Source organism: Herbiconiux sp. A18JL235 (genome assembly GCF_040939305.1).
Lineage (GTDB): Bacteria > Actinomycetota > Actinomycetes > Actinomycetales > Microbacteriaceae > Herbiconiux.
The window spans coordinates 2596687-2651235 of record NZ_CP162511.1 but is presented as its reverse complement, the minus strand read 5'-3'; the positions used below and the strand labels follow the sequence as shown (position 1 = coordinate 2651235).

The 54549-nt window shown below is 72.1% G+C and carries 54 protein-coding genes (2 of these 54 cut by a window edge); 32 read left to right on the top strand and 22 right to left on the bottom strand.

The window, feature by feature from the left end; genetic code table 11:
- From ABFY20_RS12405 to ligD, 4 genes are all read left to right on the top strand, one after another.
- A protein-coding gene (locus ABFY20_RS12405) for a phosphoenolpyruvate carboxylase (RefSeq protein WP_368499778.1) crosses the window boundary here: on the top strand, positions 1 to 1420 show its 3' portion. The gene continues 1232 nt to the left of window position 1, outside the view; 1420 of the gene's 2652 nt are visible here — the last part of the coding sequence; its start codon lies beyond the left edge, outside the window; it ends in the stop codon at positions 1418 to 1420.
- A gap of 41 nt (positions 1421 to 1461) precedes the next feature.
- A complete protein-coding gene (locus ABFY20_RS12400) occupies positions 1462 to 2175 on the top strand; it encodes a hypothetical protein (RefSeq protein WP_368496558.1) in 714 nt (237 codons plus the stop codon).
- 87 nt (positions 2176 to 2262) lie between these two features.
- Complete coding sequence (locus tag ABFY20_RS12395; protein WP_368496557.1) at positions 2263 to 3828, top strand: SPFH domain-containing protein; 1566 nt, start codon at positions 2263 to 2265, stop codon at positions 3826 to 3828.
- A gap of 108 nt (positions 3829 to 3936) precedes the next feature.
- Positions 3937 to 4965, top strand: a complete 1029-nt coding sequence (gene ligD / locus ABFY20_RS12390; protein ID WP_368496556.1) for a non-homologous end-joining DNA ligase — start codon at positions 3937 to 3939, stop codon at positions 4963 to 4965.
- 42 nt (positions 4966 to 5007) lie between these two features.
- Here the strand turns inward: ligD and ABFY20_RS12385 are convergent, their stop codons facing one another.
- A complete protein-coding gene (locus ABFY20_RS12385) occupies positions 5008 to 6081 on the bottom strand; it encodes an ATP-dependent DNA ligase (RefSeq protein ID WP_368496555.1) in 1074 nt (357 codons plus the stop codon).
- Between the two features lie 96 nt (positions 6082 to 6177).
- On the opposite strand from ABFY20_RS12385, the gene ABFY20_RS12380 reads away from it, so the two are divergent.
- From ABFY20_RS12380 to ABFY20_RS12370, 3 genes are read left to right on the top strand one after another with little or no spacing between them, the layout of a single operon-like run.
- Positions 6178 to 7356: an AI-2E family transporter gene (locus ABFY20_RS12380; protein WP_368496554.1), complete on the top strand. Its 1179-nt coding sequence runs from the start codon at positions 6178 to 6180 to the stop codon at positions 7354 to 7356.
- A 53-nt stretch (positions 7357 to 7409) separates the two neighbouring features.
- Positions 7410 to 7904, top strand: coding sequence for a cation:proton antiporter regulatory subunit (locus ABFY20_RS12375; RefSeq protein WP_368496553.1), 495 nt, complete (start codon positions 7410 to 7412; stop codon positions 7902 to 7904).
- 7 nt (positions 7905 to 7911) lie between these two features.
- A complete protein-coding gene (locus ABFY20_RS12370; protein ID WP_368496552.1) occupies positions 7912 to 9093 on the top strand; it encodes a cation:proton antiporter in 1182 nt (393 codons plus the stop codon).
- 3 nt (positions 9094 to 9096) lie between these two features.
- Here the strand turns inward: ABFY20_RS12370 and ABFY20_RS12365 are convergent, their stop codons facing one another.
- Positions 9097 to 10014 carry an NAD(P)H-hydrate epimerase gene (locus tag ABFY20_RS12365; RefSeq protein ID WP_368496551.1) on the bottom strand — a complete coding sequence of 306 codons (918 nt, stop codon included), beginning with the start codon at positions 10012 to 10014 and terminating at the stop codon, positions 9097 to 9099.
- 71 nt (positions 10015 to 10085) lie between these two features.
- On the opposite strand from ABFY20_RS12365, the gene ABFY20_RS12360 reads away from it, so the two are divergent.
- From ABFY20_RS12360 to ABFY20_RS12350, 3 genes are all read left to right on the top strand, one after another.
- Positions 10086 to 10526 (top strand): MSMEG_6728 family protein, encoded by a 441-nt coding sequence (locus ABFY20_RS12360; RefSeq protein ID WP_368496550.1) that lies wholly within the window; start codon positions 10086 to 10088, stop codon positions 10524 to 10526.
- 272 nt (positions 10527 to 10798) lie between these two features.
- Positions 10799 to 11797, top strand: a complete 999-nt coding sequence (locus ABFY20_RS12355; protein WP_368496549.1) for a phospholipase — start codon at positions 10799 to 10801, stop codon at positions 11795 to 11797.
- Between the two features lie 54 nt (positions 11798 to 11851).
- Entirely contained in the window at positions 11852 to 13030 is a 1179-nt protein-coding gene (locus ABFY20_RS12350) for a PP2C family protein-serine/threonine phosphatase (protein ID WP_368496548.1), read from the top strand.
- Positions 13031 to 13090: 60 nt separating this feature from the next.
- On the opposite strand, the gene ABFY20_RS12345 is transcribed toward ABFY20_RS12350, so the two are convergent.
- Both ABFY20_RS12345 and ABFY20_RS12340 read right to left on the bottom strand, forming a co-directional pair.
- Positions 13091 to 13504, bottom strand: coding sequence for an ATP-binding protein (locus tag ABFY20_RS12345; protein ID WP_368496547.1), 414 nt, complete (start codon positions 13502 to 13504; stop codon positions 13091 to 13093).
- The gene (locus tag ABFY20_RS12340) at positions 13497 to 13829 is read right to left on the bottom strand and encodes an STAS domain-containing protein (RefSeq protein ID WP_368496546.1); all 333 of its coding nucleotides are present in this window, start codon (positions 13827 to 13829) and stop codon (positions 13497 to 13499) included. Before ABFY20_RS12340 ends, ABFY20_RS12345 begins: the two co-directional genes overlap by 8 nt.
- A gap of 53 nt (positions 13830 to 13882) precedes the next feature.
- Here ABFY20_RS12340 and ABFY20_RS12335 point away from each other — a divergent pair, with 53 nt between their 5' ends.
- Positions 13883 to 14098 carry a hypothetical protein gene (locus ABFY20_RS12335; protein ID WP_368496545.1) on the top strand — a complete coding sequence of 72 codons (216 nt, stop codon included), beginning with the start codon at positions 13883 to 13885 and terminating at the stop codon, positions 14096 to 14098.
- 11 nt (positions 14099 to 14109) lie between these two features.
- Complete coding sequence (locus ABFY20_RS12330; RefSeq protein ID WP_368496544.1) at positions 14110 to 14655, top strand: CDP-alcohol phosphatidyltransferase family protein; 546 nt, start codon at positions 14110 to 14112, stop codon at positions 14653 to 14655.
- A gap of 19 nt (positions 14656 to 14674) precedes the next feature.
- On the opposite strand, the gene ABFY20_RS12325 is transcribed toward ABFY20_RS12330, so the two are convergent.
- From ABFY20_RS12325 to ABFY20_RS12310, 4 genes are read right to left on the bottom strand one after another with little or no spacing between them, the layout of a single operon-like run.
- Positions 14675 to 15757, bottom strand: coding sequence for a sulfate/molybdate ABC transporter ATP-binding protein (locus tag ABFY20_RS12325; protein WP_368496543.1), 1083 nt, complete (start codon positions 15755 to 15757; stop codon positions 14675 to 14677).
- On the bottom strand, positions 15754 to 16578 hold the full coding sequence (locus tag ABFY20_RS12320) for an ABC transporter permease (RefSeq protein ID WP_368496542.1): 825 nt from the start codon (positions 16576 to 16578) through the stop codon (positions 15754 to 15756). The genes ABFY20_RS12325 and ABFY20_RS12320 overlap by 4 nt, the downstream gene beginning before the upstream one ends.
- Positions 16575 to 17393 (bottom strand): molybdate ABC transporter substrate-binding protein, encoded by an 819-nt coding sequence (gene modA / locus ABFY20_RS12315; RefSeq protein WP_368496541.1) that lies wholly within the window; start codon positions 17391 to 17393, stop codon positions 16575 to 16577. The genes ABFY20_RS12320 and modA overlap by 4 nt, the downstream gene beginning before the upstream one ends.
- Positions 17390 to 17794 (bottom strand): molybdopterin-binding protein, encoded by a 405-nt coding sequence (locus ABFY20_RS12310; protein ID WP_368496540.1) that lies wholly within the window; start codon positions 17792 to 17794, stop codon positions 17390 to 17392. The genes modA and ABFY20_RS12310 overlap by 4 nt, the downstream gene beginning before the upstream one ends.
- Positions 17795 to 17970: 176 nt before the next feature.
- On the opposite strand from ABFY20_RS12310, the gene ABFY20_RS12305 reads away from it, so the two are divergent.
- On the top strand, positions 17971 to 18789 hold the full coding sequence (locus ABFY20_RS12305; protein ID WP_368496539.1) for a mycofactocin-coupled SDR family oxidoreductase: 819 nt from the start codon (positions 17971 to 17973) through the stop codon (positions 18787 to 18789).
- A gap of 33 nt (positions 18790 to 18822) precedes the next feature.
- Here ABFY20_RS12305 and ABFY20_RS12300 read toward each other — a convergent pair whose 3' ends face one another.
- The gene (locus ABFY20_RS12300; protein WP_368496538.1) at positions 18823 to 20145 is read right to left on the bottom strand and encodes a GNAT family N-acetyltransferase; all 1323 of its coding nucleotides are present in this window, start codon (positions 20143 to 20145) and stop codon (positions 18823 to 18825) included.
- A 25-nt stretch (positions 20146 to 20170) separates the two neighbouring features.
- On the opposite strand from ABFY20_RS12300, the gene ABFY20_RS12295 reads away from it, so the two are divergent.
- Together ABFY20_RS12295 and ABFY20_RS12290 are read left to right on the top strand one after the other, a co-directional pair.
- Entirely contained in the window at positions 20171 to 20656 is a 486-nt protein-coding gene (locus tag ABFY20_RS12295) for a hypothetical protein (protein ID WP_368496537.1), read from the top strand.
- Positions 20657 to 20745: 89 nt separating this feature from the next.
- Entirely contained in the window at positions 20746 to 21177 is a 432-nt protein-coding gene (locus ABFY20_RS12290; protein ID WP_368496536.1) for a PLD nuclease N-terminal domain-containing protein, read from the top strand.
- Between the two features lie 70 nt (positions 21178 to 21247).
- Here the strand turns inward: ABFY20_RS12290 and ABFY20_RS12285 are convergent, their stop codons facing one another.
- From ABFY20_RS12285 to ABFY20_RS12275, 3 genes are all read right to left on the bottom strand, one after another.
- Entirely contained in the window at positions 21248 to 21601 is a 354-nt protein-coding gene (locus tag ABFY20_RS12285) for a hypothetical protein (protein ID WP_368496535.1), read from the bottom strand.
- A 262-nt stretch (positions 21602 to 21863) separates the two neighbouring features.
- Entirely contained in the window at positions 21864 to 22805 is a 942-nt protein-coding gene (locus ABFY20_RS12280; RefSeq protein ID WP_368496534.1) for an NADP-dependent oxidoreductase, read from the bottom strand.
- A gap of 10 nt (positions 22806 to 22815) precedes the next feature.
- A complete protein-coding gene (locus ABFY20_RS12275) occupies positions 22816 to 23004 on the bottom strand; it encodes an LPXTG cell wall anchor domain-containing protein (RefSeq protein ID WP_368496533.1) in 189 nt (62 codons plus the stop codon).
- A 98-nt stretch (positions 23005 to 23102) separates the two neighbouring features.
- Here ABFY20_RS12275 and ABFY20_RS12270 point away from each other — a divergent pair, with 98 nt between their 5' ends.
- Positions 23103 to 23639: a DUF2510 domain-containing protein gene (locus ABFY20_RS12270; protein WP_368496532.1), complete on the top strand. Its 537-nt coding sequence runs from the start codon at positions 23103 to 23105 to the stop codon at positions 23637 to 23639.
- 48 nt (positions 23640 to 23687) lie between these two features.
- Complete coding sequence (locus ABFY20_RS12265; RefSeq protein WP_368496531.1) at positions 23688 to 24080, top strand: DUF805 domain-containing protein; 393 nt, start codon at positions 23688 to 23690, stop codon at positions 24078 to 24080.
- A gap of 33 nt (positions 24081 to 24113) precedes the next feature.
- Here the strand turns inward: ABFY20_RS12265 and ABFY20_RS12260 are convergent, their stop codons facing one another.
- The 4 genes from ABFY20_RS12260 to ABFY20_RS12245 form a co-directional block, all read right to left on the bottom strand.
- Positions 24114 to 24284: a hypothetical protein gene (locus ABFY20_RS12260; protein ID WP_368496530.1), complete on the bottom strand. Its 171-nt coding sequence runs from the start codon at positions 24282 to 24284 to the stop codon at positions 24114 to 24116.
- Between the two features lie 174 nt (positions 24285 to 24458).
- Positions 24459 to 27092, bottom strand: a complete 2634-nt coding sequence (locus ABFY20_RS12255; protein WP_368496529.1) for an ATP-dependent Clp protease ATP-binding subunit — start codon at positions 27090 to 27092, stop codon at positions 24459 to 24461.
- Positions 27093 to 27222: 130 nt separating this feature from the next.
- Entirely contained in the window at positions 27223 to 27525 is a 303-nt protein-coding gene (locus tag ABFY20_RS12250) for a hypothetical protein (RefSeq protein WP_368496528.1), read from the bottom strand.
- On the bottom strand, positions 27522 to 28682 hold the full coding sequence (locus ABFY20_RS12245) for an anion permease (protein ID WP_368496527.1): 1161 nt from the start codon (positions 28680 to 28682) through the stop codon (positions 27522 to 27524). Before ABFY20_RS12245 ends, ABFY20_RS12250 begins: the two co-directional genes overlap by 4 nt.
- 122 nt (positions 28683 to 28804) lie before the next feature.
- Between ABFY20_RS12245 and ABFY20_RS12240 the strand changes: the two genes are divergently transcribed.
- The 3 genes from ABFY20_RS12240 to ABFY20_RS12230 all read left to right on the top strand — a co-directional run bounded on the left by ABFY20_RS12240 (position 28805) and on the right by ABFY20_RS12230 (position 31963).
- On the top strand, positions 28805 to 29593 hold the full coding sequence (locus ABFY20_RS12240; protein ID WP_368496526.1) for a hypothetical protein: 789 nt from the start codon (positions 28805 to 28807) through the stop codon (positions 29591 to 29593).
- The gene (locus ABFY20_RS12235) at positions 29590 to 31248 is read left to right on the top strand and encodes an ABC-F family ATP-binding cassette domain-containing protein (RefSeq protein WP_368496525.1); all 1659 of its coding nucleotides are present in this window, start codon (positions 29590 to 29592) and stop codon (positions 31246 to 31248) included. Before ABFY20_RS12240 ends, ABFY20_RS12235 begins: the two co-directional genes overlap by 4 nt.
- Before the next feature lie 64 nt (positions 31249 to 31312).
- On the top strand, positions 31313 to 31963 hold the full coding sequence (locus ABFY20_RS12230) for a hypothetical protein (RefSeq protein ID WP_368496524.1): 651 nt from the start codon (positions 31313 to 31315) through the stop codon (positions 31961 to 31963).
- A gap of 150 nt (positions 31964 to 32113) precedes the next feature.
- Here the strand turns inward: ABFY20_RS12230 and ABFY20_RS12225 are convergent, their stop codons facing one another.
- Complete coding sequence (locus ABFY20_RS12225; RefSeq protein ID WP_368496523.1) at positions 32114 to 32905, bottom strand: alpha/beta fold hydrolase; 792 nt, start codon at positions 32903 to 32905, stop codon at positions 32114 to 32116.
- A 116-nt stretch (positions 32906 to 33021) separates the two neighbouring features.
- On the opposite strand from ABFY20_RS12225, the gene ABFY20_RS12220 reads away from it, so the two are divergent.
- Positions 33022 to 34542 (top strand): SulP family inorganic anion transporter, encoded by a 1521-nt coding sequence (locus ABFY20_RS12220; RefSeq protein ID WP_368496522.1) that lies wholly within the window; start codon positions 33022 to 33024, stop codon positions 34540 to 34542.
- Positions 34543 to 34590: 48 nt separating this feature from the next.
- Here the strand turns inward: ABFY20_RS12220 and ABFY20_RS12215 are convergent, their stop codons facing one another.
- Positions 34591 to 35154, bottom strand: coding sequence for a gluconokinase (locus ABFY20_RS12215; protein WP_368496521.1), 564 nt, complete (start codon positions 35152 to 35154; stop codon positions 34591 to 34593).
- Between the two features lie 61 nt (positions 35155 to 35215).
- On the opposite strand from ABFY20_RS12215, the gene ABFY20_RS12210 reads away from it, so the two are divergent.
- Positions 35216 to 35344, top strand: a complete 129-nt coding sequence (locus ABFY20_RS12210) for a hypothetical protein (protein WP_368496520.1) — start codon at positions 35216 to 35218, stop codon at positions 35342 to 35344.
- Here ABFY20_RS12210 and ABFY20_RS12205 read toward each other — a convergent pair.
- A complete protein-coding gene (locus ABFY20_RS12205) occupies positions 35341 to 36267 on the bottom strand; it encodes a PrsW family glutamic-type intramembrane protease (protein WP_368496519.1) in 927 nt (308 codons plus the stop codon). The genes ABFY20_RS12210 and ABFY20_RS12205 overlap by 4 nt on opposite strands.
- Before the next feature lie 156 nt (positions 36268 to 36423).
- On the opposite strand from ABFY20_RS12205, the gene ABFY20_RS12200 reads away from it, so the two are divergent.
- Genes ABFY20_RS12200 through ABFY20_RS12190 form a run of 3 tightly spaced genes read left to right on the top strand, consistent with a single transcriptional unit; the run spans position 36424 to position 43751 of the window.
- On the top strand, positions 36424 to 38034 hold the full coding sequence (locus ABFY20_RS12200) for a S1C family serine protease (RefSeq protein WP_368496518.1): 1611 nt from the start codon (positions 36424 to 36426) through the stop codon (positions 38032 to 38034).
- A gap of 23 nt (positions 38035 to 38057) precedes the next feature.
- On the top strand, positions 38058 to 40940 hold the full coding sequence (locus ABFY20_RS12195) for a BTAD domain-containing putative transcriptional regulator (protein ID WP_368496517.1): 2883 nt from the start codon (positions 38058 to 38060) through the stop codon (positions 40938 to 40940).
- 27 nt (positions 40941 to 40967) lie between these two features.
- Complete coding sequence (locus tag ABFY20_RS12190) at positions 40968 to 43751, top strand: BTAD domain-containing putative transcriptional regulator (protein ID WP_368496516.1); 2784 nt, start codon at positions 40968 to 40970, stop codon at positions 43749 to 43751.
- Between the two features lie 20 nt (positions 43752 to 43771).
- On the opposite strand, the gene ABFY20_RS12185 is transcribed toward ABFY20_RS12190, so the two are convergent.
- Complete coding sequence (locus ABFY20_RS12185) at positions 43772 to 45379, bottom strand: polysaccharide deacetylase family protein (RefSeq protein WP_368496515.1); 1608 nt, start codon at positions 45377 to 45379, stop codon at positions 43772 to 43774.
- Positions 45376 to 46113, bottom strand: a complete 738-nt coding sequence (locus tag ABFY20_RS12180) for a hypothetical protein (RefSeq protein ID WP_368496514.1) — start codon at positions 46111 to 46113, stop codon at positions 45376 to 45378. Before ABFY20_RS12180 ends, ABFY20_RS12185 begins: the two co-directional genes overlap by 4 nt.
- Positions 46114 to 46282: 169 nt before the next feature.
- Here ABFY20_RS12180 and ABFY20_RS12175 point away from each other — a divergent pair, with 169 nt between their 5' ends.
- The 7 genes from ABFY20_RS12175 (at position 46283) to ABFY20_RS12145 (ending at position 53790) form a co-directional block, all read left to right on the top strand.
- Positions 46283 to 46846, top strand: a complete 564-nt coding sequence (locus tag ABFY20_RS12175) for a cupin domain-containing protein (protein WP_368496513.1) — start codon at positions 46283 to 46285, stop codon at positions 46844 to 46846.
- A 111-nt stretch (positions 46847 to 46957) separates the two neighbouring features.
- Positions 46958 to 48157, top strand: a complete 1200-nt coding sequence (locus ABFY20_RS12170; protein WP_368496512.1) for a hypothetical protein — start codon at positions 46958 to 46960, stop codon at positions 48155 to 48157.
- On the top strand, positions 48154 to 48627 hold the full coding sequence (locus ABFY20_RS12165; protein ID WP_368496511.1) for a hypothetical protein: 474 nt from the start codon (positions 48154 to 48156) through the stop codon (positions 48625 to 48627). The genes ABFY20_RS12170 and ABFY20_RS12165 overlap by 4 nt, the downstream gene beginning before the upstream one ends.
- 35 nt (positions 48628 to 48662) lie before the next feature.
- Positions 48663 to 49193, top strand: coding sequence for a hypothetical protein (locus ABFY20_RS12160; RefSeq protein WP_368496510.1), 531 nt, complete (start codon positions 48663 to 48665; stop codon positions 49191 to 49193).
- A gap of 165 nt (positions 49194 to 49358) precedes the next feature.
- Positions 49359 to 51872, top strand: a complete 2514-nt coding sequence (locus ABFY20_RS12155; protein ID WP_368496509.1) for a GH92 family glycosyl hydrolase — start codon at positions 49359 to 49361, stop codon at positions 51870 to 51872.
- Positions 51869 to 53167: a glycosyltransferase gene (locus tag ABFY20_RS12150; RefSeq protein WP_368496508.1), complete on the top strand. Its 1299-nt coding sequence runs from the start codon at positions 51869 to 51871 to the stop codon at positions 53165 to 53167. Before ABFY20_RS12155 ends, ABFY20_RS12150 begins: the two co-directional genes overlap by 4 nt.
- 41 nt (positions 53168 to 53208) lie before the next feature.
- A complete protein-coding gene (locus tag ABFY20_RS12145) occupies positions 53209 to 53790 on the top strand; it encodes a TIGR03086 family metal-binding protein (protein WP_368496507.1) in 582 nt (193 codons plus the stop codon).
- A 6-nt stretch (positions 53791 to 53796) separates the two neighbouring features.
- Here ABFY20_RS12145 and ABFY20_RS12140 read toward each other — a convergent pair whose 3' ends face one another.
- Positions 53797 to 54549, bottom strand: partial view of an MDR family MFS transporter gene (locus tag ABFY20_RS12140; protein WP_368496506.1) — the 3' portion only. Its footprint extends 888 nt past the window's final position; the window shows 753 of its 1641 coding nt (coding positions 889-1641); its start codon lies off the right edge, out of view; its stop codon occupies positions 53797 to 53799.

The window sequence follows — 54549 nt, the reverse complement described above, 5'->3', positions numbered from 1 at the left end:
CCTCGCCGAGCTCGAGGTGCGGCAGCACTCGAAGGTGCATCGGCAGGCCCTCGAGGAGGTGCGCGCCGGCACTCCGGTCGACGAGCGCGCCGAGATGACCGGGGAGGTGCTCGAGGTCTTCCGCACCATCTCGTACCTGCAGGGCCGCTACGGTGTCGACGCCGCACGTCGCTACATTGTCTCCTTCACCCAATCGTCGGCCGACCTCGCGAACGTGTACGAGCTGGCGACCGCGGCACTCGGGTCGCCCGAGGCCGCACCCACGCTCGACGTCATCCCGCTGTTCGAGACCTTCGACGACCTGCAGGCCTCGACGCGCATCCTGAGCGAGATGATCGAGCTCGAGCCGGTCAAGGCACGCCTCGCCGCCACCGGGCGGAAGCTCGAGGTGATGCTCGGGTACTCCGACTCGTCGAAGGACGTCGGGCCCGTCTCGGCCACGCTCGCGCTGTACTCGGCGCAGTCGCGCATCGCCGATTGGGCTGCCGAGAACGACATCGTGCTGACGCTGTTCCACGGGCGCGGGGGAGCGCTCGGGCGTGGCGGCGGGCCCGCCAACGAGGCTGTGCTGGCGCAGCCGCCCGGGTCGGTCGACGGCAGGTTCAAGCTCACCGAGCAGGGCGAGGTGATCTTCGCGCAGTACGGCGACAAGGCCATCGCCGCCCGGCACATCGAGCAGATGGCCGCGGCGACCCTGCTCGCCTCCAGCCCCTCGAACGAGGAGCGCAACCGGGAGGCGGCCGAGCGCTTCGCCCAGGTGGCGGCGACCATGGACGAGGCGTCGCGCATCCGCTTCTTCGAGCTCGTGAAGGCCGACGGGTTCGCTCCCTGGTTCGCCCAGGTCACCCCCATGGAGGAGATCGGGCTGCTCGCTCTCGGGTCGCGCCCGGCCCGCCGCGGCCTCTCGGTTGAGTCGCTCGAAGACCTGCGCGCCATTCCATGGGTGTTCTCGTGGACCCAGGCGCGCATCAACCTCACCGGCTGGTTCGGGCTCGGCTCGGCGCTCGCCGCCGTGGACGACGTCGAGCTGCTGCGCGACGCCTACGCGCACTGGCCGCTGTTCGCCTCCATGATCGACAACGTCGAGATGTCGCTGGCGAAGACGGATGCGCGCATCGCCGAACGGTACCTGGCGCTCGGCGACCGAGACGACCTCGCCGCTCTCGTGCAGGAGGAGATGGAGCTGACCGCGCTCTGGGTGCGGCGCACCAGCGGTCACGAGGAGATCCTCGAAGACCGCCCGGTGCTGCGGCGCGCGGTGCGGTTGCGGAGTCCCTACGTCGACGCCCTGTCGCTGCTGCAGCTGCGGGCCCTGCGGTCGGTGCGCGCCTCGGGCAGCGCCGACCGCGACGACGCCGCCCACCGCCTGCTCCTGCTCGCCGTGAACGGCGTCGCCGCCGGCCTCCAGAACACCGGCTGACCTGCGCCCGCCCCCGCGCGGGAGGGGTAGCGTGGGGCGCGATGTCGAACTTCTTCCTGCGATCGGGCTCGGGGGCGGGGCGTAGCCGCTCGGGTCGGGTGTGGGCGCGGATGCTCGTGGTGGCCGCCGCCGCATCCGTCGTGGGGCTGGCGTCGGTGACCATGCTCGCGCCCCCGCCGTCGACGGCGGTCGGCCCCGGGGTCGATTCGGGCTCGGCCTCGATCGATGCGGCCTCCGGCTCGTCGCTCGCCGACGAGCTGCAGTCGCTCACCGTGCCCGGCACCGCGACCGGGGTCTCGGTGACCCGAGACGGCTACGGGGCGACGTCGGGCCTCGAGAACCTCTCGAAGGGCAGCACCAACCGCGACTGGGCCGTGCTCGTGCTCTACATGGCGGGGTTCCCGACGAGCGAGTCGAACATCACGGTGATGCTGCGCTGGATGCGGCAGGAGAACGGCCCCGACGACTGGTGGCTGCGCAACAACCCGCTGAACAACGGCTGGGGCTCGGGTGGCGGCAGCGGCCTCGGCAGCTACGCGAACCTCGTCATCGCCGCCGAGAACGTGGGCAACGCGCTGCACGGCAACCCGGGCTACTCGGCCATCGTCGCCGGCTTCGAGTCGTCGGCGCCCACGGCGCAGATCGAGGCGGCGATCTGGGCGTCGCCGTGGGCGAGCTCGCACTACGGCAACGGCTCGCACTGGGCCTACACGCCCGTGCCCGAGTACGCGTCGCCCGCCGGCACCTGGGGCTGAGCCGGCAAACCCGCCATACTGGGAGCACTGGATCTCGACCCGAACGGTTCCACCTGTCCGACCGCTCCTTCAGGAAAGGCCGCCCCTTTGTTCTCGTTCGACTCCCTCCTCGCCGTCGCCGGCGTGGGCCTGCTCGTCGTCATAGCCCTCATCGTGCTGATCGTGCTGCTACGCGGCATCAAGGTCGCCAAACCCGACGAGGCGATCATCGTCACCTCCCGGCAGAAGTCGGTGAAGCCGGGCACCACGCCGCTGGAAGAAGACGAGAACGCCGGCCAGCGCGTCGTCTTCGGCTCGCGCGTATTCGTCAAGCCCATCGTCGAGGCGTACTTCAAGCTGTCGCTGCGCAGCCGCCAGCTCAACGTGCAGGCCACCGCCCAGACGAAGGATGCGATCACCATCAAGGTGAACGCCGTCGCCGTGGTGAAGGTGGGCGGCTCGGAGTCGATGGTGCGCGCCGCCGCCCAGCGCTTCCTCAACCAGCAGGACCAGATCGAGACCTCCACCGAGGAGGTGCTCTCGGGTTCGGTGCGATCGATCGTGGGTCAGCTCACGGTGACCGAGATCATCACCAACCGCCAGGCGCTGCAGGGTCAGGTGCTCGACGCCGTGCGCGAGTCGCTCGACGTGCAGGGCCTTCAGATCGACACGCTCCAGATCAAGGAGATCGACGACGACAACGGCTACATCCGCGACCTCGGTCGTGCTGAGGCCGCCCGCGTGAAGCAGGTCGCCGAGGTCGCCGAGTCGGTGGCCCGCCGCACCTCCGAGGAGGCGCGCATCGAGGCCGACCAGGCCGTCGCCGAGCAGCAGCGCAAGCTCGACCTGCGGAACGCCGAGATCCAGAAGGAGACCGACAAGGCGCGCGCCGAGGCCGCCGCCTCGCGGCCGCTGGCCGAGGCGATCTCGCAGCAGGAGGTCATCGCGCAGCAGGAGATCACCGCCGGTAAGCGCGTCGGCCTCCGCAAGCAGGAGCTCGACGCCGAGATCCGCGCCGTCGCCGACGCCGAGGCCTACTCGCTCGAGAAGAAGGCGCAGGCCGATGCCGCAGCCGCCGTCGCTGCCGCGAACGCCGAGCGCGACCGACGCAAGGCCGTGGCCGAGGCCATCGAGGCCGAGGGTGTCGCCGACCGCAACCGTCGTCGTTCGGCGGCGGAGGCCACCGAGGCCGAGGGTGTCGCCGAGAAGAACCGCCGCATCGCCGCCGCCGAGGCACTCCGGGCCGAGGGTGAGGCAGAGGCCAACTCGATCCGCGTGAAGGGTGCAGCCGAGGCGGAGGCGACGCTCGCCAAGGCCGAGGCGCTCGAGGAGCGCGCCGACGACCTGCTGCGTCAGCAGATCATCGCCGAGCTGCCTGCCATCGTGCGTGCCGCATCCGAACCGCTCGCCGCCATCGCCAACATGACGGTGATCTCGAACGACGGCTCGGGTTCGACGCAGGTCGGCGAGAACGTCGCCGGTCAGCTCGCCACCTCGATGCAGATCGTGCGCGACCTCGTGGGCATCGACATCGCCGAGATCGTGACGGGCCGCGCCTCGGGCGAGGCCGCCGGCGCCGCCGCGGGCAAGGCGTTCGCCGCGAGCACCGGCGCCGCGTCGCGTGGCACCGCGGTGCGGGCTTCCAGCCCCGCACCGCAGACCTCGGCGGAGTAGCCGTTCGAACGGTATGAGAATTGCGGCGCCGAGGCCCCCACAGGCTCGAACCCGGGATTCTCATACCGTTCGCGCCGTCTGGGGGTGGTCCTGGGTATCGTGGGGCGCATGGCGAGCGAGGCGACGACGGTTCAGGTCGAGGGTCCCGAGGGTGTGGTGCGGGAGATGCGGGTGTCGAGCCCCTCGCGGGTGCTCTGGCCGGAGCTCGGCATCACGAAGCTCGACCTGGTGAACTACCTCGTCGCCGTCGGCCCCGCGTTCGTCGAGGCGAACGGCGATCGGCCCATCTCGCTGCAGCGCTTCCCCGACGGTGTCGACGGGGAGTGGTTCTTCTCGAAGAACCCGCCCCGCGGAGCCCCCGACTTCGTGCGGGCGGTGACGGTGACCTACCCGAGCGCTCGCGCGCATCCGCAGCTCGTCATCGACGAGCCGGCCGCCGCGGTGTGGGCGGCGCAGATGAACACCGTCGTGTTCCACCCCTGGGCGTCGCGGGCCGAGACCAGTGACTTCCCCGACCAGCTGCGCATCGACCTCGACCCGCAGCCTGGAACCGACTTCGCCGACGCCGTTCCTGCAGCCTTCGAGCTGCGCAAGGTGCTCGCCGAGGCCGGGCTCGAGGCCTTCGTGAAGACCTCGGGCAACCGCGGGCTGCACGTCTTCGCCCCGATCGAGCCCACGGCCGAGTTCCTCGACGTACGGCACGCCGTCATCGCCGCCGCCCGTGAGCTCGAACGGCGCATGCCCGAGCAGATCACCACGAACTGGTGGAAGGAGGAGCGCGGCGAGCGCATCTTCGTCGACTTCAACCAGGCCAATCGCGACCGCACCATGGCGGGCGCGTACAGCCCCCGCGCGCTTCCCACCGCGACGGTCTCGACCCCGGTCACCTGGGACGAGCTCGAGACCGTCGACCCCGCCGCCTTCACCGTGCTCACCGTTCCCGACCGGCTCGCCACGACGGGCGACCCGTGGGCGGGAATGGGCGCGAAGCCCGGCACCGTCGACACCCTGCTCGCATGGTGGGCCCGCGACCTCGAGTCGGGGCTCGGCGAGCTGCCGTTCCCGCCCGACTACCCCAAGATGCCGGATGAGCCGCCCCGCGTGCAGCCGAGCCGCGCCCGCAAGACCGAGGAGTAGCCGGGGCGTACCGAGCCGACGGATGCGCGTGGTCGGGACGGCTCAGACCAGCACGTCGCCGAGGTCGTAGGCCGTCGGCAGGTCGAGCTGCTCGAAGGTGCACGAGCGCGGGCCGCGATCGGGCCGCCACCGCTCGAACTGCACGGTGTGCCTGAACCGCGCCCCCTCCATCTGGTCGTACCGCACCTCGACCACGCGCTCGGGGCGCACCCTCACGAACGAGGTGTCCTTCGACGACGAGAAGCGGTTGCGCTCGCCCTCGCCGAGTACCGCGTCGCCGCTCTCGTCGCGTTCGACGAGCGGAGCCAGCTCGTCGACGAGCTCCTGCCGGCGCTTGTCGCTGAACGCGGAGATGCCGCCCACGCCGAGCAGCCGAGCGGATGCGCCCTCGCCGTCGCCCGCATCCGTCTCGTCATAGAGGCCCACGAGCAGCGAGCCCACCCCCGAGCCGCTCTTGTGCACCCGGTAGCCGAGCACCACGACGTCGGCGGTGCGGTGGTGCTTGATCTTGAACAGCGTGCGCTTGCCCGGGGCGTAGGAGGCCGCGAGAGGCTTCGCGACGACCCCGTCGAGTCCCGCGCCCTCGAACTCGTCGAGCCAGCGCCGCGCCATGTCGACGTCGCGCGTCGTGCGGGTGACGTGCAGGGGCGCGGGCAGGTCGCTCGCGAACCCCTCGAGGGCGGCGCGACGCTCGCCGAAGGGCCGGTCGAGCAGCTCGTCGCCGATCAGGGAGAGCAGATCGAAGGCGACGAACAGGGCCGGGGTCTCGGCGGCCAGCTTCGCCACGCGGGAGGCAGCCGGGTGGATGCGCTGTGACAACGCCTCCCAGTCGAGCCGCTGCGCGCCCGGCTCACCGATGGCCACCACCACTTCGCCATCGAGCACACAGGGTGCGGGGAGCAGCTCGGCGAGGGCCGTGGTGAGCTCGGGGAAGTAGCGGGTGAGCGGCTTCGATCCACGGCTGCCGATCTCGACCGTCTCGCCGTCGAACGAGACGATGCCGCGGAAACCGTCCCACTTGGGCTCGTACGACAGCCCGCCGTCGACCCTGGAAGGGTCGGGCACGGTGTCGACGGCTTTGGCCAGCATCGGGGAGGGCAGCTGCGGATGCGTCATGCTCCGATCCTGCTCCACCTCGCCTCGGGTGCGGTAGGGCCTTGCGCCCGGAGGTCCGGACGGGCGGAACGGGGGAGTGCGTGTCAGGGTTGTCGCATGGCCGCCGACACCCCACCGCAACCCTCGCTGCGTTCCCTGCTGACCGACCGGCTCGGCCACCTGAGCATCCGGAGCCTGCAGATCACCGTCGTGCTCGTGCTCGCGGTGGGCATCGTGTTCGCGCTGGTGCAGCTGAAGCTCGTGGTCATCCCGGTGCTGATCGCCCTCATCCTCGCCTCGGCCGTGCACCCCGTGATGGCGTGGCTGCGGCGGCGCGGCCTCTCGTCGATGGTCGCCACCTGGATCACCCTGCTGACGGCGCTGGTGATGGTAGGCGGGGTGATCACCCTCATCGTGTTCGCCGTGCGCGGGCAATGGAGCGCGCTCGGAGACTCCGCCGCCCAGGGCATCGACGACCTGCACGGGTTCGTGTCCGGGCTGCCGTTCGAGATCGATCAGGCGCAGATCGACGGGGCTCGCGACGCGGTGCTCGGCTTCCTCACCAGCAGCCAGTTCGGCTCGGGCGCTCTCGCCGGGGTCTCCGCGGCCGGCGAGGTCATCACGGGTGCGGTGCTGATGATCGTCATCCTGTTCTTCTTCATCAAAGACGGACCCGCCATCTGGGCGTTCCTGCTGAAGCCCTTCAGCGGGCACCGGCACGCGCGCGGCGAGCGCATCGGCCGCACCGCGGTGGGCGTGTTCGGCGGCTACGTGCGCGGCACCGCCGTGATCGCCTTCGTCGACGCCGCCGCCATCGGCATCGGGCTCGCGGTGCTGGGCGTGCCGCTGGCGCTCCCGCTGGCCATCATCGTGTTCATCGGCGCGTTCATCCCGATCGTCGGCGCCACCCTCGCCGGCGTGCTGGCGGCGCTCGTCGCCCTCGTCGCGAACGGCCCGGTGGTCGCGCTCATCGTCGTGGGCATCGTGATCGCGGTGAATCAGCTCGAGGGCAACTTCCTGCAGCCGGTGGTGATGGCGCAGTCACTGAAGCTGCACCCGCTCGTCATCCTGGTGGCGCTGACCGCGGGCACCATCCTCGGGGGGATCATCGGCGCCGTGCTGTCGGTGCCGATCGCCGCCGTCGCGTGGTCGATCGTGAAGGTATGGGACAAGGAGGCGCCGCCGCCCGAGACCCGCGAGCAGCGTACGGCGCGCAAGCGTCGCGAGAAACAGCAGAAGAGCGCGCAGAAGGCGCGGCAGGCTCGCACGCAGCCGCCGGCCGCGATTCGTCCGTAGCGCGACGATCCGGCCATGGGGCGGGCGAGGCCCTCAGTGCTACCGTGGGCCTCGTGAGCGTGCGCATCGAGAAGGTCGACCTGCCGGGGATCGGCGTGCGGCACGACCTGCTGACCGAGAGCGGCCGGCGGCTGAGCGTGGTGTCGCACCGCGACGGCGAGCGCGATCTCGCCCTGTTCGACGTCGACGACCCCGATTCGTCGAGCGACTCCGTCCCGTTGAGCGACGACGAGGCGGCGGCGCTCGCCGACCTGCTCGGCAGCTCGGTGACGATGTCGCGGCTCACCAGTCTCGCCGGCGACGCCGCGGGGCTGTACACCGAGCAGCTGTCGCTGCCGACCGACTCGCCCTACCTCAACCGCCCGCTCGGCGACACGAAGGCGCGCACCCGCACGCGGGTGTCGATCGTGGCGATCGTGCGCGGCGTCACGGTCATCCCGTCGCCGACTCCCGCCGAGGTGCTCCGGCCGGGCGACGTCATCGTCGCCGTCGGCATCAGGGAGGGCCTCGACCACCTGGCGCGCATCGTGGCCGACGGGCCGGACTGACGGGCCCATGCACCAGACGACGCTGATCCTGATCGAGGTCGGCGCTCTGCTGCTCGGAATGAGTCTGCTCGGTCGTCTGGCTCTGCGCATCGGCATCTCGCCCATCCCGTTCTACCTCGTCGTCGGCCTGCTCTTCGGCGAGGGTGGATTCGTCCCCTTCGACGCCAGCGAGGACTTCTTCGAGGTGGGCTCGGAGATCGGCGTCATCCTCCTGCTCGCCCTGCTCGGTCTCGAGTACACCGCCCAGGAGCTGTTCGCGAACCTCAGGCAGTCGAAGGCGGCGGGCCTTCTCGACGCGGCGCTGAACGCCGTTCCGGGCGCGCTCGTCGCACTCGTGCTCGGCTGGGGCCCGGTGGCGGCGGTGGCGCTGGCCGGCATCACCTGGGTGTCGTCGTCGGGGGTCGTGGCGAAGGTGCTGCGCGACCTCGGGCGACTCAGCAACCGGGAGACCCCGGTGGTGCTGGCCATCCTCGTCATCGAAGATCTCGCCATGGCGTTCTACCTGCCCATCCTGGCCGCGCTCGTGGTGGGGGTGAGCCTCCTCCAGGGAGCGGTCGCGGTGGCCGTCGCCGTGGCGGTGGTGGCCGTCATCCTGTTCGTGGCGCTGCGCTTCGGCAGCGTCATCTCGCGCATCTTCACCCCCGAGCATCCCGAGCCGCTGCTGCTCGGCGTGCTCGGCCTCACCATGCTCGTCGCCGGGCTCGCCGCCGAGGTCAACGTCTCGTCGGCGGTGGGCGCGTTCCTCGTGGGCATCGCTCTCTCCGGCCGCGTCGCGCATCAGGCGAGCCAGGTGCTCACTCCGCTGCGCGACCTGTTCGCCGCGGTGTTCTTCGTGTTCTTCGGGTTGGCGACGGATGCGCGGGAACTGCTCTCGATGCTCGTTCCCGCTGCTCTGCTGGCCGCCTTGACCCTGGCCACCAAGACCGCGACCGGGTATCTCGCCGCCCGCCGCAACGGCATCGGGGTGCCCGGGCGCTGGCGCGCGGGCCTCGCCCTCACACCACGCGGCGAGTTCTCCATCGTCATCGCCGGACTCGCGGTGGGCGCCGGGGTGGAGCCGCGGCTCGCACCACTCGCCACGGCCTACGTGCTCATCACCGTGGTCGTGGGGCCCTTCCTCGCGCGCATTCCCGATTCGGCATGGTTCAAGCAGGCGGTGCGGCGGCAGCGGCTCGCGTCTCGGGCCTGAAGCCTAGGCCAGCACGATCGCGGGGCTGAGGGCGGCGAGGTCGTCTTCGATCCCGATGGGTACCAGCACGATCTCGCCTGCCAGCTCGGCGCCACGCCCGCGCAGGAGGCCTGCCTTCACGCCGCCGAAGGTGATCGTGAGCGAGGCCGGCAGCACGACGTCGTCGGCGGTCTCGCCGGTGTCGGGGTCGATGCCGCTCGGCAGGTCGACGGCGACCACCGCCGGAACCCGCTCGGCCGGCGCCACCGAGAGCAATGCCGAGGTGACGGCGGGCTCGAGCACGCCGGCGCCGGCGAGCTCACGCCCCGCCCCGGTCTCCTGAGGTCCGCCGCCCGGGAGCACCTGCGGCAGCAGCGCCTCGACGATCTCGTGCGCCCTGCCGCGCAGGCCCGCCGAGGCGCCCGTCCCCACGATGCCGTCGACGATCACGTCGGGCGCCTCGACGATCTCGTGCGCCCTGCCGCGCAGGCCCGCCGAGGCGCCCGTCCCCACGATGCCGTCGACGATCACGTCGGGCACCTCGTCGTGGTCGCGCACAGTGCTCCCATTCCACAAAATGGCGACACTCTCTGCGACCATTCCGGGGTCGTGGGCCATCACGTGCACCCCGGCATCCCGCGCGGCGGCGAGTCCCTGCTCGTGGGCGTGGTCGCCCGTGAGCACCGCGAGCACCTCCGAGCCTCCGGCCGCGAGCTCGGCGCCGGCGAAGAGCGCGTCGCCGCCGTTGTCGCCCGAGCCGACGAGCAGCAGCACGCGGCCACCGGGGGCCGCAAGGGTTCCGAGGGTGCGCTCGCGCGCCTCGATGAGCTCCCGGATGCGCACCGCCAATCCGTGCGAGGCGCGCTCCATGAGCGGCTCGCCCGCGGCGAGATGGGACGCCTCGGCGTCGCGAACCTGCTGGGCGGTGTAACCGATGCGCATGCTCCATCGTGGGCTGCAGCATCCGTCGCCGCAACCGGCGGGCCGAGGCGCTCCGGCGTACGGTCGACGGCATGCAGACGTTCCTCCCCTTCGCCTCGTTCGCCGGGAGCGCCGCCGTGCTCGACCGGGCGCGGCTCGGCAAGCAGCGGGTGGAGGCGTTGCAGGTGCTGCGGGCGCTCACCGTGCCGGGCTACGGCTGGCGCAACCACCCCGCGGCGCGCATGTGGCGCGGCTTCCTCCCGGCGCTCACGAAGTACTCACTCGTCACCTGCGACGAGTGGATCGCCCGGGGTCACGCCGACACCGTGCGTCCCCAGGTGCTCGCCTTCGCCCCCGAGGTCGACGCCCTCGACGAGTCGGCGCTCGAGCTGCCGCCCTGGTTCGGCGACGAGGAGTTCCACCGCAGTCACCGTTCCAACCTGCTGCGCAAAGACCCGGAGTTCTACACCCCTGTGTTTCCCGGCACACCCGCCGATCTTCCCTACGTCTGGCCGCAAGACCCGACCCTCTGAACCCGAGACGCAGGCCGTCTCATTACGGTGCATGGAGATTTCTCCCAGGTCGGCTGCGCATACTTGCTGCTTCACCAGTCCGCGCGAGAGCCTGAGGGTTCCGCGCGAGGCGACATCGACCGTCACCGCCACTTGCCGCGCGGCATCCGACGGGCTCCCCGGGCCCGTTCGTCCGTCGCGCCCGCCGGGGCCCACCCTGCCTCGGTGCGACCAGGGCAGGAACGGATCGAGCGCAGCAGCGTTCGCGTTCCCCGGCTGAACCATTGGACACCATGCACGATCAGCACGACGCACGACCCGAGACCCGCACCGACTCGCCCGACACCGGCGCCCCCCGCGAAGTCCTCGCCGGCTACACCGGCCTCCTGCCCGTGATCACCGACACGGGCGCGATCATCACCCTCCCCACGGCGACCGAGCCGCCGCGCCCCGCCACGCGGCGGGAGCTCAGGCGACACCGTCGCTCGCGCTCGCGGGCGGTGGTCGCCCCGGTGGCAGGCATCGCCGCCGCGGGCCTGCTGGTGACGCTCGCCGGGTTCGCGCATCCGTCGATCGCGAACGCCGCGACCCCCACCGGCGTCATCGCCTCGACCGTCGCCACTGCGCCCCCCGTCGCCGCTGCGACAGCGAAGGCCCCGTCTGACCCTCTGTTCACCCGCACCGCCGATCGCGCCGACGAGCGCGCCGCGGTCACCCTCGCCGAAGCCAACACGGTGCTGCAGGCGGCGAAGGGCAAGGTCGACACGCAGACCCTGGTGTCGAGCGTCGCGGCACTCGCGAACTACCGCTACCTCGACACCACCACCGTGCAGAGCCTCACCAACACCGCGACCACGGCGACCAGCGCCGCCAAGGCCCAGGTGGCGGCTGTCGACAAGGCGGCAGCCGACGCCGCGGCCGCGGAGGCCGCTGCGGCCGCCGCCGCCGCAGCGGCAGAGGCCGAGCGCCTCGCTGCCGCCAACACCCCCGACGGTGCCCGCGCCGTCGCCGCCGACATGGCGGCAGAGCAGTACGGCTGGGGCGCCGACCAGTTCCAGTGCCTCGACTCGCTCTGGACCAAGGAGTCGGGCTGGCGCTACCAGGCCGAGAACGCCTCGAGCGGTGCCTACGGCATCCCTCAGTCGCTCCCCGGCAGCAAGATGGCCTCGATCGCCGACGACTGGGCGACGAACGCCGTCACCCAGATCTCGTGGGGGCTCGGCTACATCGCCCGCGGGTACGGCACGCCCTGCTCGGCATGGTCGCACTCGCAGTCGGTCAACTGGTACTGACCGGCGGCTGCAGCGGTGCCCGGCTCGCGGCGGCCGGTTGGTTAGGCTGGGGCCATGGGTGCGGCACAGGGCGACGACCGATACGAGAAGATTCGAGTCGAGGCCGTCGAACGTCTCGCGCTCATCGACACCCCCTCCGAGGAGCGGTTCGATCGCATCACGAGACTCGCCCGCGAGATCTTCGCGGTGCCGGTCGCCGAGATCAACTTCATCGACGACCACCAGCAGTTCACCAAGTCACCCCAGTTCGACGGGCACGGCGCCAGCATCGAGCGCTCGGACTCGTTCTGCGAGGTCACCATCCAGCGGCCGGAGCTGACGGTGGTTCCGGATGCGACGACAGACCCGCGGTTCGCGCACCGGAAGCCGGTATGGGACGAGCGGCACATCCGCTTCTACGCCGGCCGCCCGCTGAGCCTCGGCGACGACATGCGCGTCGGCACGCTCTGCCTCGTCGACTCGAAACCGCGGGAGTTCGACGCCGAGCAGCAGCGTCTGCTCGACGAGATGGGCTCCTGGGTGGAGCGTGAGCTGCAGGAGACCGCCGACCGCGACCGCGCGGCCGAGGTGCAGCAGCGCCTGCTGCCGCGCGACCAACCGAGCTGGCCCGACTACGACCTCGCCGGGGTGTGTCTGCCCGCCAAGAACGTGGGCGGCGACTTCTACAGCTGGCACGGCTCCGAGACCGGTATCGAGTTCACCCTCGCCGACGTGATGGGCAAGGGCACCGCGGGCGCGATCATGGCGGCCGCGGTGCGCACCGCTTTCCAGGCGCGCACCGGAGACGACGTGGTCGCAGCCATCGAGCGCGTGAACGCCCAGCTCGCCGACGACCTCGACCAGATCGGCGGCTTCGCCACCCTCGTGCACGGCGTCATCGACATCCCCACCGGCCGTCTCGACTATGCCGACGCCGGGCACGGCCTCACCGTGCTCGTGCGCGCCGACGGCACCTTCACGCGGCTCGAGGCGACCGGTCTCCCCATCGGCATCGTCGCCGACGGCCTGTGGACGCGCGGCGAAGCAGTGCTCGGTGCGGGCGACCGGCTCATCTCCTTCACCGACGGGCTGCTCGACCTGTTCGACGGCACCCTCGAGTGCCTTCCCGAGGTGGCTCGGATGGTGCGGGAGGCCGAGGGCCCGCAAGACGCCGTGGCGCGCGTGGCGCGCCTCACCGCGTCGTCGCGCACGGTGGGCGACGACGTCACCGTCGTGGTGGTCGGCCGCCGCTGAGTGCGGCCTTCCCGCCCGCTCAGGCCACCGCGCCCTCCCCGGGTGCAGCGGCCGCGCGCCTCAGCCGGCTGCGTGCGCGCGGGTGATGGTCCAGATGTTGCGCTCCTCGAGACGCTCATAGCGGAGCTCGTCGACGAGCGCCTGGATGAGGGCGATGCCGCGGCCCGACTCGGCGAGCTCGCCCGGCATCTCCCGGTTCATCAGCACGATGCCGCCGGCGTCTGCGGTGTCGGCGAGGGTCGCCGACAGCCCCTGTTCGTCGGCCGAGACGGTCAGCACGCAGGTGACGCCGCCGTCGCCCGCGGCGTGCTGGATGACGTTCGACGCGAGCTCGATGAGCGCCGTCTCGAAGGCCATGCGGTCGAGTTCGCCGACCCCGGGGTTGGCCTCCCACACCGTCTCGAGGAACTCGTGAACCGCGTCGACGTCGTCGGGCGGCGCGTTGAACACGAGGTTCCTCCGCTCCTCAGTCACGGTAGGCCTCCTCGACCGAGGCGTACGGCGTGAGGATGGTCTCGACGTTCGAGAGCTTCAACACCATGCTGACCTGTGCCGAGGGCGCGACGATGCGCAGGTCGCCGTGGTGCTCGCGGGCGGTCTTGAGCGAGCCGATGAGGGCTCCGAGGCCGGAGGAGTCCATGAACGCCACTCGGCTGAGATCGACGACGATGCGCGCCCTGCCGCCGTCGACCGCCCGTTTCACCGCGTCTCGGAGCAGCGGCCCTGACACCATGTTGAGGCGGCCGTCACCGCGGATGACCGCGATGTCGTCTCCGTGCGATTCGGTCTGGAACTCCATGGATGACTACTCCCTCGACGTAAGCTGTTCATAGGCTAGCGAAAGGAGGCGATGTGTCTGACCCCGAACGGGCGATCGCTCGCATCGTCCAGACCTATCCCAACGTCAAGGTGGTGCTGAGCGACTCGGTCTTCGCCGACTCCTACTTCCACTCCGCGGGCCCCGACGGCGGCACCCTCTACATCAACGCCGAACTCACCGAGGTGATCGCCTCCCAGCCCGGCTGGGTGGGCAGCATCATCACCACCGAGCCGCTTCCCGAAGTCTGAACCGGGCGAGAGTGAACCTGCCCAACGCCATCTCCCTCGGTCGGCTGATCGTTCTCACGCCGCTGTTCGTGCTGGTGCTGCTGGTGGGGGAGAACCCGTTCGGCGCCCTCGTCGTGCTGGTCGTGCTCGGCATCACCGACTGGGCCGACGGGTTCATCGCGCGCCGCTTCGACCAGGTCACCGACTTCGGCAAGAAGCTCGATCCGGTCGCCGACCGGGTGAGCCAGTTCGTCGTCTGCGCGACCCTCGTGTTCGCGGGCCTCGTGCCGCTGTGGATGGCGATCGTGCTGCTCGTGAGCGACCTCCTGCTCGGGGTCGTGGTGATGGTGCGGCAGCCCGGTATCGTGCGGGTGCGCTGGATCGGCAGGGTGCGCACGGTGCTCCTCATGGTGGGCTTCCCGCTCACCCTCCTGGTCGCCTCCTTCGCCCCGGCGAGCGAGACGCTCACCGTTGCCGCCCTCGTGGTGGTGGGCGCCGGAGTGGTGCTGCACGCGCTGGCGAACCTGCAGTACGTGGCCGCCCTCGCCCGCACCCCGCGCGGTGCGCAGGAGGTGTGACCACGGGCTGCCCCTCCGCTCAGAGCGGGTAGGCGGCGGCGTCGGCGGCGTCGAACGAGCACAGGATGCGCGTGCCGGCCTCGAGGTCGAGTGCGGCGGCGTCGCCTGGAGCCAGGTCGGCGGAGAGCAGATCCGTGCGCACACGCACGAGGTCGCCGTGCGGTTCGACATCGACGACGGTCGCTTCCACCTGGTTGGCCGCGGAGACGCGCCGGAGGTCGTCTGCCGAGCCGATCGAGACCCTCGCAGGTCGCACGGCCACCCCGGCCGGCACCCCGGGAGGGATGTCGGCGACGGCGCGCGCGGTGAGGACGACCCCGGACTGCGCACGCACGCGCGCCGTCGCAGTGCCGTCGCTGCTGGGGCCGTCGCCGACCCCGGTGATGAGGTTCAGCGAGGCCAGGCCCGCCGTGAACGAATTCGTCGGGCGCTCGAGCACGTCGCGGGTGGGACCGTGATCGACGACCCGGCCGGCATCCATCACCACCACGCGGTCGGCCAGCAGAAAGGCGTCGAGGACGTCGTGGGTGACGACCACCGCGGTGCGATCGGCGAGCACGCGGCGGAGCATCCGTCTGAGCGCGGGCGCGACCGCCACGTCGAGGGCCGCCATCGGCTCGTCGAGCAGCAGCAGGCGGGGTTCGGCGGCGAGGGCCCTGCCCACGGCGACCCGCTGCGCCTGACCACCCGAGAGCTGTGCGGGCCGGCGGTCGGCGAGGGCGGTGGCGTCGACCTCGTCGAGCCAGTGGCGGGCCCGGGCCGCCGCGGTCGCCCGATCGGTGCGGGTGCGTGGGCCGAAGGCGACGTTCTCGAGCACGGAGAGGTGAGGGAACAGCAGCGGCTCCTGCGACAGGAGCGCCACCGAGCGGCGGTGCGGGGCGAGCCACACGCCACCTCGTCCGCTGTCCTGGGCATCGAAGAGCACGGTGCCGTCGAGCTCGGCGCACCCGCTGTCGGGGCGCAGGAGGCCCGCGAGCAGGGCGAGCAGGGTCGACTTGCCCGCCCCGTTCGGGCCCAGAACCGCGACGGTCTCGCCCGTGGCGAGCTCGAGGTCGACGTCGAAGGAGCGCTCGGCGAGTCGCGCCGAGAACTGCAGGCTCACGAGGTGCCTCCGAGCGGCGCCGTGCGGGTCTCGCCCACGCGGTGGGCGACGGTGACGACGACGATCGACACCACCACGAGCACAAGCGAGAGGGCGACCGCCGCGTCGGGATCGGTCTCGCGCTGCAGGTAGACCTCGAGCGGCAGGGTGCGGGTGACTCCCTGCAGGCTGCCGGCGAAGGTGAGGGTCGCCCCGAACTCGCCGAGTGCCCGGGCGAACGACAGCACGGCGCCCGACACCAGGGCCGGGAGCACCAGGGGGAGGGTGATGCGGCGAAGCACTGTGGTGGGAGCCGCGCCGAGGGTGGCGCCCACGGCCTCGTACCGCGTGCCCGCCGTGCGGAGGGCGCCCTCGAGGCTCAGCACCAGGAAAGGGAGGGCGACGAAGGTCTGGGCGAGCACGACCGCCGTCGTCGAGAAGGCGATCTCGATGCCGAAGGCCTGGAAGCCCTGACCGAGGAGCCCGCGTCGGCCGAAGGTGTAGAGCAGCGCGATGCCCCCGACCACGGGTGGCAGCACCAGCGGGAGCAGCACCAGGGCGCGCAGGATCTTCTGCCCCCAGAAGCGGGTGCGCGCCAGCACGACCGCCATCGGTACGCCGAGCAGCACGCAGAGCGCCGTCGCCGCGAGCGAGGTGCGGAGGCTCAGCCAGAGGGCGTCGAGCGACGACTCCGAGGTGATGAGCGGGATGAACCGACTCCCGTCGACCCGCAGCACCATCGCCGCGAGCGGCACCACCACGAAGAGGCCGCCGATCACGGCGACGACGACGATCCAGCGCGGAACGCCCGTGGGCGGGGTGGCCGCGGCGGTGCGGGTCACGGCGCTCCGAAGCCCGCGGCCTGCAGCACGCCCTGGCCGACTTCGCCGGTGACGAAGCCGACGAAGGCGTCGGCGAGCTCCTTCCGCGAGGAGGCCTCGACCGTGGCGATGGGGTAGGTGTTCACCGCCTCGCTCGACTCGGGGAAGGCGACGCCCTCGACCGAGTCGCCCGCGGCGATCACGTCGGTGACGTAGACGAGCCCGGCATCCGCCTCGCCCGAGGTCACCTTGCCGAGCACATCGGTCACCGACGACTCCTCCGACACGGGCGCGAGGGTGATGCCCGTCGCCTCCTCGACCGTCGTCGTGGCGGCCCCGCACGGCACCTGCGGCGCACACACCACGACCTTCAGGGCGGGGTCGGCGAGATCGGCGATCCCGGTGACGCCCGCCGGGTCGCCCGGGGGCACGGCGATGGTGAGCACGTTCGTGGCGAAGTCGACCGGCGCCTCGGCGTCGATCAGGCCGGCCTCGGTGAGCTTCGCCATGTTCTTCTCGTCGGCCGAGGCGAACACGTCGGCGGGGGCGCCCTCGGTGATCTGGGTGACCAGGTCGCTCGACCCGGCGAAGGTCAGCTCGACGCTGGTGCCCGGATGCGCGGCCTCGAACTCCTCGGCCAGCTCGGTGAAGGTGCCCTTGAGCGAGGCTGCGGCGAACACCGTGATCGAGCCGGAGAGGCTCGATCCGGCGCCGGGGGAGGTCGTCGCCGTCGTCTCGGCGCCGCTCGTCTGCCCTGCGCATCCCGTCAGGGTCAGCACGACGGCGGCGGCGGCGAGTCTGGCCGCGATCTTCGCGAGTGCCGCCCCGGAGTTCACGCGTCGCTCCCCGGGGTCTCGACGACGACGGTCGTCGCCTTCACGACCGCGATCGCCACGGAGCCGGGCTCGAGACCGAGCTCCCGCACGGCCTCGCTCGACATGAGCGAGACGACGCGGTGCGGGCCGCACTGCAGCTCGACCTGGGCCATGACGGTGTCGGCGGTGACGGCGGTGACCAGGCCGACGAAGCGGTTGCGGGCGCTGCGCCGCACCTCGCTCGGGTCGGCGGGGAGCACCGCGTTTCGCCCGGCGAGCTGCGCGAGAGCCAGACCGTCGACGGTGCTCCTCCCTGCGGCGTCGGGCTGCGCCTCGAGAAGACCTGAATCGATCCAGCGGCGAACGGTGTCGTCACTCACTCCGAGGAATGCTGCCGCCTCCCGAATCCGTATCTGCGTCATGGATCCCATTCTAGATCCGTGGATGCGGAAAAGCGCGCTCTCGATAGCGGGACCCTTGAAGCGACGGGTGTCGACGACTAGCCTGGGTAACGGCACTCAGTGCCGAAAAGGAGCGACGTCGCTCGACCCCCTCACGGATCCCTGCGCCGTCGCCTGGACGCGAGAAGGGAACAGTCATGGGAAAGCTCGAGGGCAAGGTCGCCTTCATCACCGGTGCCGCCCGAGGCCAGGGCCGCAGCCACGCCGTGCGACTGGCGCAGGAGGGCGCCGACGTCATCGCCGTCGACATCTGCTCGCAGATCGACTCCGTGCCGTATCCGATGGCGACGTCCGCCGACCTGGAGGAGACCGTCGCCGCCGTCGAGGGGCTCGACCGCCGCATCGTCGCCGTCGAGGCCGACGTGCGCGACATCGCCGCCCTGAAGACCGCCGTCGAGCGGGGCGTCGCCGAGCTCGGGCCCGTCGACATCATTCTCGCCAACGCCGGCATCGCGCCGCAGGGCACGACCATCGACGACGATCAGGCCTTCCGCGACGTCGTGGAGGTGAACCTGTTCGGCGTGCACAACACCGTCAAGGCGGGGGTGCCGTCGATGATCGAGAACGGTCGCGGCGGGGCCATCGTGCTCACCAGCTCGACGCAGGGCCTGTCGGGTGCCGGAGGCGACGGCACAGGCGCGACCTCGGGCTACGCCGCGTCGAAGCACGGCGTGGTGGGGCTCATGCACACGTACGCCAACTGGCTGGCGCAGTACAGCATCCGGGTCAACACCGTTCATCCCACCGGCGTGAACACGCCGATGGTGGTCAACGACGCCATGCAGGCCTTCCTCGCGGCCAACCCCGGCATGGGCGCGGCGATGCAGAACCTGCTGCCGGTGCCGATGATCGAGGCGCTCGACATCTCGAACGCGATCGCGTGGCTCGTGAGCGACGAGGCGCGGTACGTGACGGGCGTCACCTTGCCCGTCGACGCGGGGTTCCTCGCCCGCTGAGCCGACGGGATGCGGCCGGGGCGCCGCGCACGATCAGAAGTGCGTGGTGCCCCAGACCGGCGCGACCGGGGCGAGCAGCGTGCGCGCACGCAGCGCGGCCCCGGGGACGAGCTCGCGCAGACGGCCCGCCGCGGAGAGTACGCGCGGGTCGACGCCGCCGAGGTAGAGCGACCCGAGGTCGGCGACGTCGAGCACGAGATCGGCGCCGCCAGCTCCCGCGTCGGCGCCGCGGGGCGTGAGAACCGCGGTGCCGACACCGTCGTCGACCCGGAGCGCGAGCCGACCGTCGGCGTGACCGAGCGCATCCGTGATGTCGATGGTCAGGTCGCCGGTGGTGCCCGGCACATAGGCGCGGGCGGCGAAGGCGCGTGCCGGGTCGAGCACGCGGATCCACAACCAGTCGTCGACGCCGGTGGCCTTCACCACGCGCCAATCGGTCAGGGCCCAGCGCAACGGGTCGTCGACGGGCGCTGCGTCCCAGGTCACGCGCTCCACCAGGTCGAGCGATCCGAGGAACTCCCAAAGACCGAGGTACGCGTCGCCGGTGGCGGCCACCAGGTCGACGATCTCGACCGTGTGCGGCGTGGTGTCCCAGCCGGTGAAGCGGTAGGAGACGTACCCGTCGACGGTGTCGGAGTCGTCGAGGTGCACGGCCGCACGCACCTCGGGGGCGTCGTCGCGATCGTCTCCCTCGAGGCCGGCGGTGCGGCTCCAGTGGCGCGAAAGGCGCGTGATCGAACCGGGTCGCCCGGCGTGGAAGCGGGCGAACACGCCGGGGCCGAGCTCGGCGAGCGAGGCGGGCTCGACGAGCTCACAACGCCCGGCGGGCGCGGTGGCGAGCCGGAACCGGGAGTCGGTCGTGACCGTGACGGCGTTCACCTCGGTGGCGACGCCGAACCCGAAACGGCGGTAGATCGTCGCCTCCGACACCGTGAGCGCGGCGAGCATGTGACCGTCGGCGACGGCGCGCTCGAGATCGGCGAGCATCATGCGCCGCAGCAGGCCCCGACGGCGGTGGGTGGGGCGCACCGTCACCGCGGAGATGAGGTTCGCCCGCACCGATTCGCCGGCCCCGGTGGAGAGCTCGCCGTCGAAGCTCGCGAAGGTCGCCACGGGCACCTCAGGGCCGTACGCGGCGGGGGAGGTCGACGCCTGGTAGACGCCGGTGAGGCGCTGCGCGTCGGCGACCAGGTGGCGGGCTCGGCGGTCGAGAATCGTCTCGGTGCGACGGGGCTCGTAGAAGCCCTGCGCCTCGGCCTCGATCCACTCCCTCGTCGCTGCGTCGGCGTGCCCGTCGGCGTCGACGGCGGCGGGGAACGTGCGGATCTCCGGCTCGGCACCGGTACGTGGAGTCATGCATCCAGCGTGGCATACTCGGGTCATGACAAAGGCGTCACACAGGCACTCCCTGCCGTGGTTCACAGCCACCAGCGGAGTCGCCACCTTTCTCGCGAGTTCCCTCTCGACGCAGCTGCTGCTGTCGACATCGCCCCGTCCCGATGCGCACAGCTGGACGGTCACCACCCAGGCGAGCCTCCAGATCGCCCTGGCGTTGGCCCTGTTCTCGTCGATCGGCACCGTGCTCGGCTGGTACGCCGGCGCACGGTCGCCCGCCCTGCTGCCCACGACGGCGGCGGTACTGACGGGCGTCGCCTCGGCGCTGTTCGTGATCGTGACGGGCATCGTCACGGCAGCGGCCCTTATGCCCGACTTCTGGCTCGTGCTCTGGACCGTGCCGATCCCCGCCGCGGCAGGTGGGCTCGCCGCCGGGGTCTCGGTGCTGCGGGCCCGACGCGGCGCTGAGACGCCCGCGGGGCGGGGCGAGTCCTCCTCCTCGTCACCGCCGCTGGTCGAGCGCTTTCGCTGAAGGGTGATTGCGGCGGCGCATGATTGCGGCGGCGTTGCCGCCTCACGCGACCCGCGTAGGCGCGCCTGACGGCTCGCTACCGTCGGGGCATGAGTCGTCGCCGCATCCCCGTTTCCGTTCGCCCGATCCGCGGATGGAGCGCCGGTGTCGCGGTCGCCGCAGCCGCCGTGCTCGCCGTCGCCTCGGTGCTCTGGGCGGTCTCCGGTCGCTCAGCGCGAGTGCCGTTCGACTGGCTGGGGCTCCGGCAGACGGATGCACGGCCCGGGCCGAGCGGGCAGGATGGGAGCATGGTCTCGAACTTCTCCGGCGGACACCTGCTCATCATCCTCGCCGTCGTGGCGGTGATGGTGCTCTTCGTCGTGGCCATCGTGAGCATCGCGCGGGCCGACCGGGCGAGCGGGGTGGAGCGGGCGTTGTGGATCCTGATCGTGCTGCTGTTCCCGCTGCTCGGGCCCATCCTGTGGTTCGCCGTGGGGCGGCCGAGGGTCGGCAGCTGGAGCGGGAGCGGCAGCGGCGCCTGAGGCACGGGCCGCGGGCCGTGAGCCGCAGCGCGCGGGCCGCGGTCGCGCGGCGCGGCTGAGACGTCGTTGCTCAGACCCGCGCGGGCGGCGCCACGAGCGCCACGTGGGCCTCGGGCCAGCTGCCGGTGAAGAAGCCTGCCGCGCCGTCGACCGAACCGCCCTCCCTCGGCTCGCCGACGAGTGCGATCACGTCGACCGTGTCGAAGCTCTCCTCGATCGACCACACCGCGTCGGTGAGGCTCAAGAGATCGGGATGCGCGACCTCGACCGGCAGGACGGCGTCGGCGTAGTCGTTCACGAGCAACGCGAACGGTGCGGCGTCGCGGGTGATCACCGCCACCCGGTGCCGGTCGGCGAGCAGCCGTTCCGCCAGGACCCTCGTCGCGTCGCCGTCATCGCTCACGATGCACCAGGTCTGTGCCATTGTTCCGACCTCCTCCGAGGCGGGCCGGCCTGCGAGGCGGGCCCGTCGACGTTCGACGGCCCGGGGGTGGGACGTCGTGTGACGATCCTCCTCGGCGGCGCGACCGGCGACATCCTCCTCAGGTCCTATCCCGGTCGAGACGGGTGGCACGACGGTACCGTCGCCGGCGGGGCGCGGCGCGGCGGGGCGCGGCGCGGGCTGCATCGTGCGGACCAGCGCGGCGTGGCGCGGGCTGGGGCTGCGCGGCGCAGCCCGGCCCCGGTCAGGGCAGCAGGGCGAGCTTGCCCCCGGGGTGCTGCTCCTTCAGCAGCCGCAGGGCCTCGAGCGCGTCGTCGAGCGGGAAGGTGCGGGCGAGCGGCACCACGAGCTCTCCGCGCCCGGCCAGCTCGATGAGCTCGGCGCGCACGCGGTCGCGGTAGACGGCGCTCGCCGGCATGGCGCCCGCGATCACCCGGAATCCCTCGCCGCGTTCGGCGGCGCGCGCCATCGCGGCGATGCTCACGATGCGGTCGCGGTCGGCGACGAGCTCGAGCGACACGTCGATCGCCTCGTCGGTGCCCACCGCGTCGAGCGCGGCGGCGATGCCCTCCGGCGCAGCCTCTCGCACGCGCTCGGCCAGTCCCTCCCCGTAGGCGACCGGAGTGCCGCCGAAGCGCCGCACCACCTCGAAGTTCCCCTCCGATGCGGTGCCGACGACCCGAGCGCCGACGAGGGCGGCCTGCTGCAGAACGCTCACGCCGACGGCTCCGGATGCTCCGTGCAGCAGCACGGTGTCGCCGGCTCGCACCGTCGTCACGTCGAGCATCTCGGAGGCCGTGGTGCCGGCCAGCAGCAGGTTCGCGGCCTCGGGGAAGCCGAGCGACGCGGGCTTCGCGAACACGTCTTTCGCGGGGACGGTGCGCGCCGAGGAGTACCCACCGCTGATGCGGAACGCGAGCACCTCGTCGCCCACGGCGCCGCCGCCCGATGCGATCTCGGTGTCGGGCCCGATCGTCGCGATCACCCCGGCCACCTCGTACCCGACCGCGATCGGGAGCTTCGAGCGATCGGTGCCTGAGGCCACGTGCTTGAAATCGGCGGGGTTCATCCCCGCGGCGCGCACCTCGATGGTCACCTCACCGGGGCCGGGTGGGGGGACCTCCGTCTCGACCTCCTCGAACACGTCGAGGTCTCCGAAGTCCTGAGCGATCCACATGCGCGCCATGCGTCCCACCCTAGACTCGGTGGTCGTCTCCGCCATCGGAGGAGCCCGCACCAGGTCGGGAGTCGCCGCCCGTGCCCTCGGCGGCGTCGGTGCCGCGGCGTCGCGCCCGCACCACGATGAGCGCGGCCCCCAGCACGACGACGATGATCGCGATCACGACGACCGGCAGGATCGCCGATCCGGTCTGGGCAAGCTCCATGGACTCCTCCTCGAACGCGTCCCCCCAGCCTAGAACGCCCCGCCCCCGCCACGCCCGGCCCGCCCGCCCTTCAGCTCCCCACACGCCATAATCGACTCATGACACCGGGGGAGCATCTGCACGACGACACACCGACAGAGGTCGCGGCCGGCCCCGCACATCCGCTGCCGCCCCTCGGCTGGTACCCCGACCCTCAGACGCCTGGCCGTGAGCGCTGGTGGTCGGGCGCCGAGTGGACCCGGTACACCGCGCGCGACGCGAACAAAGGACTCTTCGGTGCCGCGTATGAAAGAGCCTTTCGCGGCGGCGCCAACACCGCGGCACGGTGGGCCCGAGTGCTCGGCTTCGTCGGCTTGATCATCCTGCTGTTCACCCTGCTGGTGATCGTCTTCATCGGGCAGACCCTCGACGAGGGGTCGCCTGTCGCGTTCTTGAGCACCTATATCTCGGGTCTTTTCGGCCTCGTCGTCGTCGGCCTCATTCTGATGCTCGCGAGCATCGTGTTCGGCGCTCTCGGCATTCGAGACTCGCGGACCAAGGGCGGTTTCGCGCTGGCGCTGAACAGTCTCCTCGCCGACGTCGCTGTCGTGCTGATGGTCGGTGCTCTCGCCGTCCTGGTGATCCTTCTGCCGTAAGCCGACGCGCGCAGCGTCGCGGTCAGGGGCGGTCGGTAGAGTGGCGGCATGAGCGAGCAGCAGACGCGCACGGTGAGCATGTCGTTCGGGGAGGCGATCGCGAACGGGTTCCGCAACTACGCTCAGTTCGAAGGGCGGGCGCGACTTGCCGAATTCTGGTGGTTCTTCCTGTTCGTGACTCTCGTGGGCGTGGGGCTCGGAAGCCTCGACTCCATCGCGCCGTCGTTCCTCACCATCGGCTCGGGCCTCGCCGGCCTCTGGTCGCTCGGCACGCTGCTGCCGACCCTGGGCCTCGCCGTGCGGCGACTCCGCGACGGCGGCAACTCCTGGTACCAGCTGTTCTGGCTCCTGGTGCCCATCGCCGGAGTGATCGTCGTGGTGCTGCGGCTGTGCGACCCCAGCCGCTCCGCCTCGAGGGCGCCCGACGCGCCGCGCATCTGAGCCCCGAGGGCGCAGGCTGCCGGCGCGACGGCCTCAGCGGCTGAAGAACGACGAGTCGGTCAGCAGCGCGAAGTCGCCGCGCCGCTCGTCGACCGAGCGCGAGTCGGAGTGCGGCGCAGCCGGTCCGTCGTGCGAGGAGGCGAGGGCGGCGGCGACGACCGCCCAGACGATGAGTGCGCCGACGATGACGATGAAGAAGAGCATGAGCCGAACCTTTCGTGAAGGGCTTTCGATGTCTTCACTGTCCTCGCTGAGGCGGGCGCGGCTCATCGGGCTGTCGACGTAGATTCCCGACCCGGGCATCCGCTCGCCTAAGGCCCCGCCTAAGACGCCGAAGGGGGCCGGATGCTCGGCATCCGACCCCCTGTGAACGAGCGTCTACGCGGCCTGCGCCAGGAGCGGCGCGCCGCTGCCCGCGGTGACCACGAGCCCGCCGTCGCGGGCGTCGATCGTGACGGCCCCGCCGTCGACGAGCTCGCCCGAGACGAGCAGCTCGGCCACGGCGTCGTCGACGTTGCGCTGGATGACCCGGCGCAACGGGCGAGCGCCGTACTCGGGCTCGTACCCGGTGTCGGCGAGCCACTCGACCGCCGCATCCGTCACCGTCGCGGTGATCTCGTGCGCCGCGAGCCGGGCGCGGGTGGCGCCGAGCAGCAGCGACACGATCTCGCGCAGCTGCGCCTTCTCGAGCTTCTGGAACAGCACGATCTCGTCGATGCGGTTGAGGAACTCGGGCCGCATCGCCTCGCGGAGCTTGCCCATCACCCGGTCGCGCAGCGCCTTGTCGCTGCCGAACCCGGTGGTGTCGCCGGGCGTCTGGGCCACGAAGCCCATCGCCCCCGACCGCGAGGCCAGGAACTCCGAACCGAGGTTCGAGGTCATGATCACCACGGTGTTACGGAAGTCGACGGTGCGACCCTGGCCGTCGGTGAGCCGCCCGTCGTCGAGCACCTGCAGCAGCAGGTTGAACACGTCGGGGTGGGCCTTCTCGATCTCGTCGAACAGCACCACCGAGTAGGGGTTGCGGCGCACGCGCTCGGTGAGCTGCCCGGCCTCGTCGTAGCCGACGTATCCGGGAGGGGCGCCGACCAGGCGCGACACCGTGTGGCGCTCGCCGAACTCCGACATGTCGAAGCGCAGCATCGACTCGGCCGACCCGAACAGCGACTCGGCGAGCGACTTGGCCAGCTCGGTCTTGCCGACCCCGGTCGGGCCGAGGAAGAGGAACGACCCGATCGGCCGCCGCGCGTCACCCATACCGGTGCGGTTGCGGCGGATGGCCTTGGAGACCACCGTCACCGCGTCGTCCTGACCGATCACGCGATTGTGCAGCTCGCCCTCGAGGGCGGCGAGACGGGCGCGGTCGACCTCACCGAGGCGTGACACCGGGATGCCGGTCGCGCGCGAGATCACCGCGGCGATCTCCGCCTCGTCGACCACGGCATCCGTGTCGATGCCGCCCGCGGCGCGCTCGGCGGCCACCCGGCGGTTCACCGAGGCGGCCTCGGCGAGCTGGTGCTGGATGTCCTCGATCTCGTCACGGATGCGCGACGCCTCCTCGTAGTGCTCGGCCGAGACGGCGGCGTTCTTCGCGCCCTCCAGGGCGGCGAGGTCGGCCATCAGCGACTCGGTGTCGACGAGCGCCGGCACCTTGCCGAGCGCCAGCCGCAGCCGTGCGCCCGCCTGGTCGATGAGGTCGATCGCCTTGTCGGGAAGGAAGCGGTCGCTCACGTAGCGCGCCGACAGCTCGACCGCCGCGGTGAGCGCGGCGTCGGTGTAGGAGACGCCGTGGTGCTCCTCGTAGGCCTCGCGGAGACCCTGCAGGATGAGCACCGCATCCGTCTGCGACGGCTCGCCGACGGTGACGGGGGAGAAACGGCGCTCGAGCGCCGGGTCCTTCTCGATGGCGCGGTACTCCTTCAGCGTCGTGGCGCCGAGCAGGTGCAGGTCGCCGCGGGCGAGCCGGGGCTTCAGGATGTTGCCGGCGTCCATACCGCCCTCGCCGGAGCCGCCGGCCCCGACGACGGTGTGCACCTCGTCGATGAACACGATGAGCTCGTCCTTGTGGGCCGAGATCTCGTCCATCAGCTTCGTGAGGCGCTCTTCGAAGTCGCCGCGGAAGCGGGTTCCGGCGAGCATGGCGGGCAGGTCGAGCGCCACCACGCGCTTGTCGCGCAGCTGCTCGGGCACCGTGCCGTCGACGATCGCCTGGGCGATGCCGTCGACGATTGCGGTCTTGCCGACACCCGCCTCGCCGACCAGCACCGGGTTGTTCTTGGTACGGCGGGAGAGGATCTCGACGGTCTGCTCGATCTCGTCGAGCCTGCCGATCACGGGGTCGAGCTCGCCGCGGCGGGCGCGCTCGGTGAGGTCGGTGCCGAAGCTGTCGAGCGTGGGGGTGTCCGACTCGGGAGTCGCCTGGCCGGCCTGGCCGGAGGTCGCTCCGGCGGTTCCCGCGGTCGCCTGGGCGGACGCGGCCTCCGTGCCCTGCCGCATGCCCTCCTGGAGGGCCTCGGGGGTCACGCCGGCCTGCGCCAGCACCTGGCCGGCGGGGGAGTCCTGGTTGATCACGAGGGCGAAGAAGAGGTGCTCGGGGTCGATGTAGGTCGAGCCGGATGCGCGAGCGACCTGGTAGGCGTGGAACAGCGCCCGCTGGGCCGACGGGGTGAGCGCGGGCTGCACCACGCGGTCGGTGCTCGCCGCGGGCAACCGCAGCTCGGCGGCCTCGGCGATGGCGCGCGGGTCGGCCCCGACACGGCGGATCGCATCGGCAGCGGGCTGCAGGGGCGCGATGGTGCGCAGCACGTGCAGGGCGTCGAGCTCGGAGTGACCGTGCTCGATAGCGTAGGCGCCGGCCTGGGAGAGGAGCTCCTGGGTGCGGCGGCTGATCAGCTTGCTGAGGTCGATGGAGCGCCCGGCTCGCGCCGCGCGCTGCTCGCCCTCGAGGTACCGGGCGAGGAACTCGTCGAAGGAGTTGCCACCGGTCTCTGCGGGGTTGGGGTTCTCGGGCACGAAACCTCCTGGGTTGAAACTTGAGTGCCTTACGCTCAAGTTCAACGCCGGGGGCTTCGTTCTATTCCCGGGAGAGGCCGCCGTTCCCGGGAGGATGCTGGGAATGCCGTCGGGCTGCCGGGAGATCGCCTCAGGGGTGGAACAGCGGGGCGATCAGAGAGATTCCGTAGAGAACGGCGGCCACCCCCACTGCGAAGCAGGCGTAGGCACCTGCTGTCGCGGCCGGCGGTCTGGTCTCGCGCGACTCGCCGGCGCCGAGCAGTCGCAGCCCGAGCGAGTAGGTGGCCACCACGAGCACGCTCGCCGTGAGCGCCACGACGAAGACGAGCACGAACGATCCCCAGTCGACGCCGAGGAACTGCCCCTCGCCCGCCGCCTCCTCGGCGGCCCGCACCGCGGTCACGAGGCACTGAACTGGCGTCGTCGGGTTCATGCCGTCACCTCCTTCTCGTCGCGCGCATCCGTTCGCGAGCTCTCGTCGTCGACGTCGTTGACGTTCTCGTGGGTCACCGGGTGGCGCCGAGCCAGCAGGAAGAGCGTGAGGGCGGCGCCGGCACCGAGCACCGCCACCAGGATGAGGCCCAGGATGCTCGAGGTCGCCGCCCAGGCCGCCACACCTCCCACGAGGGCCGCGGCCGGGAGGGTCACACCCCAGGCGATGGCGATGCGGCCGACGACACCCCAGTGCACCGACGCGAGCTTCTTGCCGAGGCCGGCGCCCACGATCGCCCCCGAGGTCACCTGGGTGGTGGAGAGGGCGAAGCCGAGGTGCGACGACACCAGGATGGTGGCTGCCGAGCTGGTCTCGGCGGCGAAGCCCTGGGGTGAGCTGATGTCGGTGATGCGCTTGCCGACGGTGCGGATGATGCGCCAGCCGCCGAGGTAGGTGCCGAGGGCGATGGCGAGGCCGCAGGCCAGGATGACCCAGAACTGCGGGGCGCCGCCGGAGTCCTGGTAGCCGGCTGCCACCAGGGTGAGCGTGATGACACCCATGGTCTTCTGCGCGTCGTTCGTGCCGTGGGCGAGCGACACCAGCGACGCCGAGACGGTCTGGCCGTGCCGGAAGCCCTTCTCCGAGCCGCGACTTCTCGCCTGCTTCGTGATGACGTAGGCGAGGTAGGTGGCGGAGAGGGCGATGACCCCGGCGACCACGGGAGAGATGATCGCCGGCAGCACGACCTTCGACAGCACCACCGGGAAGTTCACGGCGCCGAAGCCCGCGCCGATGATCGCGGCGCCGATGAGGCCGCCGAAGTGGGCGTGGGTGGAGCTCGAGGGGAGGCCGAAGTACCAGGTGGTGAGGTTCCACAGCACCGCGCCGACGAGGCCGGCGAAGATGAGGCTCGGGGTGATCTCCATCCCGTTGTCGCCCTCGTTGATGATGCCGTCGGAGATGGTCTTCGCCACCTCGGTCGACAGGAACGCCCCGACCAGGTTGAGCACCGCCGAGATTCCCACCGCCACCCGGGGCTTCAGGGCGCCGGTGGCGACCGAGGTCGCCATGGCGTTCGCGGTGTCATGGAACCCGTTCGTGAAGTCGAACACCAGAGCCACCACGATCACCAGGATCACGGTGATGAGCACGTCCATCGCTGTCCCCTCCCGCGGCCGGTCGGTCGCACAGGCCCTGTCTAGCCCCGGCGGTTTCCCGTGCCACCGGGGGCGGGGGTGAACAGCTCGTGAACTCGGGTGGCATCGGGCATGATCGGGGTATGAGCGATCTGCCGCCGTATCCGTCCGTGCCGCCGACCCCGCCCGTGCCGCCGAACCCCCCTGCGGTGCCGCCGACTCCGCCGTCGGGCGGGCCGGCGCAGCTCGGTGTGCCCGGGCCGCAGCCCACGGCGACCCGGCAGTCTTCGCCTGCACCTTCACCTGCTCCTCGGCCGGCTCCTGCTCCGGCGAAGAGGAACGGTCTCGGGGTCGCCGCCCTCATCCTCGGCATCGTCGCCTTCGTGGGCGCCTTCATCCCGCTGTTCAACTACCTGGCGCTCCTCATCGCGCTCGCCGCCGTCATCGTCGGCATCATCGCCGCCATCAGCGGCCGCGGGCGCGGGCTCGGCGTCGCGGGCTCGATCATCGGCTTCGTCGCGCTGCTGGCCGCCATCGTGATGGCCGTCGTCTACACCTTCGTGTTCTTCGGCAGTCTCGTGAACTCGGCGCTGCACGACAGCGGGCTGACCTCCGAGACGGTGCCGCTCGTCTACGAGGTGGAGGGAACCGGCACCGACGTCGACATCACCTACACCATCTCGATCGGCGGGGCCCTCACCACGCAGCAGGCGCTGGCTCAAGACCTGCCGTTCGAGAACTCGCTCGAGGTGCCGTTCGGGGGAGCCGACAGCTACGCCAGCTACACGATCACGGCGGTGAACGGGGCCGACGGCGGCGACGTCACCTGCCGCGTCACGCTCGACGGCCTGGTGATCGCCGAGGAGACCGCCTCGGGTGCCTATGCCACGGCGAGCTGCACCGGGAGTGCGGCCGAGCTGCTGTCGCGATGACGGCCACCCTCGTCGCGAAGGGGCTCTCCGGCGGTCACGACCACCGCATCCTGTTCAGCGGGCTCGACCTCGTCGTGGCGCCCGGTGACGTCGTAGGCGTGGTGGGAGCGAACGGGGCCGGCAAGTCGACGCTGCTGCGCATCCTGGCCGGCATCGATGCGCCCGCCGAGGGGGAGGTGTCGCTCGCGCCCGCCGACGCCTTCGTGGGCTGGCTGCCGCAGGAGCACGAGCGGATGCCCGGTGAGACGGTGGCGCAGTACGTCGCGCGGCGCACGGGCGCTGCGGCGGCGACCGCCGAGATGGACGACGCCGCCGAGGGACTCGCGTCGCCCGAGCCGGATGCCGGCGGGGTGGACCCTGCCGACCGGTACTCGGCGGCGCTCGAACGGTGGCTCGCGAGCGGCGCCGCCGACCTCGAAGAGCGGTTGCCGGTCGTGCTCGCCGAGCTCGGCCTCGAGGTCTCCGCGGAGGCGCTCATGACCTCGCTCTCGGGCGGGCAGGCGGCCCGGGTGGGGCTCGCCGCCCTGCTGCTGTCGCGCTTCGACGTCGTGCTGCTCGACGAACCCACCAACGACCTCGACCTCGACGGTCTCGACCGGCTGGAGGCGTTCATCCGAGGGCTCCGCGGGGGAGTCGTGCTCGTCAGCCACGACCGGGAGTTCCTCGCCAAGAGCGTCACCAGGGTGCTCGAGCTCGATCTCGCCCAGGGCACGAACCGAGTGTACGGCGGCGGGTACGACTCGTTCCTCGAGGAGCGGGCGGTCGCGAAGCGGCACGCCCGGGAGGAATACGAGGAGTTCGCCGCGAAGAAGGACGACCTCGTCGCGCGAGCCCGCACGCAGCGGGAGTGGTCGAGCCAGGGGGTGCGCAACGCGATGCGGAAGGCGCCCGACAACGACAGGATCAGGCGCAAGGCGGCGAGCGAGTCGAGCGAGAAGCAGGCGCAGAAGGTGCGGCAGATGGAGAGCCGCACCGCGCGGCTCGACGAGGTGGAGGAGCCGCGCAAGGAGTGGCAGCTGCAGTTCACCATCGGCGCGGCCCCGCGCTCGTCGAGCGTCGTGGCGACGGTGTCTTCTGCGGTGGTCTCGCGCGGCTCGTACACGCTCGGGCCGGTGTCGGTTCAGGTGGCGACGGGCGACCGCATCGGCATCACCGGGCCGAACGGGGCGGGCAAGTCGACGCTGCTGGCCCTGCTGCTCGGGAGGGTTCAGCCCTCGGCCGGCAGCGCATCGCTCGGGTCGTCGGTGGCGATCGGTGAGATCGACCAGGCGCGAGCCGTGCTCGGCGACGCGTCGGCGCCCTCCCTCGCCGCGGCCTTCGAGGCGCAGGTGCCCGAGTGGCCGGTGGCCGAGGTACGCACCCTGCTCGCGAAGTTCGGCCTCAAGGCCGACCACGTGGGACGGCCGGTCGCCGAGCTCTCGCCGGGTGAGCGCACCCGGGCGGGGCTGGCACTGCTGCAGGCGCGCGGGGTGAACCTGCTCGTGCTCGACGAGCCGACGAACCACCTCGACCTCCCTGCCATCGAGCAGCTCGAGCAGGCGCTCGACTCCTACGACGGCACCGTGCTGCTCGTCACCCACGACCGCCGCATGCTCGACACCGTGCGCCTCACCCGCCACTGGCACGTCGACGCCGGCCGCCTCACCGAGCGCTGACGCGCATCCCCACCATGGACAGGCCGTTCAGGAAGGGGGAGGGGGTCACCCGTAGGGTGGGGGTATGAGCGAGGAGAGGGGCCGGCCGGCCGGCCGGGGGGACTCGCTCAAGCACTTCAGGCTGCTGCCGCGCCGCAAGCTGCCGGTGATGCCCGATCGCGGAGAGCGGTGGGGCGGGCTGCTGCGCCCCGCGACCCTCGTCGCCGCCGGGATCGCGGCCGTGATCGTCGCCGTGGTGTTGATCGGAGTCGCCACCGTGCGACCCGACACCCCGACCACCCTCGACGGCGTCACCGCCGAGGTCACCACGCAGATCGACGGGCTCGTCGCCCTGCTCCCGGAGGATTCTGCCCCTGCGACGGATGAGGAGAGCGCGGTCGTGCAGGCCTGTCCCGACGGCAGCGCCGAGGAGCAGGCGGCCGTCACCCGCGTGCTCGGCGGGGTGACGGGCCTCGACCCCGCCGCCTGGTCGGACGAGGTGAAGCAGCACTACGAGGCCGACGGCTGGTACGTGACGACCGACAACCCCGCCCCTGCCGACGACGGAGGCGGCCAGGCCGCCGCCCCTGGAGGTGCGACCGCCGCTCCCGGCAGCGTGACCCTCGAGCTCATCGGCAAGGCCCTCGTGCCCATGACCGTCGTCGCCGCCCCCGACGGCGACGGCTCGACGACCCTCACCATCACCAGCGAGTCCCGCTGCACCCACACCCCCTGACCCGACGACTTCCTCGAATGTGAGGGATGCGGGTCACGCTGCACCTGCCTCCCTCGTGCGACGACTTTCGTGCGGACAAAGTCCGTCCGAAACCACGTTCCGACGGACTTTGTCCGCAAGAAAGTGAGTCCGCTTCGGGAGGGAGGGCGGCTACCGCGGCGGGGCGAGGCGGCGCGCGATCTCGCGGGCGGTGCCGGCGGGGTCGACGCCGTGGTCGCGCGACTCGGGCACGACGACGAGCTCAGCGGTGGGGATGGCCGCGGCGAGTCGCTCGGCGGCGGCCACGAGCAGGGGGAAGGTGGGGTCGCCGCGGAGGATCGTGAGGGGTGCCGGCACGGCGAGCATGGCGGCGGTCGGGGTGGAGACCGCACGGGTGAGCAGCGCGTCGTAGACCACCGACTGGGCGAGCGGCACCAGGGAGGCGAACATCGGGCTCGACCGGATCTGCTGCACCACGGCCTCGGGCAGCCCCACGGCTTCGCGCTGGAACAGCGTGACCGCGTCGTCGGAACGACCCCCGTCGATCAGCGCCTGCAGCCGCTCGGGCAGGTCGGCCGCCGGCTCGTCGACGCCGAAGTGGAACGGCGGCTCGGACAGGAACAGGTGCCGCACGGGAACACCCTGCCCGGCAGCGAGGAGTGCGAGCACGGCACCGGAGGAGTGCCCGAGCACCGCGGCGTCGCCGCCCACGGCCTCGATGACGGCGGCGAGGTCGTCGGCCTCGCGCTCGGGCGCGTAGGCGGCGGGGCCGGCGTCGCCGCTGTCGCCACGACCGCGACGGTCGACGATGACGCCCCGGAAGCCCGCCTCGGCCAGTGCCGCGGCGAGCGGCGCGCCCGCGGCGGCGGTGGAGAAGGCGCCACCCACGATGACGACAGGTGGCCCGTCACCCGTCTCGGTGTAGGCGATGCTCGTTCCGTCGGCAGAGAGGGCTGTGCTCATGACGTAAGTACAGCATCCGCCACCGACACCGGCACGTGACGGATCGACCCTCGGGCACCGCCTAGCATGGAGTCGACCCCATCCGACGGGTTCACCGACGGAGGGAGACGACGATCGTGCGCGCGACGACACCAGGCGAGGCGGCAGGCGGCGCCGGAGCCGACCCCCGACAGCTCACCACGCTGACGGCCCTCCGTTCTCCTGTGCTCCTCAGCCGCGAGGTGCTCGCCGGCATCGTGACGACGCTGGCCCTGGTGCCCGAGGTCATCTCGTTCTCCGTGATCGCGGGTGTCGACCCGATCGTGAGTCTCCTGGCCTCGGTGGTGCTCGCCCTCACCATGTCGGTGCTCGGCGGCCGGCCCGCGATGGTGACCGCCGCCGCGGGATCGGTGGCCCTCGTCGTCGCGCCGATGGTGAAGGAGCACGGCGTCGAGTACCTGCTTCCCGCCGTGCTGCTCGCCGGCATCGTGCAGATCGCCTTCGGCGCCCTGGGCTTCGCGCGGCTCGCCCGCTTCATCCCGCGCAGCGTGATGATCGGCTTCGTGAACGCCCTCGGCATCCTCATCTTCGTGGCGCAGGTGCCGCACCTGATCGATGTGCCGTGGGTGGTGTACCCCCTCTTCGCCGCCACCGTGCTCATCGTCGTGCTGCTGCCGCGCTTCACCAAGGCGGTGCCCGCGCCGCTCGTCGCGATCGTCGTGGTGACCGTGATCGTGGTGGTCGCGGGGCTCGACGTGCCCGACGTCGGCGACGAGGGCGCGATCGGCGGGGCCCTCCCCGGCCTCACCCCGTGGCTCGTGCCGTTCGACCTGCAGACCCTCGGCATCGTGCTGCCCACCGCGCTCAGCATCGCCTTCGTGGGCCTCATGGAGACGCTGCTCACCGCCAAGCTCGTCGACGACATCACCGACACCCGGTCGCAGAAGAACCGGGAGTCGTGGGCGCTCGGCGTGGCGAACATCCTGGCCGGCTTCTACGGTGGCATCGCCGGATGCGCGATGATCGGCCAGACCGTCGTCAACGTGAAGATGGCGAGGGCCCGCACCCGCATCTCGACCTTCGTGGCCGGGCTCGTGCTGCTCGCCCTGGTGACGCTGCTGAGCGACGTGATGGCGCGCATCCCGATGGTGGCGCTCGCCGCCGTGATGATGATCGTGGCGCTCACCACCGTCGACTGGCACAGCGTGCGGCCCTCCACCCTGCGACGGATGCCTGTGCCCGAGACCCTCGTGATGGTGCTCACGGTCGTGGTCGTCGTGGCCACCGGCAACCTCGCGCTCGGCGTAGCGGGCGGCGTGCTGCTCGCGATGGTGCTGTTCGCCCGGCGGGTCGCCCACGTCATCTCGGTGACCAGGGTGGTGACCGGGGAGGGTGAGGATGCGGTGGCCCGCTACGCCGTTCACGGCCCGTTGTTCTTCGGCAGCAGCAACGACCTGGTCGAGCGCTTCTCCTACGCCATCGACCCCGAGCGGGTGGAGATCGACTTCAGCGACTCGCAGATCTGGGACGCGTCGAGCGTCGCCGCACTCGACGCGGTGATCACCCGCTTCGAAAAGCACGGGGTGGCTGCCGTGGTGACGGGTCTCGACGACCGCAGCCAGCTCTTCCACGGGCGGCTCTCCGGCCACTTGGGCTGAGCACGCCCGCCGCTCGAATCGGCCGCAGGGCTCGGGGAGACCTGGGGCTCAGGCGCCGAGCGCGCCCTCGATCTCGGTGACGATGTCGGCGGGTGCGTCGGTGAACGCGACCTCGGCGCCGTGCTCGCCGGGCTCGAGCGGCTCGAGGGTGGCCAGCTGGGAGTCGAGTAGGGAGGCGGGCATGAAGTGGCCCGGGCGGTCGCCGAGCCGCTGCTCGAGAACCTCGCGCGGGCCGGTGAGCACGACGAAGAACACCCCGGGTGCCTCGGCCCGGATGAGTTCGCGGTAACGGCGGCGGAGCGCCGAGCAGGCGACGACCAGGCCGCCTGACGCGTGCTCGCCGAGCGTGCGGCCCACGGTCTCGAGCCAGGGCAGGCGGTCGTCGTCGGTGAGGGGGTGCCCGGCCGACATCTTCTCGATGTTCGCCGCACTGTGCAGGGAATCGCCGTCGATGAACGGAACCCCGAGCGCGGCGGCGAGTTGCGAGCCGACCGTCGACTTGCCCGAGCCCGACACCCCGCCGACGACGACGAGCGGCGGGTGCGAGGGCGTGCGCGAGGAGGCCGGAGCGGCGGAGGCGGTGGTGCTGGGCGCTGTGTGTGGCTCGGTCATCGGGTCAAGGTTACCGGGAGCATCCGATGCCGGATCGTCGGCGGAGGGGGAGGCTGGGGAGATGACCGACACCAGTGGAGACCCGTACGAGATCGAGACCGAGCTGGGGCCCGACGGCCCCGTCGAAGTGGGTGACACGGCGGAGGACGACGATGACGACGCCTCCGCCCACGACACCGACGCCCCTTAGGCGGGCGTCGGCCGCCACCGCTTCGGGTTGGCGGCGGCCAGCTCCGCGGGGATGGTGCGTCGCACCTGCGGGCGGTACCAGAGCAGGTAGACCAGCAGCACGAACAGCGAGTTCGCCAGAAGCGGCAGGTAGGCGTTCACGGCTCGCAGCCACGGCCCGCCGATGACGGCGTCGTTGAAGGAGTGCAGGGCTGCGGCGACGAGGAACGCGCCGATGATCCAGGCCGCCACCGATCGCCGTCGGGAGACGGCCAGCCAGATCAGCGCCGCGGCACCCACCGTGATGAACGGGTGCATGAGTTCGACGACGGTGCGCTCGAGCGTGGTGAGCACGGGCCCCAGCACCGCGATGATGGCGTCGGCGTCGGCCTGGGTCGCGGCGCCGGCCGAGCTCGACGCCGACGGGATCGCCTCGTTCGCCACGTACATGGTGCCCTCGACGACGCCGAACAGGGCGGCGCTCACGAAGACCATCCACACGCCGAGGCGCGGCTCGCGCAGGATGCGCGGACCCGCCGCAAGCAGGATGAGCGGAAGCGCGAGCTTCATCGCCTCCTCGATCGGCCCCGCGAGCACGAAGGAGCCCTCGGTCGAGCCGAGGAACCCGGGGATGTGCCCCGCCGACAGCTCCACCACGAGGGCGACCACGAAGGCGAGCACCCCCGACGCGACTCCGAGCCAGGTCGCCGCCCGTCGCCCGGTGAGCGAGCCGACGGCGAGCAGGCGGTGCAGGCTCACGCCTGCCGCGACCAGGGCGGCGCCGCAGGAGAGGAAGCCGCCCGCGGCGAAGAGCAGCCTGTTGTGGCCGAGCGCCCCTCCGGTGCCGGCCACCACGAGCCCGACGATCACCCCCGCGAGGGCGATCCAGACGGCGGGGTGCGAGCGGCGTACCCTCGGTGGGGCGGCGGATGCTGTGGTCGACATGACAGTAATGAACCACATCGGCGAGGTGGGCCGCGGGAGGCTACGGGGTATCCCGTCACCGGACCGCCGCAGCCGGAGCGTTGCTGCCGATTGCACGGCGATTGAGCGAGGTGCAACCGCCCACCGGGGTACCCGTCTTCTTCCTACCGTCGGAGCATGACTTCAGATCGCATCCTCTTCACCCGACTCGCCCGGGGCGGCGGCGTCGCCGCCCTCGGGGTGTCGCTCACCCTCGCCCTCACGGGCTGTTTCTCGATCGGCACGCCTGGCGCCTCCGGCGGCGGCTCGGCCTCCGGCGGCTCCTCGACGGGCGTCGGCTTCGACGACGTGCAGTCGGCGGTCGTGCAGATCGAGGCCGTCGGCACCTTCGTCTCGCCCGAGGGCGCTTTCGAGGGCGCCGGCCGCGGCTCGGGCTTCGTCATCGACCCGAGCGGCCTCGTCGTCACGAACAACCACGTGGTGGTCGGCGCAGGCACGCTCAAGGTGTGGCGCGGCGGCGACCAGTCGGAGACGCTCAACGCGAAGGTGCTCGGCTCCAGCGAGTGTCTCGACCTCGCCGTCATCGACCTGCAGGGCGACGGGTACCCCACGCTGGGCTGGCACGAGGGCGGGATCCCGACGGCGATGGACGTGTACGCGGCGGGCTTCCCGCTCGGCGACCCGACCTTCACCATGACCCGCGGCATCGTCTCGAAGGCCGACACCGCGCAGGACACCCCGTGGGCGAGCCTCGACCACACGATCGAGCACGACGCGCGAATCCGGCCCGGCAACTCGGGCGGGCCCCTCATCGACAGCGACGGCCGCATCGTCGGCGTGAACTACGCCGGCAACGACCAGTACGACCAGAACCTGGCCATCCACCGCGACGAGGCGCGCGACGTGATCGAACGGCTCGCCGCCGGCGAGAGCGTGTTGAGCCTCGGTGTGAACGGCACCGCCCTCGTCGACGACAGCGGCCAGGGTCTCGGCATCTGGGTGAACTCGATCGCCTCGGGCTCCGCCGCCGATGTGGCGGGGGTGGAGCCGGGCGATCTGCTCACCCGCATGGAGGGCGTGGGCCTCGGCGCCGACGGAACTCTCTCCGATTACTGCGACGTGCTGCGCACCCACGGGCAGGACGCCACCCTCTCGGTGGAGCTGTACCGCCCGAGCGACGGCGTCTACTACGAGGGCCAGTTCAACGGCACCGCCGTCGAAGCGGTGACGGTGCTCGGCGACGCCGGCAACGCCGGCGACGCCGGGGGCAGCGCCGGCACGGGCGGTTCGGGCGGAGGCACCGACCTCGCCGACTTCGAGACCGTCGTCGACGAGACGCAGGGCCTCGCCGTCGACGTGCCGACGGCCTGGGCCGACCGCGACCTCTCCCCCTTCACCGACGGCAAGGGCAACACCTACAAGAGCATCGAGGCCTCGACCGACCTCGCCGCCTACCAGAACGGCTGGAGCGTGCCCGGCATCTCCGCCCTCGCCTCCGACACCGCGGTGTCGAACACGACCCCGCAGGACTGGCTGCAGCTCGTGACCCCGTACCTGCAGGAATCGGGCTGCCGGCTCTCCACCTCCGACAGCTATGAGGACGGCGCGCACACCGGCGTGTTCGACTACTGGGTGGGCTGCGGCGAGACCGGCGCCGACTACCTCATGGTCTCCGCCGTCGCGAACGACGGCAGCTACCTCATGGCGATGGCCGTCACCGCGCTGAGCGAAGACGACCTCGGGGCCATCGACCGCGCGGTGGGCAGCGTCATCGCGAGCTTCGCGTGAGCCCGGCCGCTATCGTGATCCCCGTGACCCGCACCGACGCATCCGCCGTCTCGATCGGTCTGTTCGGCCCGCTCAGCGTCTGGTCGGGTCAGGATGCCGTGGTGCTGCGAGGAGACATCCCCCGCGCCATCGTCGCCCGGCTCGCCCTCTCGGCGGGCGAGCCGGTGAGCGCCGACGAGCTCATCTCGGAGTTGTGGCCCGGCGACCGGGCGACGGCGCTGACCAACCTGCGCTCCCGCATCTCGCGCCTGCGCAGCGAGGGCTTCCCGGCCGCCATCCACGGCGATCGCCAGGGCTACCTGCTCGACCTCCCGGCCGAGGCGGTCGACGTGCTCCGCTTCCGGGCGCTGCTCGGCCGCGCGGCGGAGCACGGCAACGGTGCCGACGCGGCGGCCGAGGCGCTCGCCGCGGCCGAGGCGCTCGCCACCCACGAGCCGCTGCGCGGGCTCGACGGTTTCCCCTTCGTGCGGGCGCTCCGCGAGCGCGTTCTCGAAGAACGGCGCGGCGCCGTCGAGACCCTCGCCGAGCTGTGGCTCGAGCGCGGGGAGCACGCCCTCGCCGTGGGTCCGCTCACCGCGCTGGTGGCCCGGCATCCGCTCGACGAGAAGCCCACGCGGCTGCTCGCCACGGCGCTCGCCCGCTCCGGCCGCAGCTCCGAGGCGCTCGAGGCGATCGATGCCCTCGGCGACCGGCTCGCCGCGGGCCAGGGGCTCGACCTCCCGCCCCGCATGGCGGAGCTGCGGCTCGCCGTGGTGCGCCGCGACCCGGCGGTCGTGTCTGCGGGGCTGTCGGCGGTGGCGGTCGAACGCTCCGGCATCCCCATCCCGCTCACCCGCTTCATCGGCCGTGCGCGCGAACGCGCGGTGATCGCCGAGGCGCGCGCGGCATCACGGCTCGTCACGATCGTGGGAGCCGCAGGGGTGGGCAAGACGAGACTCGCCATCGAGGTGGCCCGACAGGCGACCTCGGCCATCGACGACGAGCAGGTGATGGTGGAGCTCACCGCCGCCGCCACGCCGGAGGATGTGGTGGCCGTCGTCGCCGACGCCGTGGGGGCGACCGAGCACGACGTCGCCGCGATCGCCACCCGTCTCGGCGGTCGCCGGGTGCTGCTCGTGCTCGACAACGCCGAGCACGTGCTGGGCGCCGTCGCGTCGCTCGCGGTGGCGCTGACCGCCCTCTGCCCGCAACTGCAGGTGCTCACCACCAGCCGGGAGTCGATGCGCATCCCCGGTGAGCGCGTGGTGAGGCTGGAGCCCCTGCTGGGAGAGGCGGAGCCCGACGCGGTGGAGCTCTTCCTCGAGCGGGCCGCCGATGCCGCGGGCTTCGCAGGAGGGCTGGGTGACGACGAGCTGTTCTCCCGGCCGCCCTCCGGCTCGGACGGCGACGAGGGGCACGGCCACCCGCTCGCCGGAGCCGCGCCAGACCGGCCCGCCGGAGCCGTCGGACGCATCTGCCGGGCCCTCGACGGCATCCCGCTCGCGCTCGAACTCGCCGCGTCGCGGCTCGACGTGCTGAGTCTCGGCGAGCTCGAGGACTCCCTGTTCGAACGCGCCCTCGAGCTCGTGGGCCCGGGAGACGCCGACGGGCGGCACGCGAGTCTCACCAGCTCCATCCGCTGGTCGTACCGGTTGCTCGACGCCGGCCAGCAGGCACTGCTGCAGCAGCTCGGGCGCTTCGCGGGCTCCTTCACCCTCGACGCCGTGCGCGGCGTCTGCGGCGAGGCCGCTGCGGAGGCCGCCCTCGACCTGGTGCAGAAATCGCTCGTCACTCCGACCGACGGCGAGGGCGGCGCACGCCGCTACCGCCTGCTCGAGTCGGTGCGTGCCTTCCTCCGCGAGGAGCCGGGTGGCGCGGAGGTGCCCGAGGAGTGGTGGCGCGGGCACAGCCTCTGGTTCGCGGGGCTCGCCGAGCGGCTGGGGCCACTGCTGCGCACCCCCGACGCCCGGTCGGCGCGGCTCGAGATCGAAGCCGCCTGGCCCGACCTGCAGCTCGCCCTGGCCACGGCGAACCGCGCCCTCGACCGTTCCACCGCGCTGCGCATCTGCGGGGCGCTGTCGCACCACTGGTTCCTCAAGGGCATGCTCGTCGACGGCCGCGCAGCGCTCGAGCGCGCGCTCGCCCTCCCCGGGGAGCGCGACCCCGTCGTCGACGCACCCGCGTACATCGGTGTGACGTTGCTGGCCTACCAGCTGGGCGACGCCCCGGCGGCCTTCGAGTACATCCGTCTCGCCTACGAGGCGGCGGAAGCGGCGGGCGACCGGGCCGTGCAGGCGCTCGCGCTGGCGCAGACCGCCTACGGCCGGTCGCTGTTCGGGGAGGCCGAGCTCGCCGAGCAGCTGATGGGCGCCGCGAGCGCCGCAGCCGTCGAGACCGCGCCCTGGGTGCGGAGCGAGGTCGCCATGTGCGAGGGGCAGATGCTGCGGGCCCTCGGCCGCTCGGAGGAGGCGCTCGCCGCGCTCGGGCTGTCGCACCGCCTGGCCTCCGAGGTGGGGCACGAGTGGATCAGGTCGTCCGCCGCCTATGTCGCGGGCAAGGTGCTCGTCGAGACCAAACGGCCGCGGGAGGCGGTGACCGTGCTCCGTGAGGGAGCCGCCGCCGCCTTCGCCGCCGGAGACGCCACCTCGGGCCTCGCCCTGCTGCACACCCTCGCGGGTGCCTGCGCCCTGGTCGAACGGCACGAGGAGGGCGCCCAGCTGCTCGGCGCCGTCGATCAGCTGGGCGAGCGCTACTCGTACAACCCGGTGACCGCCGAAGGAGACGACGCCAGGAAGCACCGCGATCTGGTGGCGGTGGGGCTCACGCCCGAGGAGTTCGCCCGGGCCGTGGCGGCAGGCCGGAGGCTCACCGTGCGGGAGACCCTGCGCGTGGCCTCGGCGCTGCCCTCCGCGCCGTTCGAGCTCTAGGATACGGACGAGCGGCGGGGGGCGCGGGTGACGGAGTGGATGATCGGGCTGTCGGGCGCGGCGGTCGCGCGGAACGGAGACGTCGTCGTGCCCGTGCGCGGTGGCATCCCGCGCGGCATCGTCGCTCGGCTCGCGCTCGACGCGGGGGAGCCGGTCTCGGCCGAGCTCCTCATCGCGGAGCTCTGGGCCGACCCGCCGGATGCCGTGCTGTCGAGCCTGCGAGCCCACATCTCCCGCCTGCGCGGGCGCGAGTGGGGTGAGGTGCTGCGCGGCAGCCGCGACGGGTACCTGCTCGACGTGCCGCGCGCATCCGTCGATCTGCTCGCCTACCGCGACGGCATCGCGCACGCGGCGAACCTGGCCCCGGCGGCCCGCGCGGAGGCGACCGCCGCCGCCGAGAGGTCGTGGCAGGGGGAGCCGTTCGCCGGCCTCGGCGAGCACCCCTTCGTGCAGAGGGTGCGCGACGAGCTGTGGGAGCTCAGGGCTGACGCCCTGCTCGAGCTCGCCCGCTGGCGCAGCGACCACGGCGAGCACGCCGTCGCCGCGCTGCTGGCCGACCAGATCGTGGGCCGCTTCCCCGACCGTGAAGAGCCGCTGCTCGTGCGGGCTCTGGCGCTCGCCCGGGCGGGGCGCACGAGCGACGCGCTCGCGGCCGTCGACGGGTTCCTGCGACGTGCCGACGAGCGGGGCGCGGTGGCACCGGGCGGTGTGCTCGAGCTGCGCCAGTCGATCGTGCGACACGACCCCGTCGTGCTCGCCGCCGGTGACGACCTCGAGGCCGGCGTCGAGCGCGTCGGCATTCCCATCCCGCTCACCCACTTCGTCGGCCGCGCCCGCGAGCTCGACCTCATCGCCCGTGGCCGGGCCGCCTCGCGCCTGGTGTCGCTCGTCGGCCCCGCGGGCGTCGGCAAGACGCGGCTGGCCATCGAGGCGGCACGGCGCACGCCGGGGTCGGTCGACGAGGTGCAGTGGCTGCTCGACCTCACCCTCGCCACCGACTCCGAGCAGGTGCTCCCGCTCCTGGCCACTGTGATCGGGGCGCCCCGCTACACCCTCGACTCCGTCGCTCAGGTGCTCACCGGCCGCCGGGCTCTGCTCGTCGTCGACAACGCCGAGCACGTGCTCGGCACCGTCGCCGCCCTCGTCGCCGAGCTGCTCGGTCGCTGCGAGGGGCTCTCCATCGTGGTGACCAGCCGCGAGTCGCTGCGCATGCCGGGGGAGCGCATCGTCGCGCTCGGACCGATGACGGGCGGAGATGCTCCGGATGCGGTGCAGCTGTTCCTGCACCGGGTCGCCGACACCCTCGGCGACGGTGCGCTCGATCCCGACGCCCTCGAGACGGTGACGAGCCTCTGCGAGGCGCTCGAGGGCATCCCCCTCGCGCTGGAGCTTGCGGCCTCGCGGCTCGACGTGCTCACCGTCGACGAGCTGCTGGAGTCGATCCGCACCGACCGGCGCATCCCGCTCACCGCGTCGGCCACGGGGCGCCACGGCAGCCTCGACAACGCCATCCGCTGGAGCCTGTCGCTGCTCGGCGACGACGAGCGCCGGCTGCTCGCCGAACTGTCGCTGTTCGGCGGGCAGTTCGGCCACGAGGCCGTGAGTGCGGTGTGCGACGTTGAGGACGCCCGCGTGCTGCTGCTCTCCCTTGTGCGCAAGTCGCTCGTGTCGGCGACCGTGCTCGAGGGCGGGGTGCGACGGTTCGTGCTGCTCGACTCGGTGCGCGCCGTCGCCCGGTCGATGCTCGACGAGCTCGGCGTCGACGTCGACGCCTGGTCGGTGCGGCACGGCGAATGGATGCTCGCCTTCGTCGAGCGCGACAGTCCGCTCCTCGTCACCGCAGGCGGCCAGACCGTCCGGGCGCGCTTCGACGTGTCGCGGCGAGACCTGCACCTGGCCTTCGGCAACGCGGTCGCCCGCGGCGACCGCTCCACCGCGGTGCGGCTGGTGGGGGCACAGGCCTGGTACTGGTACGAGCGCGGCATGGTGCCCTACGCACTCGGCAGCATCCGCACCGCGCTCGCCCTCGACGGGCCGGACGAGCCGCTCGCCGAGGCGCGAGCGGCCCACGCCGCGACGTTCATGAGCGCGATCGTCGAGACCGTGGGGCGCGTGTCGCAGTGGGTCGACGTGCTCGCGGCGGCGGCGGTGCGGGCCGACAGCCCCGCGTACCGCATGATCGCTGCCACGCAGCGCGCCTACCTCGACGCCGGGGCGGGCGACGCCGCCGAGGCCGAGCGGCAGCTCGCCGCGTCGTCGGCCGAGATCGCCGCGGCGCCGCCCGGGGCCGTTCCCGAGTGGCTCCTGGTGAACGAGCTGCACATCAGGGGAGACGCGCTGCGGGCGCTCGGCAAGCCCGCGCAGGCGCTGGCCTGCCTCGACGAGGCGCACGTGCGGGCGACGGCGCTCGGCCACGGGTGGGCCGTGCGCGGCACCGCGTACACCACGGGCAAGACGCTGCTCGAGGTGGGGCGCGCGGCCGAGGCGCTCGGGGTGCTGCTCTCGGCGGCGGCGACCTGCGTGCGGTCGGGCGACTGGCAGTCGGCCTGCGCCGCGGTGAACATCGCGGGCTGTGCGCTGACGGTGCTCGAGCGGCACCGCATCGCCGCCGAGGTGTTCGCGGCGCTCGACCAGGTCGGGCCCCGGCACGACTACGACCCCGTCGCCTCCGACGGCGGCTACGCCGTCGACTACCGCGCCCGCGCCCGTGCGGCGCTCAGCCCCGCGGAGTGGCAGGCCGCGGTCGCCACCGGCACCACCCGCTCCTTCGGCGACACCGTGCGCGCCGCAGCCTCCGCCGCGCGCTCCTGAGGGCCATCAACCCCTCGGCCTCAGCCGTGGCTGGTGGTGGTGTGCGGCGCGGGGAGCCGACCACCGAGCAGCTGCTCGAGCGTGACCGCGGTGAAGCCGCGGCCGAGCAGCCCGTCGACGATGGCCGGGGTCATACGGGCGGTGTTCTCGTGCACGTCATGGAGCAGCACGATCGCTCCTGGCCCCGGCTGCGCCACCGCCCGCGAGATCAGGGTCGCGTCGTCGGGGAGTTGCCAGTCGTTGGTGTCGACGGTCCAGAGGATGGCGGGGAGCTTCGTCTTATCGAGCACCCGCTTGTCCACGGCACCGTACGGCGGGCGGAAGGTCGTCGGGGCCGAGCCGGTGATGCCCGCGATCGCGGCACTCGTCCGCTCCAGCTGATCGCGGATCTCCTCGTCGGTGAGCTTCGTCAGATCGGGGTGGTTCCAGCTGTGGTTGCCGATCTCGTGACCCTCGTCGCGCATCCGTTTCAGGGTGTCGGGCCGCGACCCCACCCGGTACCCCTGCAGGAAGAAGGTGGCGGCGGCACGGCGGGCGTCGAGCTCGTCGAGCACCTGCTCGGTGAACTCGCCCGGCCCGTCGTCGTAGGTGAGCGCGACACAGGCGAACAGCCCGCAGTCGACCTGCTGCTGACCCCGTGTGGGCCCGGCGGGCAGCACGAGCGGTGCGCCGGAGGTGAGCACCGTCTGGATCTCCGCGCCCTGCGGGGTGAGCAGCGCCGCGACCTCGGCGGCGGGAACGGTCATCACGAGCGGGTCGGGGCGCGGCACCCGGGCGAGCCGGTCGAGTTCGGGCGTGGTGAAGTCGCTCGGCACGGTGATGCGCAGCGAGCCGTCGGCGGCGAAGGTGTGTGCCGCGAAGGTGGTGCGCAGCTGGTCGAGGGGGAACTCGTCGACGCTCTGGGTCATCTCGGGGCGCAGCGCGCCCGCGGCGATCTTCAGCGCCTCGACGAGGTCTTTCAGCAGGATGCGCAGGCCCTCGTCGCTGAGGAAGGTGTCGCTCGTCGTGATGAAGGCGCCCGAGGTCTGCACGTAGTAGACGGTGGTGTCGTCGGAGGTGACCTGGCCGTCGGTCGCGGTGATGATGCGGAGCGCCTCCACCAGGATGTCGCCCGCCGCCGCCCTCACCTCGCAGCTGACCGAGAGCACCGGGCCGCCGGTCTGCGGCGCGAGCCCGGGGTCGGCGAGCACCTCGGCCGCCGGCTTCGTCGACGAGCCGGGCAGGCAGCCGCGCATGTCGGCGCCGATGTCGGGAGCGTCGGCGGCGGGCCGGTAGGCGACGCCGGTGGCCGCGGCGTGCGCGGCGATCGCATCGGTCACCCTGCCGCGCAGCAGGGCGGTGAAGGCGTCGTTGCCGGGGATCTCGCCCCAACGCGCCGCCACCGGCGAGGCCGGGTCGGCGTTGTAGAGCAGCCGCACGTCGAGACCGGGGGCCGAGGGGGCGGCCGCGGCGGGATCGGCCGGCGCGTCTCCGCCCGCGGCCGCGGGGTCGCCGAGCGAGACGGCGGGAACCGCTGCCGGCGGTGGGCTCCAGGCGGGGGCGGGCGGGATGCTCGCGCACCCGGCGAGAAGCGCCGCCACGACGGCGAGGGCGGTGGCACCCACGGCCCGGCGCAGGCGCGGCCTCATCGGAGGGCTCCCGCCGCAGACGGGGAGGGGGATGCGGTGGGGTGGCCTGGCGGGCCGAAGGTCACCGAGCCGAGCAGCTGCGCCGTCACCGTGCGATAGTCCGCCGCGGTGGCCGTGGGCGTCGACGCGACGAGGGTGAGCAGCACGGCGCGGTTCGGGTCGTCGGCCGGGGCGGAGACGGATGCGACGGTCACCGTGTCGTCGCCCCGCACGACGTCGGCGTAGCGCACCACGGCACCGCTGCTCAGGGTCTCCTCGCTCCAGACGAGGCCGTCGGGAGCGTCGGGGCTGTCGGGTGCGGCGGAGCCGCCGGGGCCGTCGGAGCCGCCGGGCGACGAGGTGGCCGTCGCCGTGGCCTCCCCGAACCCGAGCGAGTCGAGCAGCGCTGTCGCGTCGAAGCCGTCGGGGCCGGCGAGCCCGAAGCGCGCACGGTACGCGTCGTCGGGGCTCACCAGGGTGGCGGTCGCCGTGGGCAGGAACGGCCCCACGCCGATCGAGAGCCACCCGGGGTCGACGACGACCGAGGCGGAGCCGTCGTCGTCGAAGACGGTGACCGTGGTGGTGGCCTCGAGGCGTTCGCGCGGCGTCTCGGCGAGCACGGGAGGGAGCCACCAGAGCGCGACCGCGATCCCGGCGGCGAGCACGACGACCACGGCTAGGGAGACGATGACGGCGACGCGGGCGCGTCGGCGCGGTCGTCGTCGCCGGCCGTCGAGGAGGTCGCGGGTCGTCATGGCTGCTCTCGGGTGGTGGGCGGATCGCGATCAGGATAGGCGACGGCAGTCGATCACGTGCGGCGCGGCACGGGGAACTCCCCGAACTGGGGGTGGCCGCAGCCGCCTACGGCGACCACCCCGCTGCCACCATGGGACGGCGCCCCTACCGCCCCGTGACGAGGTCTCCATGCGACACAGCACCCGCACCACCCTGCGCCGCGCCCGCGGACCGCTCGGCGCCGTAACCGCGGCAGCACTGCTCGTCGCCCTCGTCGGATGCTCGGTGCCGCCCGAGGACGTCGCCGCATCCCCCGCGGCGGCGACCGCCGCGGGGTCGACCCCGACGGCTGCGTCTCCGACACCGCCGGCCTCCCTCGCGACTCAGGCACCGGTCGTCGTGGAGGAACTCGGCAAAGGCGGGCAGGACGCCGCCGTCGACGTCGAGGTCACCGGCCCGGTGCAGGTGGCCTACCGCCGCATCACGATCGAACCCGGTGCCGGCACCGGCCTCCACTGCCACGACGGACAGCTCGTCGCCGTGGTGGAGCAGGGCACGCTCACGCACTACGCGCCCGTCTATCCCGGCGGCGTGCACGAGTACCTCGCCGGCGACTCGATCGTCGAAGGCGCGCACTACGTGCACGAGGGCAAGAACGAGGGCACCGAAGACGTCGTGCTGCTCGTCACCTACGTGATCGCCGAGGGGAGCCCGCTCGCCGAGACCGACCTCAGCCACTGCGACCCGCAATGAGTCGTCCGAAAGGATGAGTTCTGCTCGAAAACATGTGGCACGAACGCACTATGTCTATAAAGTGAGTGCACGGCAGGTTCGTGGGGACGATCGACCAAGAGAGGCTCCTCCATGCCCCGTTCGCTCCACCGCCCCTCACGCCGCACGCTCCTCGCCGGTGCTGCACTCGTCGCACTGACCGGAGGCGTGCTCATCGCGACACCCGCCGCCGCGGCCCCACCCGGCCAGTCCGCCGATTCCGCCCAGCCGGCGCCGAGCATCCATGACCCTGTCGCCCTCCTCGAGGCGCTGGCACCCGAGCTGCTCGACGAGACCCTCCCGCCGCTCGATGCTGTGGGTCGTGCAGAGCTCGCTCGGCAGACCGGGGCGACGCCGTTCGAGCTGCGGCTCCCCGCCGAGGCCGGCGAGGCGCTGCACCTGGCTCCCGCCGAGACCGAAGGCGCCGGGCTCCCCGTGTCGATCGCCGTGAACGGCGCCCGCGGCGCCGCCCGCGAGGCTCAGGGCATCAGCTGGTTCGACGGAGCCGACGACGCCTCGGCCGCCTACCTCCAGCCCGTGCGCGATGGAGTGCGCCTGCTCACGGCGCTCGCCGACGCCTCGGCCGGCGAGCAGAGCTCCTACGACTTCGCGCTCCCCGAGGGCAGCTACCCCACGGTGCTGCCGACGGGCGACACCCTCCTCTCCGATGCCTCGCACCACTACATCGGCACCCTCGCCGCGCCCTGGGCGCGCGACGCCTCGGGCCGCTCGCTGCCCACCACGTACTCGTGGAGCGGCAGCACGCTCACCCAGCACGTCGAGCTCGAGGGCGCCCGGTTCCCGGTGCTGCTCGACCCGCTGTGGCTCTACAGCTACGACTATTCCACCAGCAGCACCGGATGGTCGGTCAACCACCCGAAGGCCAGCGAGAACGCGGTCTCGCGACTGCTGCACGGGTGCTTCAACTGCTACTTCCCCATCTTCGGAGCGCCCCGCTCCTACCCGGTCGACGGCGAGATCCTGCCGCTCAGCGTGACGCCGTTCACCTGGACGGCGACGGCGGCTCCGGTCAAGGCGCAGACGGCGAACGGGGGAGCCCTCCAGTTCCTCGCGCTCGACGGGCACTTCGACGGAGCGGGCTCGCTCATCACCTTCTCCTGGTACAACGACCCGAGCGGCTACCTGCACCTCTACGTGCACGCGATGGTGCGCAAAGACAACGGGCCCGCCATCAACCTCATCAACTCGCGCGCTGCGGGGGCGAACTGGCTGCTCTACTGGAAGCGCGTCGCCGACAGCGCCACCGGATCGGGCGGAGGCGGCGGCGTATGACCACCGGGTCGGGGCGGAGGGCGGCTCGGCCCCGCCCTCCGCTCTCGACCGCGGTGCTCGCTCTTCCCGCCGGGGGTCTGCTCGCCGCCCGTCTCGGCGTCGGTGCAGCTCTCCTCGCCTTCCTCCCCGACACCGTGCTCCAGCCCTCACCGCTCGGCGGAACGGGGTCGCCCGAGATCCTGCTCTACGCGGTGTTCTGGGCATCGGCGGCGGGCGCTGCTCTCGGGGTGGCCCTCGGCACCGTGCTCGCCGTCGTCACCGTCGTTCTGTGGACGCTGCGGGCACCCTCGGTGATCGTCGCCGGAGCGGGGGGAGCAGCGGTGGCCGCAGTCCTGTTCGCGGCCGTGCTGCTCGTGAGCCCCGACCCGCAATCGCTCGGCGCAGCGGCCCTCGGCTCCCTCTCGGGCGCAGGCGGTGCCGTGCTGCTCGCCTGGGCGGGCGACCGACGCGCCCGGTCGCTCGACCCGTAACACCACCGACACACGCGGGCAGGTAACGTCTCCGTATGGACGACCGCGCCGATGACGACACGATCGCGGCTCGACTCGGCGAGCTGCTGGGCTCCACCGTGCGGGCGCTTCAGGAGACGGGCGCCCGCACGGAGGCGCTCGCCTCGTATGAGACCCGCCGCCCCATCCTCGGTGTACGACGGGCACCGGTGATGGTGCCGGTCGAACGGGTCTGGCGGCTCGGCGTGCTGCTCCTCGATGCCGAGGGGCGATTGTTCACCACCGGTTCGGTCACGAGGGCCGTCGACCCTGGACGGGTGACCAACCAGAACCCGCGCGCCGAGCAGCGCCGCGACTACCGCAGGGCGGCCTTCCAGGGCAAGTTCGACCGCGGCGACACCGTCAACTGGGATGCACGGGAGGTCGACCTCGACCCGACGGCGCTGCGCCGCGGCGACGGCGCCGTGGTGGCGCGGGGTGGCGAGCTCCTGGTGCGCTGGAACGCCACCGCCGGCTCCGACGCCCTCGCCCCGCTCGCCCCCTACCTCGCCGAGCGCGCCGCGCTCCTCACCGCGCCCCCACCCTGACCCGACCGCAGAGGATCCCATGGCAGCCCCACTCCCCAGCACCGTCGTCCCGTTCTCCGATTCGACACCGGCGGTTCACGTTCCGGCCGCATCCGGAACCTACTCTCCGACGATGTACCACCGCACGACCGGCAGCATCGGTCACCGAGACCGAGGAGCCCGCACATGATCGAACGCGTCGACCCGTTCATCGGCACCGACGTCACGGCGCTTCCGCCGCAGTCGGGTCTCGCGGCGACCTGGTGGTGGCCGAAGCCGCAGATCGGCAACACCCACCCCGGGGCCACCTTCCCGCTCGGCATGGTCTCGGCCTGCGCCTACTCGGGCGCCTACCCCACGGGGTACGGGCGGTACGACCTCAGCCTCGAGGGCATCCCCGACACCATCCACGACACCAACCTCGCCAGCGGCTTCTCGCACTTCCAGCAGTCGGGCACCGGCGCCATCCGCAAGTACTACAACTACTTCAGGGTCACCCCGATGATCGAGCCGCTCGACGTGCTCGGCCGCAGCTGGGAGATCGTCGACGAGGATGCGTCGCCCGGTTACTACACCGCCACCCTCGACTCCGGCGTGACCGCCGAGATCACCGTCGGCCCCAAGAGTGCGGTGCATCGCTACACCTTCCCGCGCCACTCCAACGCCCGCGTGGTCATCGACTTCTCGCTCGGCGGACTCGCCATCCCCTACGGTTCCACCATCCCGCTGCGCGCCCACCTCGAGACCATCGAGCCGGGCGTGGCGAGTGGGGTCGTGGTGGCCGAGGGGGCGCCCATCGCGGTGCACATCGAGGCCGACACCCCGCAGTGGCGGCAGATGCTCTGGTACGACCGCCGGCTCATGCCGGGCGGCACGAGGCTCGACTTCGATCACATCAGGCCGACGACCCTGCGCAACTTCGGCCTCATGTGGGCCGGGCCGAGCGAACCGGGCCAGACCATCGAGCTACGCATCGGCTTCTCCTTCCGCGGGGTCGAGCAGGCGGAGCGGAACCTCCGCCACGACTGCGGCCCCGGCCCCGCGCGCTTCGAGGCCAGGCGGGAGCGCACCCAGAAGACCTGGCGCAAGCAGCTGAAGGCGATCACGGTCGACACGCCGAGCCGCGCCCGCAAGACCGTCTTCGCCACGGCCCTCTACCACTCGCTCATCAAGCCGAGCTTCGCCCCGTCGGAGAGCCCGTTCTGGCCGGCCGACGGCCCGTTCGCCTTCGACATCTCGACGATGTGGGACATCTACCGCACCCAGCTGCCGCTGCTGACCGCACTGCAGCCGGAGAAGGCGGTCGAGCTCGCGAACGCCCTGCTCACCATCTGCGAGGAGGAGGGCAACTTCCCCATCGGCTACCGCTTGGCGCGGGGCGGCGACCGCTTCTCCCGGCAGGGCAGCGCCCTCGCCCACACCTTGCTCGCCGATCTCTGCCAGCTCGGCGTGCCCGGAATCGACTGGGACTGGGCGCTCGTGCACATGAGCGACGACCTGCGCCGCACCTACGGCGAGGAGTACCTGCTGCGGGGGGAGGCGCATCCGATCTCGCACACCCTCGACATCGCTTTCGGCTACTGGTGCACCGCCAAGGTCGCCCGGCACGTGGGCGACAAGGCGCTCGCCGCCCAGTTCGAGGCATTGGCGGAACGTTGGGTCAACGCCTACGACCCCGAGTCAGGGCTCTTGAAAGACTCCACCTACTACGAGGGCAGCCGCTACAACTACTCGTTCCGCCTGCAGCACGACATGGAGGGGCGCATCGCCGTGAGCGGCGGTCGCGAGCGCTTCATCGAGCAGCTCGACGCCTTCTTCGGGTACGGCGCCGAGCCGGTGGTGCAGCCGGGCTTGAAGCCCGGTGCAGACGAGTTGCTCGCCGGGTACAGGCTCGGTCGCTTCGAGGGACTGAACAACGAGCCCGACATGGATGCGCCCTGGGCCTACCACTACGCCGGCCGCCCCGATCGCACTGCTGAGATCGTTCACGACATCGTGCACCAGCAGTTCGGCACGGGGCGCGGTGGGCTGCCCGGCAACGACGACTCGGGCGGGCTCAGCTCGTGGTACGTCTGGGCGTCGCTCGGGCTCTTCCCGGTGGCCGGCCAGAACATCCTGCTCGTGAACGCCCCTTCGTTCCGCGAGGCCACCGTCGCCGTCGGCGAGGGCGAGTTCACCATCCGCACCGAGGGCTTCGTCGAGCCCGAGGCCGGTGGACCCGTGCAGTACGTGCAGTCGGCGCTCCTCAACGGGACACCGCTGCACCGCACCTGGTTGAGCGGTGAGGAGTTCCACTCCGGTGGCTCGCTCGTCGTGCGACTCGGCCCGCGGCCGAGCTCGTGGGGCACCACCGACGTGCCTCCGTCGAGCCGGCCCGCCGACGAGGCGCCGCACGGGTCCCGCGGTGCCGGCACCGGCTCGGGCACGGGCACCGCGCATGCAGAGCCCGTCGCCCCGGTGGGTGCGCGGGGAGCCGCCGGCGCCACCGCCCACGACACCGTGCTCGAGTCGGTGACCGGCCCCATCGACACCGACTCGCGCGAACAGGCGCATCTGCACGCCCCTCACGGCGTCATCGACACGGGTGCCGAGCCCGATGCCGACGACTCTCCGCACGCCGACCACCCGACCATCGTCACCGATGCGGCGGCCCCGACCCGTGCCCTCCCCGAACCGGACCAGACAGGAGACACCCCATGACCGAGATCAGGAATCGCCTGGTGATCATCGTCCGCGCCGATCCGGTGATCTGCGGGCACTCGGTCGAGGGGCGCAACCTCGCCGAGACAGCGCTCACCCGTGGCTTCGACGAGGTGCGCATCGTCACCTGGCCGATCGAACGGCTCGCGGCCGCCGGCCTCCCGCTGAAGCCCCTCGACACGGTGCTTCCCTACAGCCCCGGCATCATCGTCGAGCGGCCCGCCCCGGTCGGCGACTACAAGGTTCCCGACGGCCGCTACCTCGCCGGGATCACCGGGCGCCTGGTGGAGCTGTTCACCGACGGCGTGCCCACCGTGGCGCTCTCGCTCTACCTCAGCCCGCACACCATCGCCGTCGCCGACGCCGTGCGCGCGGCGTGGGGCACCGGTCTGCCGGTGAACGTCACGACCATCGCCGAGGCGGTCGGCTCCGACGTCACGAACGTGGTGCGCACCGCCGTGGAGGAGGGGCGGCTCGGGGCCGCAGCGCACATCCTCTCGTCGTACCTCTCGCAAGATCACTGCGTCGCCGTGTCGGAGTACACCCGTGACCTCATCATCGAAGAGGCTCAGCGCGTCGACGAGCAGCACGGAACCCGGTTCGCCGAGCAGTGCCGCGACCGCATCGTCGTCTCCTACCCGGCGATCGACGCCGCCCAGTACCTCGACCTCGACCCGGTGGCCAAGGCCGCCGAGCTCGACTCGCGCGGGCTCGTCGACGACGGCTACCTGTTCTTCCTCTCCCGGCTGACGGATGCGAAGGGCGTCGACGACCTCATCGCCGGCTTCGAGCGCAGCGAGGTGGCACGCACGACCGAGATGCCTCTCGTCATCGCGGGCCGGGGGCCCCAGGCCGAAGCGCTCGAGGAACTGGCGGCGGCCTCACCGCTGGCGCATCGCATCCGTTTCCTCGACGATGTCGGCGACGCGGAGAAGCCCTACCTCATGGCCGGCTGCGCGGCCTTCGTGCTGCCGTCGAAACCGCGGCCGGAGTTCGTGGAGACCTTCGGCATCGCCCTCGCCGAGAAGATGCTCGCCGGCGGCGGGCCGGTGATCACGACGCTCACCGGGGGCATCGGGGAGGCCATCGGCGACCACGCCATCGTGGTGCCGGTGAACGATCCCGACGCGATCGCCGCGGCGATCGACCGGGCCGTGCTGCACACCTCGGCCGACGAGCGCCGCGAGTGGGCCGACGAGGCGCGCGCCTACGCCCTCCAGTTCGACCGGCATGCCGTCTTCGACAAGCTGTTCGACCGCTTCCCCCGCGTCGAGACGGAGGGTGTTCCCGCCTAGGGCGTGTCTCTCAACCCGGCGCGAGGGGGTACGGTGGCGGCATGCTTCCGACGAGTGCAGCCGACCGTCATCGTGCCGTGGCGGGCCGGTTCGCCGAGCTCGCCGCGGCGGTCTCCGCCGAGGGGTGGGATGCTCCGGCACCCGTCGAGGGATGGGCGGCCCGCGACGTGGTGCGTCACCTCGTCACCTGGCTCCCGGCCTTCGTCGCGGGCGGCAGCGACCTCGTGCTCCCGCCCGCACCGTCGTCCGACGACGACCCGGCGGAGGCCTGGCGGGTTCACGCGGGCCACGTGCAGGCCGTGCTCGACGACCCCGGCGCATCCGCCGCCCCGTTCAGCAACCCGCACATCGGCGAGCTGCAGCTCAGCGAGGCGATCGACCGCTTCTACGTCACCGACGTCTTCCTGCACAGCTGGGACCTCGCGACAGCCACCGGGCAGCCCGCCCGCCTCGACCCCGAGGTCTGCAGCGAGCTGCTGGCCGGCATGGAGCCGCTCGATGAGATGCTCCGGGCCTCCGGCCAGTACGGGCCGAGGGTCGCGGTGGGCGCCGACGCCGACCCCGAGTCGAAGCTGATGGCGTTCATCGGCCGCGATCCGGCGCTGGCGACCCCGCCGCGCTGACCCCGCTTACGCGGTCTCGGCGGCGGCGCCCGCGGCGGCGGCCTCCGGAGGCGCCGGCGCCCCGCCCTCGGCCTGCACGACGGTGGTGGCCAACGGGATCTCCTTCACGAAGCACAGCAGCAGCGTGGCCACGAGCATGAGCGGCACGAGGTAGAGGTACACCGGGCTGAGCGCCGTGGAGTAGGCGTCGACGATGAAGGAGTGCAGCTCGGGCGGCAGCGCGTTGATCGCCGCCGGGGTGAGCGCGTTGGTGTCGGTGGGGAGGGCCGAGGCGCCCGCGCCGAGCGACCCGGCCGAGGAGGTGAGCTGTTCGGTGAGCCGCGCGACGAAGAGCGACCCGACGATGGCCGAGCCGAGCGAGGCGCCGATCTCGCGGAAGAAGTTGTTGCCCGCGGTCGCCGTGCCCACCATGCTGTGCGGCACCGAGTTCTGCACCACGAGCACGAGCACCTGCATGGCGAGGCCGAGGCCGAGGCCGAGCACGGTGAGGTAGACGAGGATGACGGGAAGCGGGGTCTCGGCGTTCATCGTGGAGAACAGCACCAGAGCGCCGGCCACGAGCAACGACCCGACGATGGGCATCCACTTGTAGCGCCCGGTCTTCGACACCAGGAAGCCGCCGCCGATCGCCGTGACGAGCAGGCCGCCGAGCATCGGCAGCAGCATGAAGCCCGACACCGTGGCGTTCACGCTGTTCACGATCTGCAGGAAGGTGGGCATGTAGCCGATGGCGCCGAACATCGCGATGCCGATGGCGAG

What these genes read in the sequence shown, in the direction of transcription:
- ABFY20_RS12400 (WP_368496558.1), top strand. Translation starts at nt 1,462, where the DNA reads ATGTCGAACTTCTTCCTGCGATCGGGCTCGGGGGCGGGGCGTAGCCGC.
- ligD (WP_368496556.1), top strand. Translation starts at nt 3,937, where the DNA reads ATGGCGAGCGAGGCGACGACGGTTCAGGTCGAGGGTCCCGAGGGTGTG.
- ABFY20_RS12385 (WP_368496555.1), bottom strand. Translation starts at nt 6,081, where the DNA reads ATGACGCATCCGCAGCTGCCCTCCCCGATGCTGGCCAAAGCCGTCGAC.
- ABFY20_RS12380 (WP_368496554.1), top strand. Translation starts at nt 6,178, where the DNA reads ATGGCCGCCGACACCCCACCGCAACCCTCGCTGCGTTCCCTGCTGACC.
- ABFY20_RS12370 (WP_368496552.1), top strand. Translation starts at nt 7,912, where the DNA reads ATGCACCAGACGACGCTGATCCTGATCGAGGTCGGCGCTCTGCTGCTC.
- ABFY20_RS12365 (WP_368496551.1), bottom strand. Translation starts at nt 10,014, where the DNA reads ATGCGCATCGGTTACACCGCCCAGCAGGTTCGCGACGCCGAGGCGTCC.
- ABFY20_RS12360 (WP_368496550.1), top strand. Translation starts at nt 10,086, where the DNA reads ATGCAGACGTTCCTCCCCTTCGCCTCGTTCGCCGGGAGCGCCGCCGTG.
- ABFY20_RS12355 (WP_368496549.1), top strand. Translation starts at nt 10,799, where the DNA reads ATGCACGATCAGCACGACGCACGACCCGAGACCCGCACCGACTCGCCC.
- ABFY20_RS12350 (WP_368496548.1), top strand. Translation starts at nt 11,852, where the DNA reads ATGGGTGCGGCACAGGGCGACGACCGATACGAGAAGATTCGAGTCGAG.
- ABFY20_RS12340 (WP_368496546.1), bottom strand. Translation starts at nt 13,829, where the DNA reads ATGGAGTTCCAGACCGAATCGCACGGAGACGACATCGCGGTCATCCGC.
- ABFY20_RS12310 (WP_368496540.1), bottom strand. Translation starts at nt 17,794, where the DNA reads ATGACGCAGATACGGATTCGGGAGGCGGCAGCATTCCTCGGAGTGAGT.
- ABFY20_RS12305 (WP_368496539.1), top strand. Translation starts at nt 17,971, where the DNA reads ATGGGAAAGCTCGAGGGCAAGGTCGCCTTCATCACCGGTGCCGCCCGA.
- ABFY20_RS12300 (WP_368496538.1), bottom strand. Translation starts at nt 20,145, where the DNA reads ATGACTCCACGTACCGGTGCCGAGCCGGAGATCCGCACGTTCCCCGCC.
- ABFY20_RS12295 (WP_368496537.1), top strand. Translation starts at nt 20,171, where the DNA reads ATGACAAAGGCGTCACACAGGCACTCCCTGCCGTGGTTCACAGCCACC.
- ABFY20_RS12290 (WP_368496536.1), top strand. Translation starts at nt 20,746, where the DNA reads ATGAGTCGTCGCCGCATCCCCGTTTCCGTTCGCCCGATCCGCGGATGG.
- ABFY20_RS12285 (WP_368496535.1), bottom strand. Translation starts at nt 21,601, where the DNA reads ATGGCACAGACCTGGTGCATCGTGAGCGATGACGGCGACGCGACGAGG.
- ABFY20_RS12280 (WP_368496534.1), bottom strand. Translation starts at nt 22,805, where the DNA reads ATGGCGCGCATGTGGATCGCTCAGGACTTCGGAGACCTCGACGTGTTC.
- ABFY20_RS12275 (WP_368496533.1), bottom strand. Translation starts at nt 23,004, where the DNA reads ATGGAGCTTGCCCAGACCGGATCGGCGATCCTGCCGGTCGTCGTGATC.
- ABFY20_RS12270 (WP_368496532.1), top strand. Translation starts at nt 23,103, where the DNA reads ATGACACCGGGGGAGCATCTGCACGACGACACACCGACAGAGGTCGCG.
- ABFY20_RS12265 (WP_368496531.1), top strand. Translation starts at nt 23,688, where the DNA reads ATGAGCGAGCAGCAGACGCGCACGGTGAGCATGTCGTTCGGGGAGGCG.
- ABFY20_RS12260 (WP_368496530.1), bottom strand. Translation starts at nt 24,284, where the DNA reads ATGCTCTTCTTCATCGTCATCGTCGGCGCACTCATCGTCTGGGCGGTC.
- ABFY20_RS12250 (WP_368496528.1), bottom strand. Translation starts at nt 27,525, where the DNA reads ATGAACCCGACGACGCCAGTTCAGTGCCTCGTGACCGCGGTGCGGGCC.
- ABFY20_RS12245 (WP_368496527.1), bottom strand. Translation starts at nt 28,682, where the DNA reads ATGGACGTGCTCATCACCGTGATCCTGGTGATCGTGGTGGCTCTGGTG.
- ABFY20_RS12240 (WP_368496526.1), top strand. Translation starts at nt 28,805, where the DNA reads ATGAGCGATCTGCCGCCGTATCCGTCCGTGCCGCCGACCCCGCCCGTG.
- ABFY20_RS12235 (WP_368496525.1), top strand. Translation starts at nt 29,590, where the DNA reads ATGACGGCCACCCTCGTCGCGAAGGGGCTCTCCGGCGGTCACGACCAC.
- ABFY20_RS12230 (WP_368496524.1), top strand. Translation starts at nt 31,313, where the DNA reads ATGAGCGAGGAGAGGGGCCGGCCGGCCGGCCGGGGGGACTCGCTCAAG.
- ABFY20_RS12225 (WP_368496523.1), bottom strand. Translation starts at nt 32,905, where the DNA reads ATGAGCACAGCCCTCTCTGCCGACGGAACGAGCATCGCCTACACCGAG.
- ABFY20_RS12215 (WP_368496521.1), bottom strand. Translation starts at nt 35,154, where the DNA reads ATGACCGAGCCACACACAGCGCCCAGCACCACCGCCTCCGCCGCTCCG.
- ABFY20_RS12210 (WP_368496520.1), top strand. Translation starts at nt 35,216, where the DNA reads ATGACCGACACCAGTGGAGACCCGTACGAGATCGAGACCGAGCTGGGG.
- ABFY20_RS12205 (WP_368496519.1), bottom strand. Translation starts at nt 36,267, where the DNA reads ATGTCGACCACAGCATCCGCCGCCCCACCGAGGGTACGCCGCTCGCAC.
- ABFY20_RS12200 (WP_368496518.1), top strand. Translation starts at nt 36,424, where the DNA reads ATGACTTCAGATCGCATCCTCTTCACCCGACTCGCCCGGGGCGGCGGC.
- ABFY20_RS12185 (WP_368496515.1), bottom strand. Translation starts at nt 45,379, where the DNA reads ATGAGGCCGCGCCTGCGCCGGGCCGTGGGTGCCACCGCCCTCGCCGTC.
- ABFY20_RS12180 (WP_368496514.1), bottom strand. Translation starts at nt 46,113, where the DNA reads ATGACGACCCGCGACCTCCTCGACGGCCGGCGACGACGACCGCGCCGA.
- ABFY20_RS12175 (WP_368496513.1), top strand. Translation starts at nt 46,283, where the DNA reads ATGCGACACAGCACCCGCACCACCCTGCGCCGCGCCCGCGGACCGCTC.
- ABFY20_RS12170 (WP_368496512.1), top strand. Translation starts at nt 46,958, where the DNA reads ATGCCCCGTTCGCTCCACCGCCCCTCACGCCGCACGCTCCTCGCCGGT.
- ABFY20_RS12165 (WP_368496511.1), top strand. Translation starts at nt 48,154, where the DNA reads ATGACCACCGGGTCGGGGCGGAGGGCGGCTCGGCCCCGCCCTCCGCTC.
- ABFY20_RS12160 (WP_368496510.1), top strand. Translation starts at nt 48,663, where the DNA reads ATGGACGACCGCGCCGATGACGACACGATCGCGGCTCGACTCGGCGAG.
- ABFY20_RS12155 (WP_368496509.1), top strand. Translation starts at nt 49,359, where the DNA reads ATGATCGAACGCGTCGACCCGTTCATCGGCACCGACGTCACGGCGCTT.
- ABFY20_RS12150 (WP_368496508.1), top strand. Translation starts at nt 51,869, where the DNA reads ATGACCGAGATCAGGAATCGCCTGGTGATCATCGTCCGCGCCGATCCG.
- ABFY20_RS12145 (WP_368496507.1), top strand. Translation starts at nt 53,209, where the DNA reads ATGCTTCCGACGAGTGCAGCCGACCGTCATCGTGCCGTGGCGGGCCGG.